The 56,511-nt window shown below is 71.1% G+C and carries 53 protein-coding genes and 1 riboswitch (2 of these 54 cut by a window edge); of the genes, 31 read left to right on the top strand and 22 right to left on the bottom strand.

Annotated features, from left to right (window positions below):
• From OG247_RS28680 to OG247_RS28660, 5 genes are all read left to right on the top strand, one after another.
• A protein-coding gene (locus OG247_RS28680; RefSeq protein ID WP_327254918.1) for an MFS transporter crosses the window boundary here: on the top strand, window positions 1–1,105 show its 3' portion. Its footprint begins 254 nt before the window's first position; the window shows 1,105 of its 1,359 coding nt (coding positions 255–1,359); its start codon lies off the left edge, out of view; it ends in the stop codon at window positions 1,103–1,105.
• Window positions 1,102–3,078: a glycoside hydrolase family 3 protein gene (locus OG247_RS28675; protein ID WP_327254917.1), complete on the top strand. Its 1,977-nt coding sequence runs from the start codon at window positions 1,102–1,104 to the stop codon at window positions 3,076–3,078. Before OG247_RS28680 ends, OG247_RS28675 begins: the two co-directional genes overlap by 4 nt.
• Window positions 3,079–3,355: 277 nt before the next feature.
• Window positions 3,356–4,099 (top strand): response regulator transcription factor, encoded by a 744-nt coding sequence (locus OG247_RS28670; RefSeq protein ID WP_327254916.1) that lies wholly within the window; start codon window positions 3,356–3,358, stop codon window positions 4,097–4,099.
• Window positions 4,096–5,190 (top strand): HAMP domain-containing sensor histidine kinase, encoded by a 1,095-nt coding sequence (locus OG247_RS28665; protein ID WP_442813437.1) that lies wholly within the window; start codon window positions 4,096–4,098, stop codon window positions 5,188–5,190. Before OG247_RS28670 ends, OG247_RS28665 begins: the two co-directional genes overlap by 4 nt.
• A gap of 257 nt (window positions 5,191–5,447) precedes the next feature.
• Window positions 5,448–9,425, top strand: a complete 3,978-nt coding sequence (locus tag OG247_RS28660) for a multifunctional oxoglutarate decarboxylase/oxoglutarate dehydrogenase thiamine pyrophosphate-binding subunit/dihydrolipoyllysine-residue succinyltransferase subunit (RefSeq protein WP_327254915.1) — start codon at window positions 5,448–5,450, stop codon at window positions 9,423–9,425.
• A 231-nt stretch (window positions 9,426–9,656) separates the two neighbouring features.
• Here the strand turns inward: OG247_RS28660 and OG247_RS28655 are convergent, their stop codons facing one another.
• The gene (locus OG247_RS28655) at window positions 9,657–10,883 is read right to left on the bottom strand and encodes an aKG-HExxH-type peptide beta-hydroxylase (protein WP_327254914.1); all 1,227 of its coding nucleotides are present in this window, start codon (window positions 10,881–10,883) and stop codon (window positions 9,657–9,659) included.
• Window positions 10,884–11,028: 145 nt separating this feature from the next.
• Between OG247_RS28655 and OG247_RS28650 the strand changes: the two genes are divergently transcribed.
• Window positions 11,029–11,214: a DUF6104 family protein gene (locus OG247_RS28650; RefSeq protein ID WP_007266501.1), complete on the top strand. Its 186-nt coding sequence runs from the start codon at window positions 11,029–11,031 to the stop codon at window positions 11,212–11,214.
• Between the two features lie 139 nt (window positions 11,215–11,353).
• Here the strand turns inward: OG247_RS28650 and sodN are convergent, their stop codons facing one another.
• Window positions 11,354–11,749: a superoxide dismutase, Ni gene (gene sodN / locus OG247_RS28645; RefSeq protein WP_030709803.1), complete on the bottom strand. Its 396-nt coding sequence runs from the start codon at window positions 11,747–11,749 to the stop codon at window positions 11,354–11,356.
• Between the two features lie 193 nt (window positions 11,750–11,942).
• On the opposite strand from sodN, the gene sodX reads away from it, so the two are divergent.
• Complete coding sequence (gene sodX, locus OG247_RS28640) at window positions 11,943–12,410, top strand: nickel-type superoxide dismutase maturation protease (protein ID WP_327254913.1); 468 nt, start codon at window positions 11,943–11,945, stop codon at window positions 12,408–12,410.
• On the opposite strand, the gene OG247_RS28635 is transcribed toward sodX, so the two are convergent.
• Window positions 12,314–12,943 carry a CGNR zinc finger domain-containing protein gene (locus OG247_RS28635; RefSeq protein ID WP_327254912.1) on the bottom strand — a complete coding sequence of 210 codons (630 nt, stop codon included), beginning with the start codon at window positions 12,941–12,943 and terminating at the stop codon, window positions 12,314–12,316. The genes sodX and OG247_RS28635 overlap by 97 nt on opposite strands.
• 79 nt (window positions 12,944–13,022) lie before the next feature.
• On the opposite strand from OG247_RS28635, the gene OG247_RS28630 reads away from it, so the two are divergent.
• Window positions 13,023–13,811: a class I SAM-dependent methyltransferase gene (locus OG247_RS28630; RefSeq protein ID WP_327254911.1), complete on the top strand. Its 789-nt coding sequence runs from the start codon at window positions 13,023–13,025 to the stop codon at window positions 13,809–13,811.
• 81 nt (window positions 13,812–13,892) lie between these two features.
• Here OG247_RS28630 and OG247_RS28625 read toward each other — a convergent pair whose 3' ends face one another.
• Genes OG247_RS28625 through OG247_RS28615 form a run of 3 tightly spaced genes read right to left on the bottom strand, consistent with a single transcriptional unit; the run spans window position 13,893 to window position 16,600 of the window.
• On the bottom strand, window positions 13,893–14,660 hold the full coding sequence (locus tag OG247_RS28625) for an amino acid ABC transporter ATP-binding protein (protein ID WP_327254910.1): 768 nt from the start codon (window positions 14,658–14,660) through the stop codon (window positions 13,893–13,895).
• Entirely contained in the window at window positions 14,660–15,601 is a 942-nt protein-coding gene (locus tag OG247_RS28620; protein ID WP_442813436.1) for an ABC transporter permease subunit, read from the bottom strand. The genes OG247_RS28625 and OG247_RS28620 overlap by 1 nt, the downstream gene beginning before the upstream one ends.
• A 39-nt stretch (window positions 15,602–15,640) precedes the next feature.
• On the bottom strand, window positions 15,641–16,600 hold the full coding sequence (locus OG247_RS28615) for an ABC transporter substrate-binding protein (protein WP_327254909.1): 960 nt from the start codon (window positions 16,598–16,600) through the stop codon (window positions 15,641–15,643).
• 524 nt (window positions 16,601–17,124) lie between these two features.
• On the opposite strand from OG247_RS28615, the gene OG247_RS28610 reads away from it, so the two are divergent.
• The 5 genes from OG247_RS28610 to OG247_RS28590 all read left to right on the top strand — a co-directional run bounded on the left by OG247_RS28610 (window position 17,125) and on the right by OG247_RS28590 (window position 20,711).
• Entirely contained in the window at window positions 17,125–18,327 is a 1,203-nt protein-coding gene (locus OG247_RS28610; RefSeq protein ID WP_327254908.1) for an NAD(P)-dependent malic enzyme, read from the top strand.
• Between the two features lie 338 nt (window positions 18,328–18,665).
• Window positions 18,666–19,628, top strand: a complete 963-nt coding sequence (locus tag OG247_RS28605; protein ID WP_327254907.1) for a zinc-binding dehydrogenase — start codon at window positions 18,666–18,668, stop codon at window positions 19,626–19,628.
• A 70-nt stretch (window positions 19,629–19,698) separates the two neighbouring features.
• Entirely contained in the window at window positions 19,699–19,908 is a 210-nt protein-coding gene (locus tag OG247_RS28600; RefSeq protein WP_243336126.1) for a helix-turn-helix domain-containing protein, read from the top strand.
• Entirely contained in the window at window positions 19,908–20,420 is a 513-nt protein-coding gene (locus tag OG247_RS28595; protein ID WP_327254906.1) for a Clp protease N-terminal domain-containing protein, read from the top strand. Before OG247_RS28600 ends, OG247_RS28595 begins: the two co-directional genes overlap by 1 nt.
• Before the next feature lie 102 nt (window positions 20,421–20,522).
• On the top strand, window positions 20,523–20,711 hold the full coding sequence (locus tag OG247_RS28590) for a hypothetical protein (protein WP_327254905.1): 189 nt from the start codon (window positions 20,523–20,525) through the stop codon (window positions 20,709–20,711).
• An 11-nt stretch (window positions 20,712–20,722) separates the two neighbouring features.
• On the opposite strand, the gene OG247_RS28585 is transcribed toward OG247_RS28590, so the two are convergent.
• Window positions 20,723–21,652, bottom strand: a complete 930-nt coding sequence (locus OG247_RS28585) for a PadR family transcriptional regulator (RefSeq protein WP_327254904.1) — start codon at window positions 21,650–21,652, stop codon at window positions 20,723–20,725.
• 1 nt (window position 21,653) lies between these two features.
• Window positions 21,654–22,616 (bottom strand): DUF4097 family beta strand repeat-containing protein, encoded by a 963-nt coding sequence (locus OG247_RS28580; RefSeq protein WP_327254903.1) that lies wholly within the window; start codon window positions 22,614–22,616, stop codon window positions 21,654–21,656.
• Window positions 22,617–22,756: 140 nt separating this feature from the next.
• Between OG247_RS28580 and OG247_RS28575 the strand changes: the two genes are divergently transcribed.
• Entirely contained in the window at window positions 22,757–23,590 is an 834-nt protein-coding gene (locus tag OG247_RS28575; RefSeq protein WP_442813435.1) for a hypothetical protein, read from the top strand.
• A 16-nt stretch (window positions 23,591–23,606) separates the two neighbouring features.
• Here OG247_RS28575 and OG247_RS28570 read toward each other — a convergent pair whose 3' ends face one another.
• Window positions 23,607–24,551 carry a LysR family transcriptional regulator gene (locus OG247_RS28570; protein WP_327254902.1) on the bottom strand — a complete coding sequence of 315 codons (945 nt, stop codon included), beginning with the start codon at window positions 24,549–24,551 and terminating at the stop codon, window positions 23,607–23,609.
• Between the two features lie 206 nt (window positions 24,552–24,757).
• On the opposite strand from OG247_RS28570, the gene snpA reads away from it, so the two are divergent.
• Window positions 24,758–25,417, top strand: coding sequence for a snapalysin (gene snpA / locus OG247_RS28565; protein ID WP_327254901.1), 660 nt, complete (start codon window positions 24,758–24,760; stop codon window positions 25,415–25,417).
• A 266-nt stretch (window positions 25,418–25,683) separates the two neighbouring features.
• Here the strand turns inward: snpA and OG247_RS28560 are convergent, their stop codons facing one another.
• The 4 genes from OG247_RS28560 to OG247_RS28545 all read right to left on the bottom strand — a co-directional run bounded on the left by OG247_RS28560 (window position 25,684) and on the right by OG247_RS28545 (window position 29,712).
• Window positions 25,684–26,268 (bottom strand): dihydrofolate reductase family protein, encoded by a 585-nt coding sequence (locus tag OG247_RS28560; protein ID WP_327254900.1) that lies wholly within the window; start codon window positions 26,266–26,268, stop codon window positions 25,684–25,686.
• A gap of 102 nt (window positions 26,269–26,370) precedes the next feature.
• Entirely contained in the window at window positions 26,371–26,970 is a 600-nt protein-coding gene (locus tag OG247_RS28555; protein WP_327254899.1) for a GNAT family N-acetyltransferase, read from the bottom strand.
• Window positions 26,971–27,163: 193 nt separating this feature from the next.
• Entirely contained in the window at window positions 27,164–28,219 is a 1,056-nt protein-coding gene (locus tag OG247_RS28550) for a family 2 encapsulin nanocompartment cargo protein polyprenyl transferase (RefSeq protein ID WP_327254898.1), read from the bottom strand.
• Window positions 28,220–28,305: 86 nt separating this feature from the next.
• The gene (locus OG247_RS28545) at window positions 28,306–29,712 is read right to left on the bottom strand and encodes a family 2B encapsulin nanocompartment shell protein (RefSeq protein WP_327254897.1); all 1,407 of its coding nucleotides are present in this window, start codon (window positions 29,710–29,712) and stop codon (window positions 28,306–28,308) included.
• Window positions 29,713–29,937: 225 nt separating this feature from the next.
• Here OG247_RS28545 and OG247_RS28540 point away from each other — a divergent pair, with 225 nt between their 5' ends.
• The 4 genes from OG247_RS28540 to OG247_RS28525 all read left to right on the top strand — a co-directional run bounded on the left by OG247_RS28540 (window position 29,938) and on the right by OG247_RS28525 (window position 33,440).
• On the top strand, window positions 29,938–30,390 hold the full coding sequence (locus OG247_RS28540; RefSeq protein ID WP_327254896.1) for an RrF2 family transcriptional regulator: 453 nt from the start codon (window positions 29,938–29,940) through the stop codon (window positions 30,388–30,390).
• A 168-nt stretch (window positions 30,391–30,558) separates the two neighbouring features.
• Entirely contained in the window at window positions 30,559–31,755 is a 1,197-nt protein-coding gene (locus tag OG247_RS28535; protein WP_327254895.1) for a globin domain-containing protein, read from the top strand.
• Window positions 31,756–31,847: 92 nt separating this feature from the next.
• Complete coding sequence (locus tag OG247_RS28530) at window positions 31,848–32,438, top strand: N-acetylmuramoyl-L-alanine amidase (protein ID WP_327254894.1); 591 nt, start codon at window positions 31,848–31,850, stop codon at window positions 32,436–32,438.
• A 135-nt stretch (window positions 32,439–32,573) separates the two neighbouring features.
• Window positions 32,574–33,440, top strand: coding sequence for a 1-aminocyclopropane-1-carboxylate deaminase/D-cysteine desulfhydrase (locus OG247_RS28525; protein ID WP_327257665.1), 867 nt, complete (start codon window positions 32,574–32,576; stop codon window positions 33,438–33,440).
• Window positions 33,441–33,488: 48 nt separating this feature from the next.
• Here the strand turns inward: OG247_RS28525 and OG247_RS28520 are convergent, their stop codons facing one another.
• A complete protein-coding gene (locus OG247_RS28520) occupies window positions 33,489–35,066 on the bottom strand; it encodes a Na+/H+ antiporter (RefSeq protein WP_327254893.1) in 1,578 nt (525 codons plus the stop codon).
• Window positions 35,067–35,129: 63 nt separating this feature from the next.
• Here OG247_RS28520 and OG247_RS28515 point away from each other — a divergent pair, with 63 nt between their 5' ends.
• The 3 genes from OG247_RS28515 (at window position 35,130) to OG247_RS28505 (ending at window position 37,100) form a co-directional block, all read left to right on the top strand.
• Window positions 35,130–35,390: a UBP-type zinc finger domain-containing protein gene (locus OG247_RS28515; RefSeq protein WP_250750367.1), complete on the top strand. Its 261-nt coding sequence runs from the start codon at window positions 35,130–35,132 to the stop codon at window positions 35,388–35,390.
• Window positions 35,391–35,616: 226 nt separating this feature from the next.
• Window positions 35,617–36,030, top strand: coding sequence for an anti-sigma regulatory factor (locus OG247_RS28510; protein ID WP_214949331.1), 414 nt, complete (start codon window positions 35,617–35,619; stop codon window positions 36,028–36,030).
• Complete coding sequence (locus tag OG247_RS28505) at window positions 36,027–37,100, top strand: RNA polymerase sigma factor SigF (protein WP_327254892.1); 1,074 nt, start codon at window positions 36,027–36,029, stop codon at window positions 37,098–37,100. The genes OG247_RS28510 and OG247_RS28505 overlap by 4 nt, the downstream gene beginning before the upstream one ends.
• 18 nt (window positions 37,101–37,118) lie before the next feature.
• Here the strand turns inward: OG247_RS28505 and OG247_RS28500 are convergent, their stop codons facing one another.
• Window positions 37,119–37,553 carry a hypothetical protein gene (locus OG247_RS28500; RefSeq protein ID WP_327254891.1) on the bottom strand — a complete coding sequence of 145 codons (435 nt, stop codon included), beginning with the start codon at window positions 37,551–37,553 and terminating at the stop codon, window positions 37,119–37,121.
• Window positions 37,554–37,638: 85 nt separating this feature from the next.
• Here OG247_RS28500 and OG247_RS28495 point away from each other — a divergent pair, with 85 nt between their 5' ends.
• On the top strand, window positions 37,639–38,604 hold the full coding sequence (locus OG247_RS28495; RefSeq protein ID WP_327254890.1) for a diacylglycerol/lipid kinase family protein: 966 nt from the start codon (window positions 37,639–37,641) through the stop codon (window positions 38,602–38,604).
• A 332-nt stretch (window positions 38,605–38,936) separates the two neighbouring features.
• On the top strand, window positions 38,937–39,194 hold the full coding sequence (locus OG247_RS28490) for a WhiB family transcriptional regulator (RefSeq protein ID WP_004937597.1): 258 nt from the start codon (window positions 38,937–38,939) through the stop codon (window positions 39,192–39,194).
• Between the two features lie 159 nt (window positions 39,195–39,353).
• Here OG247_RS28490 and OG247_RS28485 read toward each other — a convergent pair whose 3' ends face one another.
• Entirely contained in the window at window positions 39,354–40,823 is a 1,470-nt protein-coding gene (locus OG247_RS28485; RefSeq protein WP_327257664.1) for a sensor histidine kinase, read from the bottom strand.
• A 392-nt stretch (window positions 40,824–41,215) separates the two neighbouring features.
• Window positions 41,216–41,809 (bottom strand): TetR/AcrR family transcriptional regulator, encoded by a 594-nt coding sequence (locus tag OG247_RS28480; RefSeq protein ID WP_327254889.1) that lies wholly within the window; start codon window positions 41,807–41,809, stop codon window positions 41,216–41,218.
• 78 nt (window positions 41,810–41,887) lie between these two features.
• Between OG247_RS28480 and OG247_RS28475 the strand changes: the two genes are divergently transcribed.
• Complete coding sequence (locus OG247_RS28475) at window positions 41,888–42,649, top strand: SDR family oxidoreductase (protein WP_327254888.1); 762 nt, start codon at window positions 41,888–41,890, stop codon at window positions 42,647–42,649.
• 148 nt (window positions 42,650–42,797) lie between these two features.
• Window positions 42,798–43,583 (top strand): glucosamine-6-phosphate deaminase, encoded by a 786-nt coding sequence (gene nagB, locus OG247_RS28470; protein ID WP_327254887.1) that lies wholly within the window; start codon window positions 42,798–42,800, stop codon window positions 43,581–43,583.
• Window positions 43,584–43,879: 296 nt separating this feature from the next.
• Here the strand turns inward: nagB and OG247_RS28465 are convergent, their stop codons facing one another.
• The 5 genes from OG247_RS28465 to OG247_RS28445 form a co-directional block, all read right to left on the bottom strand.
• A complete protein-coding gene (locus OG247_RS28465) occupies window positions 43,880–45,145 on the bottom strand; it encodes an IS701 family transposase (RefSeq protein ID WP_442813232.1) in 1,266 nt (421 codons plus the stop codon).
• Window positions 45,146–45,210: 65 nt separating this feature from the next.
• Complete coding sequence (locus OG247_RS28460) at window positions 45,211–46,701, bottom strand: glycoside hydrolase family 3 protein (RefSeq protein ID WP_327254886.1); 1,491 nt, start codon at window positions 46,699–46,701, stop codon at window positions 45,211–45,213.
• Window positions 46,702–46,707: 6 nt separating this feature from the next.
• Entirely contained in the window at window positions 46,708–47,499 is a 792-nt protein-coding gene (locus tag OG247_RS28455; RefSeq protein ID WP_442813665.1) for a carbohydrate ABC transporter permease, read from the bottom strand.
• 110 nt (window positions 47,500–47,609) lie between these two features.
• The gene (locus OG247_RS28450; protein WP_327254885.1) at window positions 47,610–48,641 is read right to left on the bottom strand and encodes a carbohydrate ABC transporter permease; all 1,032 of its coding nucleotides are present in this window, start codon (window positions 48,639–48,641) and stop codon (window positions 47,610–47,612) included.
• Between the two features lie 190 nt (window positions 48,642–48,831).
• The gene (locus OG247_RS28445; protein ID WP_327254884.1) at window positions 48,832–50,109 is read right to left on the bottom strand and encodes an extracellular solute-binding protein; all 1,278 of its coding nucleotides are present in this window, start codon (window positions 50,107–50,109) and stop codon (window positions 48,832–48,834) included.
• Window positions 50,110–50,405: 296 nt separating this feature from the next.
• Here OG247_RS28445 and OG247_RS28440 point away from each other — a divergent pair, with 296 nt between their 5' ends.
• The 5 genes from OG247_RS28440 to OG247_RS28420 form a co-directional block, all read left to right on the top strand.
• Window positions 50,406–51,170, top strand: coding sequence for a GntR family transcriptional regulator (locus OG247_RS28440; protein WP_243336098.1), 765 nt, complete (start codon window positions 50,406–50,408; stop codon window positions 51,168–51,170).
• A gap of 111 nt (window positions 51,171–51,281) precedes the next feature.
• The gene (locus tag OG247_RS28435) at window positions 51,282–53,564 is read left to right on the top strand and encodes a carbon starvation CstA family protein (RefSeq protein ID WP_442813433.1); all 2,283 of its coding nucleotides are present in this window, start codon (window positions 51,282–51,284) and stop codon (window positions 53,562–53,564) included.
• Complete coding sequence (locus OG247_RS28430) at window positions 53,561–53,758, top strand: YbdD/YjiX family protein (protein WP_327254882.1); 198 nt, start codon at window positions 53,561–53,563, stop codon at window positions 53,756–53,758. The genes OG247_RS28435 and OG247_RS28430 overlap by 4 nt, the downstream gene beginning before the upstream one ends.
• 87 nt (window positions 53,759–53,845) lie before the next feature.
• Window positions 53,846–54,343 (top strand): GNAT family N-acetyltransferase, encoded by a 498-nt coding sequence (locus OG247_RS28425; protein ID WP_327254881.1) that lies wholly within the window; start codon window positions 53,846–53,848, stop codon window positions 54,341–54,343.
• Window positions 54,344–54,409: 66 nt separating this feature from the next.
• A riboswitch (cobalamin riboswitch) is annotated at window positions 54,410–54,538 on the top strand.
• 160 nt (window positions 54,539–54,698) lie between these two features.
• Window positions 54,699–56,511, top strand: the 5' portion of a protein-coding gene (locus OG247_RS28420; RefSeq protein WP_327254880.1) for a ribonucleoside-diphosphate reductase subunit alpha. It continues 590 nt past the right edge of the window; only the first 1,813 of its 2,403 coding nucleotides appear in the window; the start codon lies at window positions 54,699–54,701; the stop codon falls past the right edge of the window.

Genomic DNA, 56,511 nt, shown 5'->3' with positions numbered 1-56,511 from the left:
CGAGGCGGAGCGCGGCGCCGCCCTCGGCAAGGTGCTCTCCGTCGGAGCGCTTCTCGCCCTCGTCGGCAACCCCCTCTTCGGTGCCCTCTCCGACCGCACGACCAGCCGGTTCGGCCGCCGCCGCCCCTGGCTCGTGGGCGGCATGGCGGTCGCCGCCGTCGGGCTGACCGTCGTCGGGCTCGGTTCCAGCGTCACCACGCTGCTCATCGGCTGGGCCATCGCGCAGCTCGGCTGCAACGCCGCCCTGTGCATGGTCACCGCCTGCATCCCGGACCTGATCCCGGACCACCAGCGCGGCCGCGTCTCCGGCATGGTCGGCATGATGCTGTCCGTCTCGATGGTGGCGGGCAGCTTCCTCGCACAGCTCTTCACGGACAACATGGCGCTGGCCTTCATCGTCCCGGCCGTCGTCGGCGTCCTCGGGGTGTGCGTGCTGGCCGCCGTGATGCCCGACCGGCCGGCCCGTGCCGAGTCCGTGGCCCCGTACGGCTTCAGGGAGTTCCTGCGCAGCTTCTGGGTGAATCCGCGCAAGAACCCCGACTACTCGTGGAACTTCGCGAGCCGTTTCCTGGTCTTCATCGGCATCGCTTGCGTGACCAGCTACCAGGTGTACTTCCTGATGGACCGCCTCGGGGTCGCCGAGGGCGAGGTCGCCTCGAAGATGTTCACCACCACCCTGGTCACCGTCGGCGGTGTGGTGGCCGGCTCCCTCGCCGGTGGCTGGCTGTCCGACGCCACCGGCCGCCGCAAGCCCTTCGTGCTCGCCTCCGCCTTCGTCATCGGCGTCGGGCTGCTGCTGATCGCCACCGCGGGCACCTTCGGGATGTTCCTCTTCGCCGTGGCCGTCTTCGGCTTCGGCGAGGGCCTCTACCTCGCGGTCGACGTGGCGCTCGCCGCCGCCGTCCTGCCCGACCCGGAGACGGCCGCCAAGGACATGGGCGTCCTCAACATCGCCAACGCCCTCCCGCAGTCCCTCGTCCCGATGCTCGCGCCGTTCGTCCTCGCCATCGGCGGAGGGGGCAACTACGGCGCCCTCTTCCTCTTCGGCGGCATCGCGGCGGCCGTCGGCGCCGCCCTCGTCCAACTGATCCGCTCGGTCAGATGACCGCCCGCCCGGCCGGGCCCACCGTCGCCCGCGCACCCGGCCCCGATCAGCCGCCCACCCCCGCGACCGCCCCCGCCTTCACCGCCTCCCCCGCACACGCCCCCACCCCCGCTCCCACGCCCGCTCCCACTACCTCCCGCGCGACCGACCCCCTCAGGAGCCCCGCCATGAACGCCACTCCGAGCACCCCGGCCACCCCGGCCGCCCCCACCGACCCCGCCGCCCCCCTCCCCTACCGGGACGCCTCCCTCCCCGTGGACCGGCGCGTCGAGGACCTGCTGTCCCGCATGACCCTGGAGGAGAAGGCCGGCCAGCTCTTCCACTCCATGCTGATGATGAACGCGGACGGCACCCCGGTCACCGAGACCGACGGCTCGATCCTCCCGTTCGCCACCCCCGAGCTGATCGAGGGCCGCCACCTCACCCACTTCAACCTGCTCGGCAGCTACGGCGCCCGCGAGATGGCGCTGTGGCAGAACGCCGTCCAGGAGATGGCCGCCGGCACCCGCCTCGGCATCCCGGTGACCCTGTCCACCGACCCCCGGCACTCTTTCACCGACAACGTCGGCGCCTCCTTCAACGCCGGCGCCTTCTCCGCCTGGCCCGAGGCGATCGGCCTCGCCGCGATAGGCGACCCGGAGCTGGTCTTCGAGTTCGCCGACATCATGCGGCGCGAGTACCTCTCCGTCGGCTTCCGCGTCGCCCTGCACCCGCAGATCGACCTGGCCACGGAGCCGCGCTGGGCCCGCCAGTCGGGCACCTTCGGCTCGGACGCGAAGCTGACGGGCGAGCTCGTACAGGCCTACGTACGGGGCCTGCAGGGCGAGACGCTCGGCGCGGCCTCGGTCTCCGCGATGGTCAAGCACTTCCCCGGCGGCGGCCCGCAGAAGGACGGCGAGGACCCGCACTTCGCGCACGGCAAGGAGCAGATCTACCCGGGCGGGATGCGCGAGCACCACCTGGAGCCCTTCAAGGCGGCCATCGCGGCCGGCTGCTCGCAGATGATGCCGTACTACGGGCAGCCCATCGGCACCGACTGGGAAGAGGTCGGCTTCGGCTTCAACAAGGGCGTCGTGACGGGCCTGCTCCGCGAGGAGCTCGGCTTCCAGGGCATCGTGTGCACCGACTGGGGCCTGCTCACCGAATCGACGATCTTCGGCGAGCCGCACCCGGCCCGCGCCTGGGGCCTGGAGCACCTGAGCGTGTCCGAGCGGGCGGCCCGCGCGCTGGAGGCGGGCTCGGACCAGTTCGGCGGCGAGCAGTGCCCCGCCGTCATCGTGGAGCTGGTCCGCTCGGGCCGGGTCACCGAGGCTCGGATCGACGCGTCCGTACGCCGCCTGCTGCGCGAGAAGTTCGTCCTCGGCCTGTTCGAGAACCCGTACGTGGACCCGGACGCGGCGGCCGAGACGGTCGGCCGCGCCGACTTCGCGGCGGCCGGCGCCGCGGCCCAGCGGCGTTCCCTGACGGTGCTCACCAACACCGGGGAGACCCTGCCGGTCTCCGGCCGGCCGAAGCTGTACGTCAAGGACGTGGACGCGGACGTCGCGGCGGCGTACGGGGAACTCGTGTCCGACCCGGCCGAGGCGGACCTGGCGGTGCTGCGGCTGCGCACCCCGCACGAGCCCCGCAGCAACATCTTCGAGTCCTTCTTCCACTCGGGTTCGCTGGCCTTCCCCGAGGCGGAGCTCACCGAGATCCTGTCCCTCCTGGACGCCGTCCCGACCCTGGTCTGCATCAACCTGGAGCGGGCCGCGGTGATCCCCGAGATCGCGGAGCGGGCGGCCGCGCTGATCGCGGACTACGGGGCGTCCGACGCCGCCCTCCTGGACGTGGCCTTCGGCCGGGCCGCGGCCGGGGGGCGCCTGCCCTTCGAGCTCCCGCGTTCGATGGCGGCGGTGGCGGCCTCCCGCCCGGACGTCCCGAACGACACCGAGAACCCGGTGTTCCCGCACGGCCACGGCCTGACCCTGTAGCCCCGTAGCCCTGTAGCCCTGCGGGGCGGAGCCCCCTACCCGTCCTTCCTCCGTTCCCCGGGCTCCCGCCCGGACCCGTAAGACCCCGGGGCTCCGCCCCGGACCGCGCGCCTCCAACGCCGGCGGGGCTGGATTTTCCAGCCCCGCCTGGCGTTTGAACCGCAGGTCCGGGGGCAGAGGCCCCGGCAACGAACCCGCGCAGCGAACCCGTCATAGCCGGAGCCCGACCGCTCCTCTACGCTGCACCCCTACCACGCGGGATCTTCAGGGGCGGGACATGGAACAAACGCACACCACGACCCACAACGGCGCCGCGGCCACCCCCGGCGCGCAGCGCCGGGTACTCGTCGTCGAGGACGACCACACCATCGCGGAGGCCATCGCGGCCCGGCTCCGCGCCGAGGGCTTCCAGGTCCAGACGGCGGCGGACGGGCCGGCGGCCGTCGCCGCGGCCGAGAGCTGGCTGCCGGAGCTGCTGGTCCTGGACGTCATGCTGCCGGGCTTCGACGGCCTGGAGGTCTGCCGCCGGGTCCAGGCGCAGCGGCCCGTTCCGGTGCTCATGCTCACCGCCCGGGACGACGAGACCGACATGCTCGTCGGCCTCGGGGTCGGCGCCGACGACTACATGACGAAGCCCTTCTCGATGCGCGAGCTGGCCGCGCGGGTCCACGTACTGCTGCGGCGGGTGGAGCGGGCCACGCTGGCCGCGCACGCCCCGCGCGGGGCCACGCTGCGGCTGGGCGATCTGGAGATCGACCACGCGCAGCGCCGGGTGCGGGTGCACTCCGAGGACGTGCACCTGACGCCGACGGAGTTCGACCTGCTGGTGTGCCTGGCGGGGACCCCGCGGGCGGTGCTCTCGCGGGAGCAGTTGCTCGCCGAGGTGTGGGACTGGGCCGACGCGTCCGGGACCCGTACGGTCGACAGCCACATCAAGGCGTTGCGCCGGAAGATCGGCGCCGAGCGGATCCGTACGGTCCACGGCGTCGGGTACGCCCTGGAGACCCCGGCGCAGCCGTGAGCGGCTACCGGCCGACGGGGCAGCGGCCGCCCGGGGTGCTGCGGCCCTTCTCCCCGTTCTCGATCAAGACCAAGCTGGGCACGCTCGTGGTGGTGTCGGTCTTCATCACCACGGGTCTGCTGATGGTGGCCCTGCGCACGGCCACCGAGGTGCGGTTCATCACGGTGTTCTCGGTGATCGCCTCGATGCTGATCACCCAGTTCGTGGCGCACAGCCTGACGGCGCCGCTGGACGACATGACCACCGTGGCCCGTGCGATATCCCACGGGGACTACACGCGCCGGGTGCGCGGGGCGGGCCGCCGCGACGAGCTGGGCGACCTGGCCGCCACGATCAATCTGATGGCGGACGACCTGGAGGCGGTGGACCGGCACCGCAAGGAGCTCGTCGCCAACGTCTCGCACGAGCTGCGCACCCCGATCGCGGCCCTGCGGGCGGTACTGGAGAACGTGGTGGACGGGGTCTCCGCCGCCGATCCGGAGACCATGCGCACGGCCCTGAAGCAGACCGAGCGGCTCGGCCGGCTGGTGGAGACCCTGCTGGACCTCTCCCGCGTCGACAACGGGGTGGTGCCGCTACGGGCCCGCCGCTTCGAGGTGTGGCCGTACCTGTCGGGGGTGCTGAAGGAGTCGGGCCTGGCGGCGGCCGGCCGGCCGGGGCTGTCCTCCGGCTCGGGCGGGCACACCCGCAACGACGTCCACCTCCACCTGGACGTGTCCCCGCCGGACCTGACGGCGTACGCGGACGCCGAGCGGCTGCACCAGGTGGTGGCGAACCTGATCGACAACGCGGTCAAGCACAGCCCCCCGCACGGCCGGGTCACGGTCCACGCCCGGGCGGGCGACGCGCCCGGAAGCCTGGAGCTGGAGGTCCGGGACGAAGGTCCCGGAATTCCGGAGGCGGAGCGCCACCGGGTCTTCGAGCGGTTCAACCGGGGCAGCGCGAGGGGCGGCGACGGGGGCACGGGCCTGGGCCTGGCCATCGCCCGGTGGGCGGTCGGCCTGCACGGGGGGCACATCGGAGTGGCCGAATCATCGCGGGGCTGCCGGATCCTCGTCACGCTTCCGGGCAGCTCGCAGGCGCCGAGTTGACGTAGGGTTCTAGTGGGAAGGACATGATCTCGGCCACATGCGCCGGGGTCCGTCAGGGGTGCGAAGCCAGGGGGCCGCAACCGCGGTGCCTCCTGCCCGAACCACGCTTGTTTCCCGCCATTCCAGGTGGTGAAACCCGCCGTTCGATGTGACCTACATGACGTATGTCCCGCCCGGTCTGCATCTCACGGCCCAGGAGGCGTAGCCTTTATTCCCGCTGTCCATACCTTGTGAAGCGGAAGAGGGCGGTTGCCGCCGTGTCGCCACAGTCCCCCAGTAACTCGAGCACCACGACCGAAGCAGGAGCAGGCGGGAAGAACCCCGCCCCAGGCTTCGGCGCGAATGAGTGGCTCGTCGACGAGATCTATCAGCAGTACCTCCAGGACCCGAACTCGGTCGACCGGGCCTGGTGGGACTTCTTCGCCGACTACAAGCCGGGTGGCGCTGTCGCTCCGGTGAAGGCGGATAAGCCCACGGACCGGCCCGCACCCCCCGCCGCGACGACGACGGACGGCGCCTCCGCACAGGCCGCCACCCCCGTCACCGCCACGGCCCCGCAGGCTTCCGACGCCGCCGCCACGGGGGCGGTCACGCCGGCCACCCCCGGCGCCGCGCCCACGACGCCCGTGTCAGCACCTGCCCCTGTACCTGCCACCCCCTCTGGTGCCCCTGCTGTGACTGTCACCTCCCAGGCCCCGGCCGCCGCCGCACCGGCTGCCCCCGCCTCCCAGGCCCCGGCTCCCGCCGCCGTCCCCGCTTCCGTAGCCCCCCAAAAGGCCGCGCCCCCCGGTGCAAGCACCGGCTCCACTGGAGCGACTAACGCCGCGCCCACCTCCGAGGCCCCTGCCGGCCCCGAACTGGTGACGCTCCGCGGCCCGGCGGCTGCCGTGGTCAAGAACATGAACGCCTCCCTCGAGGTGCCGACGGCCACGTCCGTCCGCGCCGTCCCGGTGAAGCTGCTGTTCGACAACCGCATCGTCATCAACAACCACCTGAAGCGCGCCCGGGGCGGGAAGATCTCCTTCACCCACCTCATCGGCTACGCGATGGTGCAGGCCATCAAGGCCATGCCGTCGATGAACTACTCCTTCGCGGAGAAGGACGGCAAGCCGACCCTGGTCAAGCCGGAGCACATCAACTTCGGTCTCGCGATCGACCTGGTGAAGCCCAACGGCGACCGCCAGCTCGTCGTCGCCGGCATCAAGAAGGCCGAGACCCTCAACTTCTTCGAGTTCTGGCAGGCCTACGAGGACATCGTCCGCCGGGCCCGCATCGGCAAGCTGACGATGGACGACTTCACCGGGGTGACGGTCTCCCTCACCAACCCCGGCGGCCTGGGCACCGTCCACTCCGTGCCCCGCCTGATGCCCGGACAGTCGGTCATCATGGGCGTCGGCTCCATGGACTACCCCGCCGAGTTCCAGGGCACCTCGCAGGACACCCTGAACAAGCTGGGCATCTCCAAGGTCATGACCCTGACCTCGACCTACGACCACCGGGTCATCCAGGGCGCGGCCTCCGGCGAGTTCCTGCGCATCGTCGCGAACATGCTGCTCGGCGAGAGCGGCTTCTACGACGACGTCTTCGAGGCGCTGCGCATCCCGTACGAGCCGGTCCGCTGGCTCCGGGACATCGACGCCTCGCACGACGACGACGTCACGAAGGCCGCCCGCGTCTTCGAGCTGATCCACTCCTACCGGGTCCGCGGCCACGTCATGGCCGACACCGACCCGCTGGAGTACAAGCAGCGCAAGCACCCCGACCTCGACATCACCGAGCACGGCCTCACCCTGTGGGACCTGGAGCGCGAGTTCGCGGTCGGCGGCTTCTCCGGCAAGTCGATGATGAAGCTCCGCGACATCCTCGGCGTCCTGCGCGACTCGTACTGCCGCACCACCGGCGTCGAGTTCATGCACATCCAGGACCCGAAGCAGCGCCGCTGGATCCAGGACCGCATCGAGCGCCCGCACTCCAAGCCGGAGCGCGAGGAGCAGCTGCGCATCCTGCGCCGGCTGAACGCCGCGGAGGCCTTCGAGACCTTCCTGCAGACGAAGTACGTCGGCCAGAAGCGCTTCTCGCTGGAGGGCGGCGAGTCCGTCATCCCGCTGCTCGACGCCGTCATCGACTCGGCCGCCGAGGCCCGCCTCGAAGAGGTCGCGATCGGCATGGCCCACCGCGGCCGGCTGAACGTGCTCGCGAACATCGTCGGCAAGTCGTACGCGCAGATCTTCCGCGAGTTCGAGGGCAACCTCGACCCGAAGTCGATGCACGGCTCCGGCGACGTCAAGTACCACCTGGGTGCCAACGGCACCTTCACGGGCCTGGACGGGGAGCAGATCAAGGTCTCGCTCGTCGCCAACCCCTCGCACCTGGAGGCGGTGGACCCGGTCCTGGAGGGCGTGGTCCGCGCCAAGCAGGACATCATCAACAAGGGCGGCACGGACTTCACGGTCCTGCCCGTGGCCCTGCACGGCGACGCGGCCTTCGCGGGCCAGGGCGTCGTCGCCGAGACGCTGAACATGTCGCAGCTGCGCGGCTACCGCACCGGCGGCACCGTGCACGTGGTCATCAACAACCAGGTCGGCTTCACCGCCGCCCCGGAGTCCTCGCGTTCCTCGATGTACGCGACCGACGTGGCCCGCATGATCGAGGCGCCGATCTTCCACGTGAACGGCGACGACCCGGAGGCCGTGGTCCGCATCGCGCGGCTCGCCTTCGAGTTCCGTCAGGCGTTCAACAAGGACGTGGTCATCGACCTCATCTGCTACCGCCGCCGCGGTCACAACGAGTCGGACAACCCGGCGTTCACGCAGCCGCTGATGTACGACCTGATCGACAAGAAGCGCTCGGTGCGCAAGCTCTACACCGAGTCCCTCATCGGTCGCGGCGACATCACCCTGGAAGAGGCGGAGCAGGCGCTCCAGGACTTCCAGGGCCAGCTGGAGAAGGTCTTCGCGGAGGTCCGCGAGGCCGCCACGCAGCCCGCGCTCGCCCCGGTGGCGCCCGCCCAGGTCGCGCAGGAGTTCCCGGTCTTCGTGAACACCGCGATCTCCCAGGAGGTCGTCAAGCGGATCGCCGAGGCCCAGGTCAACATCCCGGACACGGTCACCGTCCACCCGCGTCTGCTGCCGCAGCTGCAGCGCCGCGCGGCGATGATCGACGACGGCACCATCGACTGGGGCATGGGCGAGACCCTGGCCTTCGGTTCGCTGCTGATGGAGGGCACCCCGGTCCGGCTGTCCGGCCAGGACTCGCGCCGCGGCACCTTCGGCCAGCGCCACGCGGTCCTCATCGACCGGGAGACCGGCGAGGACTACACCCCGCTGCTCTACCTCGCGGACGACCAGGCCCGCTACAACGTCTACGACTCGCTGCTCTCCGAGTACGCGGCCATGGGCTTCGAGTACGGCTACTCGCTGGCCCGCCCGGACGCGCTGGTCCTCTGGGAGGCCCAGTTCGGCGACTTCGTCAACGGCGCGCAGACCGTCGTCGACGAGTTCATCTCCTCGGCCGAGCAGAAGTGGGGCCAGACGTCCGGCGTCACGCTCCTCCTCCCGCACGGGTACGAGGGCCAGGGCCCGGACCACTCCTCCGCCCGCCCGGAGCGCTTCCTGCAGATGTGCGCGCAGGACAACATGACGGTCGCGATGCCGACCCTCCCGTCGAACTACTTCCACCTCCTGCGGTGGCAGGTCCACAACCCGCACCACAAGCCGCTCATCGTCTTCACCCCGAAGTCGATGCTGCGTCTGAAGGCGGCGGCGTCGAAGGCCGAGGAGTTCACGACCGGGGCGTTCCGTCCGGTGATCGGCGACACGCGGATCTCCTCCGGAGCCGGTGACCCGAACGAGATCCGCAAGGTCGTCTTCTGCGCGGGCAAGGTCTACTACGACCTGGAGGCCGAGCGCGAGAAGCGCGGCATCACCGACACGGCGATCATCCGCATCGAGCGCCTCTACCCCCTCCCGGGTGCCGAACTCCAGGCGGAGATCGCCAAGTTCCCGAACGCGGCGAAGTACATCTGGGCCCAGGAGGAGCCGGCGAACCAGGGCGCGTGGCCCTTCATCGCGCTCAACCTGATCGACCACCTCGACCTGGCGGTCGGCGCGGAGGTCCCGGCCGGCGAGCGCCTGCGCCGCATCTCCCGCCCGCACGGCTCGTCCCCGGCGGTCGGCTCGGCCAAGCGCCACCAGGCGGAGCAGCAGCTCCTCCTGAACGAGGTCTTCGAGGCCTGAGCACTGCGCTTGCTCGAACGGTGGAAGGCCCGGCCCCCTCGGACGTCCGAGGGGACCGGGCCTTCCGGCTGTCCGCGCCGCTGCTGGGGCTCCGCCCCAGACCCCGCGCCTCAAACGCCGGCGGGGCTGGATGAATCCAGCCCCGCCGGCGTTTGAGGCGCGGGTCCGGGCAGCGCCCGGGGAACGGTGGAAGGGCGGGTAGGGGACGGCCCCGCGCAGCGGCCCCCCTCGTCAGCCGGGCGCGTACGGGGCCAGGTTCGGGTGCGCCGCACACCAGTCCACCCGGTCCCGCTCCACCACCCCGCGGGCCACCGCGTACCGCGTACCCGGCGAGGACACGCCGTCCATCCCCCGCTCCGCCGCGACCATCGCGCCGACGAACACCCGCCCGCCGGCGGTGAGTTCCGGGCAGGCGTCCAGGACGGGCAGCACCGCCGCCACCTGGGCCCGGACCCGCGCGTGCTGCGCCCAGGCCCCCCTGGCCCCGTAGAGCGCCGCGCGCTGCCAGTAGCCCGCCAGCCCGAGATGCGCGTACGCGCCCCGCAGGAGCCCCTCCAGCGGCCGTGGATCGGCCCGCCAGGGTGCCCAGTACCGTGCGGAGCCGTCGGCGGTGTGCAGCGGGAGCGCCTCCGCGAGGGCCGCCAGCTTCCCGTGCTGCACCTCGAACACGAGGGTCGCGGCCAGCGCGGGCGGCGGCTGCGCCCGGGCCAGGACGGATCCCGCCGCCGCGGGCAGGGTCCCGCCGTAGGACCGGGAGCTGCCGGACAGCGGGACCACGCAGCGCAGCAGCTGCCCGGCCTCCTCCGCGCGGGCGGTGTCGTAGCGCCGCAGCAGCGTGAGGGCTCCGGACCACTGGGTGTCCCAGCGCTTGTGCCCCTTGGGGGTGAGCCGGCGGGCGGCGGGCACCGTCCCGGGGGCGCGGTACGGGTCGAGGTCGTCGAGGGCGGTCCGCCCGTCGGGCAGCGCGTGCAGGACCAGCGCCTCCGGGCTGCCGGGATCCCAGGAGCCCTCGCTCAGGGCGAGCGGCCCCGGCCGGTCCGGGCGCAGCAGCCCCAGGGTGGGCAGGACGAGGCGTCCGTGCGCGGGCCGCAGCGTGATCTTGAAGCCGATCCCGGCGCGCAGCGCCGCGGCGGTGGCGAGCGCCCCGAGGTGTCCGAGGTCGGCGGGCGGCCCGTGCCGCGTGCGCAGCCTGCGCAGCGTCTCCTCGGCCCACACCCCGGTGGCCGGATAGTGCACCACGTCGGCCACCGCGCCGGGGTCGCGGCGCCCGGCCTCCTCCAGCAGGGCCCAGCGCTCGGCCGCCTCTCCGGTACGGGCGCCGGGCAGTGCCGCGAGCTCCCGCAGCAGCCGCAGCCGCCGGGCCCGCCGTACGCCGCACACCAGCGCGGTCCCTTCGGCGGACGGCTCGGTGGAGCCGAGTGCCCGCAGCACGCCGTCGCTCGGCTCGGGGTGATCCATGCATACCTCCCGCCGCGGACCCTCCATCCCTGCCCTGAAGAGGGGCTCCGCGAACGGCGGAAAGCGGTCAGGTCCGGCCGCGGCGGGCGGGCGGATTATCCTGACGGGACACACCCGAACACCCGACCACCGCACGGAGCCCGACTTGTACTTCACCGATCGCGGCATCGAGGAGCTGGAGAAGCGGCGCGGCGAGGAGGAGGTCACCTTCGAGTGGCTCGCCGAGCAGCTGCGCACCTTCGTCGACCTGAACCCGGACTTCGAGGTCCCGGTGGAACGCCTCGCCACCTGGCTGGCCCGCCTGGACGACGAGGACGAGGACGACGAGTAGGTCGCTCACGTCTCCGCGCACGCTCCGCACGCGCGGGCCGCGCAGGCCGCACGGCATGACGAAGGGGCCCGACCGCACTGCGGTCGGGCCCCTTCGTCATCGTCCCGCGGGACAAGGCCGATCGGACCGGAGGGTCCGATCAGGCGGCCTTGGTCTCCCAGAAGATGCGGTCGATCTCGGCGATGAGCTCCAGCGCCTTGGCGCCGGTCGCCGGGTCGTTCGACGCCTTGGCGGCCGAGAGGGCCTTCAGGGTGTCGTTGACCAGGGTGTGCAGCTGCGGGTACTTCTCGAAGTGCGGCGGCTTGAAGTAGTCGCTCCACAGCACCGAAACGTGGTGCTTCGCGAGCTCGGCGCGCTGCTCCTTGATGGTGATGGCGCGCGCGCGGAAGTCGGCGTCGTCGTTGGCCTGGTACTTCTCCTGCACGGCCTTGACGGACTCGGCCTCGATGCGGGCCTGGGCAGGGTCGTACACGCCGCACGGAAGATCGCAGTGGGCGGAGACCTTCGCCTTGGGGGCGAAGAGGCGGGAAAGCATGGAGTTTGTCCTCCTCGTGATCGTCTTCTCAAGGGGGAGATTACTCCGTGAGAAAGACGATTTCGCGGCCGCCCCCTTGGGGTTGGGACAAAAGTCCAGGGGTGCGCCCGGGCCGGTGACCGAATGTACGGAAGAGTGCGGCAGCATGCGGGGTGGCACGAAGAGTGGACGAGCGCGGTCAAGGAGGTCTCGGATGGCGGGGAGCACGCGCTCGCGCGGCCGGACGCGGGAGTGGGAATCGCCGTTGAAGCGGATCGGCACCGTGGAGGTGACGGGCCCCTCGATGGCGCCGACCCTGGAGAACGGGGACCAGGTGCTGGTCCGCTACGGGGCACCCGTACGGCCGGGCCACGTGGTGGTGCTGCGCCATCCCTTCCAGCAGGACCTGCTGGTCGTCAAGCGGGCGGTGGAGCGGCGCCCGGGCGGCTGGTGGGTGCTGGGCGACAACCCGTACAACGAGACGGGCGACAGCACGGACTACGGGGCGGTCCCCGACGAGCTCGTGCTGGCGACCGCGGTGGTCCGCTTCCGGCCGCGCCCCCGGCCGGAGCACGCGGGGGAGGATCAGCGTTCGCTGAGGGCGTGGCTCTCCTGGGCTTCCTCGGCGCTGCGCCCGCTGTGGGCGGACTCCTCGGCCTCCAGGCGCTTGCGGGCGCGGTAGGCGGCGACGTTGGCGCGCGTGGCGCACCGGTCGGAGCAGTAGCGCCGGGAGCGGTTGGTGGAGGTGTCGAGGTAGGCGTTGCGGCAGGGCGCGGCCTGGCACAGGCCGAGCCGGTCCGGGCCGTGCTCGGTGAGGTGGAAGGCCAGCCCGAAGCACGCGATCGCGGCGTAGCCGGCGGAGGCGTTGGAGGGGTGGTCGGCCAGGTGGATGTGCCAGTTCGGGCCGCCGTGCTCCCCGAGAGTCTCGTGCCCGGAGACCTGCGGACTGACCGGGAACTCCATGAGCAGGGAGTTCAGCAGGTCGACGGCGAGGACGTGGTCCCCGCCGTCGGCGGCCTCGAAGACGGCGCGCAGCCGGCCGCGGACGTTGCGGAAGCGGGTGACGTCACCGTCCGTGACCCGGCGGGCCATCTGCACGCTGACGCCGAAGAGGGCGCGGACGGCGTCCACGGAGGTCAGCGAGTCCTTGTTGCGGGCCGGCTCCTCGGTGTTGACCAGGCGCACGGCGTAGTCCGAGTAATGGGCCATTTCCACTTGTAGTCCTTACGGCTGCGGATTAGGGTCTCTGGTAACGACTGAGACATGTTCGAGGGTATTACGCGTGGAGGATTTCGTGGCGGATACGGCAAGCTCTGATGCGGCACGCTCCGGTACGGCACCGTCCGACTGGCAGGCCTGGCAGGACAGCTGGGACCGGCAGCAGGAGTGGTACATGCCGGACCGCGAGGAGCGGTTCCGGGTGATGCTGGACATGGTGGAGGCGCTGGTCGGCACCGCCCCCCGGGTGCTCGATCTCGCGTGCGGTACGGGAAGTATCACGGACCGCGTCCTCAAGCGGTTCCCGCGATCCACCAGTACGGGAGTCGATCTCGACCCCGCGCTGTTGACGATCGCCCGGGGCCACTTCGCGGGCGACCCCCGGGTCACCTTCGTCACCGCCGACCTCAAGGACCCCGACTGGCACGCGGCCCTCCCCCACGCCTCCTACGACGCGGTCCTGACCGCCACCGCCCTGCACTGGCTGCCCGGCACGGACCTCGCCGTGCTCTACGGGCAGCTCCCGCCGCTGCTGCGCCCCGGCGGGGTGTTCATGAACGCCGACCACATGCCCGACCCCGCCACCCCGCGGATCAACGCCGCCGAGCGCGCCCACCGGCACGGCGGCATGGACCGGGCGAAGGCGGCCGGGGCGCTGGACTGGCGCGAGTGGTGGGAGCTCGCGGCCTGTGACCCGGCGCTCGCCGAGCCGACGAAGGCCCGCTTCGAGATCTACGGGGAGCACGCCGACGGCGACACCCCGCCGGAGTCCTGGCACGCGGCCACGCTGCGCGCCGCCGGCTTCGCGGAGGCCCGTACGGTCTGGCGCTCGCCCTCCGACGGGCTGGTGCTGGCCCTGAAGTAGGCCGGGGCCGGCGCGGGCCGGTCATGCGTGAGGGGCGGTACGGGAATCCGTACCGCCCCTCACGCGTGGAACGCCGCCGTCCTACAGGACCTTCGAGAGGAAGGCCTTGGTGCGGTCGTGCTGCGGGTTGCCCAGGACCTCGCGGGGGTGGCCGGATTCGACCACGACGCCGCCGTCCATGAAGACGAGGTTGTCGCCGACCTCGCGGGCGAAGCCCATCTCGTGGGTGACCACGATCATGGTCATGCCCGACTCGGCCAGATCCCGCATGACGTCGAGGACGTCACCGACGAGCTCCGGGTCGAGCGCCGAGGTGGGCTCGTCGAAGAGCATCAGCTTCGGCTCCATCGCCAGCGCGCGGGCGATCGCCACGCGCTGCTGCTGGCCGCCGGAGAGCTGGGTGGGGTAGTTCCCGCCCTTGTCGCCGAGACCGACCCGGTCCAGGAGCTTGACGGCGCGCGCCCGCGCGACCGACTTGCTCTCACCCTTGACCATGACCGGGGCTTCCATGACGTTCTCTATGGCCGTCATGTGCGGGAAGAGGTTGAAGCGCTGGAAGACCATGCCGATGTCCCGGCGCTGCGCCGCGACCTCGCTGTCCTTCAGCTCGTAGAGCTTGTCGCCCTTCTGCCGGTAGCCCACCAGCCGGCCGTCGACGTACAGCCGTCCGGCGTTGACCTGCTCCAGGTGGTTGATGCACCGCAGGAACGTCGACTTGCCGGAGCCGGACGGACCGACCAGGCAGAACACCTCACGCGGGGCGACCTCCAGGTCGATCCCCTTGAGGATGTGCGCGGCTCCGTAGGACTTGTGGACGCCTTCGGCCTTCACCATGGCAGTCGAAGTCATCAGGCCACCGCCTTGCGGTTCGAGAAGCGGGAGAGGTTCGCCTTGATCTTCTGCAGCGGGGTGGGCGGCAGGGACCGCAGCGAGCCGCGAGCGTAGCGGCGCTCCAGGTAGTACTGGCCGACACTGAACACACTGGTCAGGGCGAGGTACCAGATCGACGCGACGAAGAACATCTCCATCACCGCGAACGAGGTGGACGCGATGTCCTGGGCGGCGCGCAGCAGATCGAAGTACTGCACGGCGACCACCAGCGAGGAGGTCTTCAGCATGTTGATGAACTCGTTGCCCGACGGCGGGACGATCACCCGCATGGCCTGCGGGAGCACGATCCGGCGCATGGTCTGCGTCCGGGTCATGCCCAGCGCGTGCGAGGCCTCGGTCTGGCCCTCGTCGACCGACTGGATGCCGGCACGGACGATCTCCGCCATGTACGCGCCCTCGTTCAGACCCAGACCCAGCAGGGCGGCCAGGAACGGGGTCATGACCTGGGTCATCTCGTCCTTGTAGAACCCCAGGTTCAGCACCGGGAAGATCAGGGCGAGGTTGAACCAGATGAGGAGCTGTACGTACACCGGGGTGCCGCGGAAGAACCAGATGTAGAACCAGGCGATGGTGCTGGTCACCGGGTTCTTCGAGAGTCGCATCACGGCGAACAGGACACCGAGCACCAGGCCCAGGGCCATCGAGGCGACGCTGATCCAGATCGTGTTGAACAGACCCCGGATGATGGTCGGGTCGAACAGCTTCTCCGGCACGGTCGCCCAGCGGACGTTGCCCTGCGAGAAGGCGACGGCGAGCAACGCGACCAGACCGATGACCACCACGGCGCTGACCCAGCGACCGTAATGACGAACCGGAATGGCCTTGATCGCCTCGGGAGGGACGGAACCGGCCGGCGGGGTGTCCGCCGGGCCCGGGACCTTGTCGAGCTTGTCAGTCACAGTGACTGCCCTTCAGTGTGCTGCGGTGGTGCGCGGAGATCAGGAGCCTGCGTTGATCTTGGCCTCGGTCACGGCACCGGAGCCCGCGTTCCACTTGTCCAGGGCGGTCTTGTACGAGCCGTCCTTGATGATCGCGTCGAGGGCGGCCTTGAGCGCGTCGCGCAGCTCGGCGTTCTTCTTGTCCACGGCGATGCCGAAGAGACCGGCGTCGGTCGGGTTGGCGATGGCCTCGAAGTCGTTGCCGCCACCGGCGGTCTGCGCGATGTACGCGGCGACCGGGGAGTCGTTGAGGTCGGCCACGGCGCCGCCGGCCTTCACACGGGTCTGGGCCTCGGCGTCGGTCGGGAAGGACTCGATGGAGACCTCGCCCTTGCCGGCCGTCTTGCACTTCTCGGACTGGTCCTTGGCGGACTGCTCGTACGTGGTGCCGCGCTGGACGGCGACCTTCTTGCCGCAGAGGTCGTCGAGGGTCTTGATGCCCTGCGGGTTCCCCTTCTTGACCAGGATGCCGGTGGAGGCGGAGAAGTAGTCGACGAAGTCGACACCGGCACCGGTCTTGGCGCCCTTGTCGTCCAGGCCCTCCTGACGGGCCTTGGTGTCGGTGAGCGAGGACATGACCACGTCGCTGCGGCCCGTCTGCATGCTGCCGATCAGGGTGTCGAAGGTGCCCGACTCGAACTTGAAGGTGACGCCGAGCTGCTTGCCGAGGGCCTCCGCGATGCCCGGGTCGACGCCGACGATCTTGCCGCCCTCGGTGAACTCCATCGGCGCGTACGTGGCGTCCGTGCCGACCTTGATGACGCCCGCGTCCTGGATCTTCTTCGGAAGCTTGGAGAAGAGCGGGGCGGCGTTCGCCTTGCCCGACGGCGTCGCGGCGGAACCCTTCTCCGTCTGGTCTCCACAGCCGGTGAGGATCAGGGCGCCGGCGACCGCGATCGCGCCGACCGCGGCGATCCGGGACCGGGCGGCGGTCGTACGGCGGGTGGTGCTTGCGGTCATGAGCTGGTTCCTCCGGCAGGTGGAAAGCATCGAAATGCGGTCCGGCACGCCTCATCGAGTGTCGCGACCTTGTGTGATTAGGGGCATCTTGCCATTCGGACTGAGTCATTCAGGCAGCCCGTCAGGTCAAAATCGGATAACGGCAGCCCCTTCGTACCCAACAGGACTGCGGACAAGGACCCTCAGAGCCGCACGAACGGCCGTGACCTGGGCCTTTTGCCTCACTATTTACGGCGCGTCTCGCCCATCGGACAGAGAGGTTTGGACTTTTCGCCAAAACCAGGACAAGGGGCTTATGGTCGAGCGGGAATCGACTCGTCTGGGTGAGTGTTCTTCGGGTAGAACAGATCCTTACACCCCTCATCCGGGGCTCAGGGCGCGCGTGCGGCGCGCCCGCGCGTACGAACCTCCCCTTCGTGGAGACGGGCCTACAACCGTCGACGCGAAGACGGACGCGGTGCCCGCCCACCCCTTAACCAGGAGTGGCCACCCTCAACGATTCAAAGACTTAAGGGGTTAAGACAGTGGCAGCGGAGATCGTCAATCCTCGCAGCGACAGCGTGACGGACAACAACCCGGATGCGGTGTTCGCGCTGCACCGGGGCGGCAAGATGGCCATCGTGGCCACCGTGCCGGTCCACAACAAGGACGACCTGTCCCTGGCGTACACGCCCGGCGTTGCGAAGGTCTGCAGCGCCATTGCCGAGCAGCCCGAGCTCGTGAACGAGTACACCTGGAAGTCCAACGTGGTCGCCGTCGTCACCGACGGTACGGCCGTGCTCGGACTCGGTGACATCGGGCCCGAGGCCTCCCTCCCCGTGATGGAGGGCAAGGCCATTCTCTTCAAGCAGTTCGGTGGCGTCGACGCGGTTCCGATCGCGCTCGCCACCAAGGACACGGACGAGATCATCGAGACCGTGATCCGCCTCGCGCCGTCCTTCGGCGGGGTGAACCTGGAGGACATCTCGGCGCCCCGCTGCTTCGAGATCGAGCGCCGCCTCCAGGAGGCGCTGGACATCCCGATCTTCCACGACGACCAGCACGGCACGGCCATCGTGACGCTGGCCGCCATGCGCAACGCCGCGAAGCTCACCGGTCGGACCCTCGCCGACCTGCGCGCCGTGATCTCGGGCGCCGGTGCCGCGGGCATCGCGATCGCCAAGATCCTCGTGGACGCGGGCATCGGCGACGTCTGCGTCACCGACCGCAAGGGCGTCGTCTCCTCCGACCGCTCCGACCTGACGGACGTCAAGGCGGAGATCGCGGGCCTGACGAACAAGACCGGCCAGACCGGTTCCCTGGAGAGCGCCCTCGCGGGCGCGGACGTCTTCATCGGCGTCTCCGGCGGTACGGTCCCCGAGGCCGCGGTGGCGACGATGGCGAAGGACTGCTTCGTCTTCGCCATGGCCAACCCGAACCCGGAGGTCCACCCCGACGTCGCGCACAAGTACGCGGCGGTCGTGGCCACGGGCCGCTCGGACTTCCCGAACCAGATCAACAACGTGCTGGCGTTCCCCGGCATCTTCGCGGGCGCCCTGAAGGTCCGCGCGACCCGGATCACCGAGGGCATGAAGATCGCCGCCGCCGACGCCATCGCCGGCGTCGTGGGTGACGAGCTCGCCGCCGACTACGTGATCCCCTCGCCGTTCGACACCCGCGTCGCCGAGGCCGTCACGGCCGCGGTCGCCGCGGCGGCGAAGGCCGACGGCGTGGCCCGCCTGGCCTGACGGCTGCACTGAGCCATACGAAGTGGGGCCCGGCCGAACCATTCGGCCGGGCCCCACTTCCGTTCCCGGGCCGCCGGCGTTCGCATCCGGTCCGAGGCCGGCCACATCCAGCCCCGCCGGCGTTCGAGGCGCGGGTCTGGGCGGAGCCCAGCTGGGGGTCCCCCCGGACGGAGTCCGGGGGATGGCGGAAGGGCGGGTCGGGGACAGCCCCGCAGGGCCCGGCTCCGCCACGGGCCGGGGCGGGACATCCAGACGGCCGGCCGCCGGGCCCGCCGATCACCGGAAGCGGACGGGGCGGCCCCTGGATCCCCGGGCTACCGACCGGTAGCCTCGCGGCCATGTTCGCTGCCTACGCCGCCCGAATCGACCGTGACCAGCCCCTGAACGGCCTCATGCTGGGCGAACGCCCAGCCCCGCAGGCCCGCCCCGGCTGGGTGACCGTGAACGTCAAGGCCGCCTCCCTCAACCACCACGACCTGTGGTCGCTGCGCGGGGTCGGCCTCGGGGAGGAGAAGCTCCCCATGATCCTCGGCTGTGACGCCGCCGGGATCGACCAGGACGGCAACGAGGTCGTCCTGCACTCCGTCATCGGCCAGACCGGCCACGGGGTCGGCCCCGACGAGCCCCGCTCGATCCTGACCGAGCGCTACCAGGGCACCTTCGCCGAGCAGGTCACCGTCCCCGCGTGGAACGTCCTGCGCAAGCCCGCCGAGCTCTCCTTCGAGCAGGCCGCCTGCCTGCCCACCGCCTGGCTCACCGCGTACCGGATGCTCTTCACCAACGCCGGTGTCCGCCCCGGTGACTCCGTCCTGGTCCAGGGCGCGGGCGGCGGGGTCGCCACCGCCGCCATCGTCCTCGGCAAGGCCGCCGGCCTGCGGGTCTTCGCGACCAGCCGGGACGAGGCCAAGCGCAAGCGCGCCGTCGAACTGGGCGCCGTGGAGGCGTACGGGCCCGGGGCGCGGCTCCCCCAGCGGGTCGACGCCGTCATCGAGACGGTCGGCGCCGCCACCTGGTCGCACTCGGTCAAGTCCCTGCGCCCCGGCGGCACCCTGGTCATCTCGGGCGCCACCAGCGGGGACCGTCCGGCGCACGCCGAGCTGACCCGGATCTTCTTCCTGGAGCTCAAGGTGGTCGGCTCGACGATGGGATCGAAGGACGAGCTGGAGGACCTGCTGTCCTTCTGCGCGGCGACCGGGGTCCGTCCCGTGATCGACGAGACGCTGCCGCTGGACCGGGCCCGCGAGGGCTTCGCGAAGCTGGAGTCGGGCGACCTCTTCGGCAAGATCGTCCTCACCGTCTAGCCACCGGGGCCCACCACCTGATGTCAATGTGGGTTGACACCCTCCCGTGCGTCAACCTACATTGACATCCATGACGGAAGCTACCGATCTGGCCGAGCGCGCCGGCGACCGTGACCCGCGCGTGGGCCTGCGTGCCGTGGCCGCCCTCCGACGGCTGCTGGAGCAGCTGGAGGCCGTACAAGTACGCGGGGCCCGCGCGCAGGGCTGGTCCTGGCAGGAGATCGCGGCCGAGCTGGGCGTCAGCCGGCAGGCCGTACACAAGAAGCACGGGAGGCTCTGATGTTCGAACGATTCACCCGGGACGCCCGCTCCACCGTGACGGGCGCGGTCACCGAGGCCGAGCGGACCGGGGCGCAGCGGGTCGGCGAGGAGCACCTGCTCCTCTCGCTGCTTTCACTGGGCGCGCTCGACCCCCTGGGCATCGACCGGGCCGCGGTCTGCGCCGACCTGGCGGCGGCCCGCCGCAGGGGCGGGATGTCCAAGGCCGACGAGGAAGCCCTCGCGGGCCTCGGCATCGACCTCACGGAGATCGTCTCCCGCATCGAGGAGACCCACGGCGAGGGCGCCCTGTCGGACCCGGCCCCCAAGGGCCGCTCCGGCCGTACCCGCTTCAGCCCGGGCGCCAAGAAGGTCCTGGAGCAGTCCCTGCGCATCGCCCTGGGCCGCAAGGACCGCCACATCTCCACCCTCCACCTGCTCCTCTCCCTCCTGTCCCGCCCCGGCACACCCGCCGAGGTCCTTGCGGACCACGGGGTCACCTATGCGGGAGCCGAGGCGGCCCTGACGGATTGAGCACGGCACCCCCTCCCCCGCGTTCTTCGATGCGCCGTACAACCATCCGTGCGGCCCACACGTCTCGTGCTGCAAAAGAACGTTTCCCAGGGGGTTTTATCTGTGAAGTCGTCCCGGATCGCCGCATCGATCACCGTGGCCGCTCTGGCTCCGGCCGCCCTCCTCACGCCCCCGGCCTTCGCCGCGGCCCAGGAGTCCGGCGCCCCGGCCGCCCGCCAGGGCGGCCACGGCGCCCGCCTCGCCGCCACCGGTGCCGGTGACACCGGCTGGATCGTGGGCACTGCGGGCTGAGCCGAGCCGCCTCAGCCCTGCGGGCCGAGGGCCGAGGCGATGCGGGCGGCCGCCTCCGCCAGGTGCGTACGGGCCTGCGCCAGCTGGTCGTCGCTGATCCCCCGGTCGCGGGCCGCGTCGCGGATGTCGTCGCGGAAGCGGTCCAGCAGCCGGTCCAGGTCGCGGGCCGGGTCTCCCGTCGCCGGTACGTCCCGCGCCCAGTCCGTGTCGGGGGCGGACGCCGGAGCGCTGGGCGTCGAGGGGGCGCCGGCTGCGGTGGGGGCGCCGGCCGCGGTGGGGGCCGTCGTCGAGCCGGATCCTCCGAGCCAGGCTCCCGCCAGACTGCCCAGGACTCCGCCCGACTTCGCGAACTGCTCCTGCAGTTGACCGGCGATGCGCTGGACCTCCTCACGGGCCCGCTCCTGCGCCTCCTTGGCCTGCCGGCGCGCCTGCTGAGCCTCCTCGCGGGCCCGGCGGCTCTCATCCTTCGCCCGGCGCGCCTGTTCCTTCCACTCGGCCTTGGCCTTGCGGAGCTCCTCCTTGGCCGCCTTCCAGGACTCGTCCTCCACCTGCGTGGCCGACGCGCTGGCCGCGGCCCGCAGTTCGCGCCGCAGGTCGCCCGCCGCGCCGCTCACGTCGGCGCGGATCTCGGCGGCCAGTTCGGAGACCGAGTCGCGGATCTCCAGTTCCAGGTCGGCCAGTTCGCCGCCGCGGTCGGCCAGTTCGGCGCGGCCCGCGTCGGTGATCGAGTACACCTTGCGCCCGCCTTCGGTCGCGTGCGTGACCAGGCCCTCGGTCTCCAGCTTGGCCAGGCGCGGGTACACCGTGCCCGCGGAGGGTGCGTACAGCCCCTGGAAACGCTCCTCCAGCAGCCGGATCACCTCGTACCCGTGGCGCGGGGCCTCGTCGAGCAGCTTGAGGAGGTAGAGGCGGAGGCGGCCGTGGGCGAAGACGGGCGGCATGTCAGAGCACCTTCTTGTCGAGCTTGTCGAGCGCGAGCGGGGCGGCCGGAGTGGCCGGCCCGGTCGGTTCTTCCGGGGAGGTCTCGGCCGGGCGGCGCAGCAGCGCGATGGAGCCGGAAACGGTGGTGGCGCGCAGGGTGCCGGTGCCGGCGCCCAGAGTGCCGGTGATCCGCTTGGCGCCCATCTGGCCGGAGACCCGCAGGTCTTCGAAGGCGTTGGAGACGCCGCCGGTGGCGGTGTTGGCCTCGACCCGGGCGTCGGCCGGGTGCGGGAGGCGGATGGCGACCTGCCCGGAAACGGAGTTGAGGGAGATGTCGACCGGCCGGGGCGCGGGCCGGTCGTCGAGGGCGAGGTCGATCAGCATGTCGCCGCTGACCGAGTCGGCCCGTACGTTGCCCGCGGCGCCGTCGACGACCGTCAGGCCGCCGGACACGGAGTGGAATCCGAGCTCGCCGGTCACGGACTGGGCCTCGACCCCGCCGGAGACGGTGTGCGCCTTGACCCGGCCGGACAGGCCGACGAGCGTGGTGTCGCCGGAGACCCCGTGGATGTCGGTGCCGCCGTCGATGCCGGAGACGAAGACGGTGGCGCTGACGGTGGCCAGCTGCACCCGGGTGGCGGCCGGGACCGTGAGGGTCACGGTCGCGCTGCGCTCCCAGGCCTTGCGGCCGGAGTCGGAAGCGGACCAGGCCTTCCAGGGCTTGCTCTCGAACCACTGCTTGAGTCCCTGGGAGCCGTTCCAGGGGAGGTCTTCGTAGGAGACCGTGAGGGTCCCGCCCTCCTGCACGACGTGCAGGGGCGGCCCGTCCACCTCGGAGACCTCCAGGCGGGCCGGACCCTCCTCGGCGGCGACCACGTTGACCGTGCCGCCGGCCATCCGGACGCGGACCTCGGTCACCGGCTCCTCGAAGGCGAGCTTCTGCGGTTCGGCGACCGACCACATCTTCTGCGCTGCCTCTGCCATGGTGCTGATCCTCCTCGGCGTACGTGCACGCAACATATCGCGTCTTCTGGCTAACACGATATATCGCGGTTGCGGGAAGTCAAGCGCGTCAGGATGATCCAAAATCATCACTTTGTGCCGGTTTGGCTTAGCGTGTGGGCATGTCGATCTCCCAGACCACGGCGGGCGGACTCCTGCTCTGCCGCGCCGATCCCCTCGCCGCCCGACCCGCCGCGCACATCCTGCGCGAGCGCCTGCTGCTGGCCCCCGCCGGCGAGTGGAGCGTGCTGGTGCCCGAGGCCAAGCCCTGGCTCGGCGGCGCGGAATCCGTGGCCGAGGTCCTGGCGGGCTGGGGTGCGGCGGTCGCGCTGAGCTCCAACTGGCCGGTGCTGAGCCTGTGGTGGGAAGAGGGCCGGACCGGCTTCGTCCTGTCCAGCGGATTCCGCCGGTCCGCGGCCTACGAGTGGGACGCGGCGGGCCGCCCGCACGGCGATCCGGACGCCCCATACGCCGCGGACGCGGACGCCATGCGGAGGCTGGCGGCGCGGCTCGGGCTGGACCCGGTCCTGGACCTGGAGGAACTGGAGCGCCTCACCCGCCCCGACGAGGCGGCGGACGGCGAGTCCCGGCTGCTCGGCGTCATCGCGCTGCTCGCCCGCGCGGGGCTGGCGCTCCCGGCGGGGCTGAACCCGGGCGAACCGGCCGACCGGCTGCGGGAGGCGGCCCGGGTCGCGCCGGCGGCGGAGCGGGTGGAGTGGGCGGGCTGGCGCGACACCGTGCGGGCGGAGCTCGCGGTGGTCGAGGACAGCCCCCTGGGCCCGTGGCTCCGGGGCCCCAAGGCCCGCCTGGCGGGTGCGGCCCAACTGGCCGCCGGAGCCCCCCTGATGGTGTGGGCGGCCCGCCGCCGCAGCCCGGGCTGGCTGGCCGCGGGCACCGTCCTGGTGACCCACGGCGCGGCCGCCCTGGCCTACGACCGGGCCCGCCGCCGCGCCTAGGGCCCGCCCTTCCCCCCTACGCCGCCAGCAGCGGGCTCGCGTTGCGGCGCAGCCAGGCGCGGTAGGGCGGAGTCCCCAGCGCCGCTTCGCGGTAGGCCGCGCGGAGGTCCTCGTACACCCCCTCGGAAACCTGCGCGTGCACCCCGGGTCGGGTCGCGAGGAGGAGGCGTACGGCGAGCGGGTCGCCCGAGAGCGGCCGGATCGCCATGTCCTCGCGCATGCCGGAGGTGGGCTGGCAGGGGGCGACGGCCTCGCCGGAGGCGATCAGCGAGGCGGCCGTGTGGTAGTCGGCGTGCAGCAGGGGCGGGTCGAGGCCTGCGCCGGCGAGGACCCGGCGCAGGCCGTCCCACTCCCCGTCCACCGACGGGTCCACGGTCCACCGGTCGGCGGCGAGGTCGCGCAGCTCCACGACGGACCGGGCCGCCGCCGGATGGTCCCGGGACATGGACACGAACTGCGGCTCGCGCTCCATCAGGACCCGTAACTCCAGCCCGGGAGGCACCCGCAGCGGGCTGCCCTCCACCTCGTGCACGAAGGCCACGTCGAGCCGGCCCGCGGCCGTCATCCGCAGCAGCGCGTTGGCGGACACGTCGACCATCAGGTCGGTCTCGGTGTCGGGCAGCCGCCGGTGCAGCCGCCGCAGCCAGCCGGGCAGGGCGCGGCTGGCCGTCGAACCGATCCGCAGCCGGGGCCCCCGGGACAGCGCCCGCGCCTCCGCGACGAGGGCCGCCATCTCGGCCAGGAGCGGCCGCGCCCGCCCGAGTATGGTGCGCCCGAAGGGAGTCGGCCGGCATCCGGTGCGCTCGCGCAGGAACAGCTCCCCGTCCAGGGCGCGTTCGATGCGCCGCAGCTGGGTCGTCAGGGAGGGCTGGCTCACGCCGAGCTGCCGGGCGGCCTTGTGCAGGCTGCCGGCGTCGGCGATGGCGCACAGGGCGCGCAGGTGCCTGACCTCAAGCTCCATGCCCCGAGAGTAGGCCGGGGCGAGCCGACCGCACCAGTAACCGGTATCCCCTCGAATCCCGCCATTCTCTTGGGAGTCGGGCTTCCGAAATCCCCCCGATAGGCCGGCGTTATCGGGGGCTGACATCATCCGCCGGCCACTCCCGCTCCCCCAGACTCCGGTACCGAACGACCCCCCACCGCACCGGATGAGCAGGAGTCCCCCACATGCGTCACTCCCGCAATACCACTCTGTCCGCCGTCGGGCTCGCCGTCGCCGCCGTCCTCGGCGCCGTCGTCCCGGGCACGACCGCCACGGCCTCGGCCGGCGTCGGCAGCCCGAGCACGTACGCCGCGTACGAGCAGTCGAAGGAGAACCAGGCCGCCAACCGCGCCTTCTTCGAGGCCGTGCAGCGCTCGGTGGCCCAGCAGCGCGCCGCGACCCCGGGCCTGGCGGCCGTGACCGTCACCTACAACACCCGCAACGCGCCGAGCTTCCGCACCCAGATAGCCCGCTCGACGCAGATCTGGAACAGCTCGGTGGTCAACGTCAAACTGCAGGAGGTGTCCTCGGGCGGGAACTTCGCGTACTACGAGGGCAACGACTCGCGCGGTTCGTACGCGAGCACGAACGGCCACGGCCAGGGCTACATCTTCCTGGACTACCGGCAGAACCAGCAGTACAACTCCACCCGCGTGACCTCGCACGAGACGGGTCACGTGCTCGGCCTGCCGGACCACTACTCGGGTCCGTGCAGCGAGCTGATGTCCGGCGGCGGCCCCGGCACCTCCTGCCAGAACGCCACCCCGAACTCCGCCGAGCGCTCGCGCGTCAACCAGCTGTGGGCGAACGGCCTCGTCGCGTCCGGCCTGGACGCGAAGGGCTAAGCCCCCTCGGGACGGCCTCCCTCGGGCCGGCCTCCCTCGGGCTCGTACGCCGTGCACTCCGGGTTCCTGCAGGGACCCGGAGTCCATGCCGGGACGAAGATCCCCAGGGATTTGCGCCGTCCGACCATCGTGTCGACGGGGCTCCCGCAGACCGGGCACGACTGCTGGTCGTGCCCGGCCCGCGGGGCGACCGTCCCGTGTGCCTGCTGTTCCCGCTGTTCACCGGCCATACCTCCACGGTAGGCCGGTTTCGCCGCTTCGGCGGGTCAGCGCTTGACCGCGTACGAGGTGACGACCTGGCCGCCGCCGAACGTCTCGACCCCGGTCAGCTCCAGGGGGCGCGCCCCGAACCCGGCGCGCGACATCGGCATGCCGGTGCCGACGAGGACCGGGTAGGTCTTGACGACGAACTCGTCGATCTCGTCGATCAGCTGCCCCGCGAGGTCCGCCCCGCCGCACAGCCAGATGCCGAGCCCGTCCCCGGCCTTCAGTTCCCGGACCTCCGCCACCAGATCGCCGCCGATCAGCCGCACCGCCGGGTCGGGCGGGACGGTGAGCGAGCGCGAGACCACGTACTGCTCGCGCATGTGCCCGTACGGGCTGGTCAGGCCCAGCTTGAGGCCGGGCTCGTAGGTCCCGCGCCCCATGAGCACCGTGTCGAAGTGCTTCGGTCCGGCGTCCTCGATCCCGAGCTGGACGCGCCCCGGGGCGGAGATGGTCTCCGGGTACTCGGCCTTGAGGAAGTCGATGAACTCGGCGTCGAGGTGGCTGTAGATGAAATCGGCGTCGCCGTCCGGGGCTCCGATGAAGCCGTCGACCGAGGTGGCGATGAAGTACGTGAGCTTGCGCAAGCGATTCTCTTCCGTTCGACAGTGCACCCCCATCGAGGCACGTCGATCAAAGTACTTCAGGTGAAGTGGTATCGCAAGGGGTCAGGTACCGGCGATCGGGAATCACTGCGGCTTGCGCCACATCGGCCACATCAGCGGCCCGTCCGGCAGCCGCACCGCCTCGCCCGTGAACTGCCAGCCCAGCCGCTCGTACAGCCCCTTGCTGCGCTCGCTGCTCGCCTCCAGGTACGCCGGAACGCCCTCCCGGTCGCAGCGCTCCAGCACCGGCCGGATCAACTCCGTACCCCGCCCCTCGCCCTGCCGCCCCGGGGCGACCGCGATCATCAGCAGGTACTCGTGCTCCTCCGCCATCGGGTGCACCGCACCCGTGAGCCGGCCCACCAGCTCGCACCGCTCGTTGTCCGGGTCGGCCACGGCCCGCATCTTCGCCGGGACCTCGTCCTCGACGTGCTCGGCGTCCGGATCGCCCGCCGGGATCCGCAGCCACAGCGCCGCCGCCGAACCGTCCACCGCGTAGTCGATCCGGCCCTCGGCCAGGGCCACGTCGACGAACACGCCCAGGAACTTCCCGTGCACCGCCGCCCGGTGATCCGGGTCCGGGAACACCCAGCTGCTCACCGGATCATCGCGGAAGGCCTCGTCGAGCAGCCGCGCCACGGCATCCCGGTCCGATTGACCGGCCTGACGTATCTCCAGCCCCATGGGTCACACCCTTCACTTCATTCACTTCATTCACTTCATTCACGTCATTCACGCGTCAACAACCGTGAGTGATCCTAGGGTTGACCCACCCACGCAGAAAGGCCCGTTCCGGCACCGTGCGGTGCCGGAACAGGCCTCCAGAGGTCCCCCCTCGCCCCTACGTGGTCGCGGTCACGCCGTGGTCACGTCGTCGTCACTTCGTACGCCGCGTCACGAACTCCGCCAGCGCCAGCAGTCCGCCCGCCGCCCCGAGGTCCGGCACGGCCCGCGACAGCTGCTGCACCGCCCGCCCCATCCGGTCGGCCGCGTGGGCCTGCGCCCAGTCCCGCCCCCCGGCCCGCTCCACCGCCGCGGCCGCCCTGCCCACGTCGTCCCCGGTCATGGGGCCCGCGTACAGCGCGGCCAGCTCCTCCCCCGCCGTGGTGCCCGAGGTGAGGGCGGCCACGACCGGGAGGGACTTCTTGCGGGCCAGCAGATCGGCTCCGGCGGGCTTTCCGGTGTGGCCGGGGTCCCCCCAGATGCCGATCAGGTCGTCGATGAGCTGGAACGCCAGCCCGGCCTCCCGGCCGAAGGCGTCCATGGCGTCGACCTCGTCCGGGCCGGCCCCCGCGTACAGCGCGCCGAGCGCGCACGAGCAGCCCAGCAGGGCGCCGGTCTTGGCCGTGGCCATGGTCAGGCACTCGTCGAGGGAGACGCTGCGGCGCTGCTCGAAGGCGCAGTCCGCCTGCTGGCCCGCGCACAGCTCGACGATGCAGGCGGCGAGCCTCGCCGAGGCGGCCGCCGAGGCCGGATGCGGGTCCTCGGCGAGCAGCCGCAGCGCGAGCGCCATCATGGCATCGCCCGTGATGATCGCGTCCGAGGTGCCGAAGACCGTCCAGGCCGTCGGCCTGCCGCGCCTGCGCACGTCCTTGTCGATGACGTCGTCGTGCAGCAGCGTGAAATTGTGCGCCAGCTCCACGGCCACGGCCGGCCGTACGGCCTCCCCGGCCTCCCCGGCCCCCGCGTCGCCGCGCACGGCCTGCGCGGCGGCCAGCACCAGGGCGGGCCGGATGGCCTTGCCGGCGCTGCCCGCCGCCGGGGTGCCGTCCTCGTGCTCCCAGCCGAAGTGGTACATCGCGACCCGCCGCATCGAACCGGGCAGGCTCTCCACGGTCCGGCGCAGTTCCGGGTTGACCGTTTCTCTCGTCCGCTCCAGCAGGACGGCGGCTTCCTGCCCCTCGCTGGTGGTGATCGCCTCAGTGGTCGACATGGCGTGTGCGCTCCGTCCCGTCCCGTCCCGTCCTGTCCCGTCCTGTCCCGTCCTGCTCCGTGGCCCTCGCTCCCGCGTCGGCCGGGTCAGCTCCAGCGGGCGATCTCGACGTTCTCCAGGACACCGAGCGCGTCCGGTACCAGTACCGCCGCGGAGAAGTAGGTGGTGACCAGGTACGAGATGATCGCCTGCTCGCTGATCCCCATGAACCGCACCGAGGTGCTCGGCTCGATCTCGTCCGGGATCCCGGGTTGGTGCAGGCCGATCACGCCCGACTCGTCCTCGCCGGTGCGCATGCAGAGGATGGAGGTCGTACGGGCGTCGCTGATCGGGATCTTGTTGGACGGGAACATCGGGACCCCGCGCCAGGCCGGCACCCGGTGCCCGCCGATCTCCACCGACTCCGGGTACAGCCCGCGCTTGTTGCACTCGCGCCCGAAGGCGGCGATGGCCTTGGGGTGGGCCAGGAAGAACTTGGAGCCGCGCCGCATGCTGAGCAGCTGGTCCATGTCGTCGGGGCTGGGCGCGCCGTCGTGGGACTGGATGCGCTGGTCGTAGTCGGCATTGTGCAGGAGGCCGAAGTCGCGGTTGTTGAGCATCTCGTGCTCCTGGCGCTCGCGCAGCGCCTCGACCGTGAGCCGCAGCTGCTGCTCGGTCTGGTTCATCGGCTGGTTGTAGAGGTCGGCGACGCGGGTGTGCACGCGCAGAACCGTTTGGGCAATGGAGAGTTCGTACTCGCGCGGCCGGGCCTCGTAGTCCACGAAGGTGCCCGGCAGCACGGCCTCGCCCTGGTGGCCGGCGGAAAGGTCGATCGCGGCCTCGCCGTACTTGTTGGTGCGCTGCTCCGGCAGGGACCGTACGGAGTCCACGTGCGCCCGCAGCGAGTCGACCCGGTCGGCGAGGATCTGGAAGTCCTGGCGGGAGAGGACGAGCGCGGTGCCGGCGGTGGCGGCGCGGGCGGTGTACTCCCAGATGGCCTCCTCGTCGACGAGGGAGTCCTCACCGAAGAAGGCCCCGTCGGCGACGGTCTGCAGGACGGCGTCGTCACCGTAGGGGCCGGGGCCGATCTGGTCGATGCGCCCGTGGGCGAGCAGGAACACCTTGTCGGCGGGGCTGCCGAAGGAGGTGAGCTCCTGGCCCGGTTCGAAGTCGATCTGGTGGCAGCGCGCGGCGAGTTCGGCAAGCGCGTCAGGGTCGTCGTAGTCGCGCAGCACGGGGAGCTCCCCCAGCTCCGCCGGAATCACCTGCACCTGCGTGCCGGTCTTGATGAACTCCACGATGCCGTTGCCGACCGAGTAGCTCAGCCGCCGGTTGACCCGGTACGTGCCGCCCTGGACGGACACCCAGGGGAGCATCTTCAGGAGCCACCGCGAGGTGATCTCCTGCATCTGGGGCGCGGACTTGGTCGTGGTTGCCAAGTTCCGCGCGGCCGATGTTCCCAGACTGCGCTGCGGTGCCTGGGCCTCGGATTCGGAACCTGCCTGGACCGACATGAATTTCCCCTTCGATCACTCCATGAATCTGCGATCGGAGCCTTTCAGTACGGACCGTGGTGGGACCATTACACAAAAGGGTGGGACTACTCCGTTCGTGGCTGGGCACTCTCTTGAGCTCAACTCCCGCCCCACGAGACACTCGGATCCCACCCGTTTCAGCCATCCCGCGCGATGACCGTCGTTTAATTTGCACGCAGGATGCAAGTTTTCTACGCTGGACCCATGCGGCTGACCCGATTCACCGACCTCGCCCTGCGCGTCCTGATGCGCCTGGCCGTCGCGGAGGCGGACCTCCCGACCACGCGCGACGTGGCGGCGACCATGGAGGTCCCGTACACCCACACCGCGAAAGTGGTCGCCAAGCTGCAGCATCTCGGCCTGGTCGAAGCCCGCCGCGGACGCGGCGGCGGCCTCACCCTGACCGCCGCCGGGCGCGCCGCCTCGGTGGGCGGGGTGGTCCGCGAGCTGGAGGGCGCCGGCGACGTCGTCGACTGCGACGGCACCGTCCCGTGCCCGCTGCGCGGTGCCTGCGTACTGCGCGGGGCGTTGCGCCGGGCCCAGGAGGCCTTCTTCGCCTCCCTGGACCCGCTGACGGTGAACGACCTGGTCGCGGCCCCGACCGGTCCCCTCCTGCTGGGCATTTCGGGCGGATCGCCAGGGGCCGGAAGACCCTGACGACGAAGGCCGGATGGCCGGTTCGCGCCGCCACCGGGCCCACATAGCCTGACCTTCACCATCCCTTCGAACACAAGTCCACCCCGCAGTGGACACCCGCAACCCCTCTCCTTGAATACGCATCTCATATTCCACTTACACGATCCGCCCCGACCCGAGGAGTCACCGATGCTTTCCGAGAAGTCGACCGCGACCGTACGAGCCACCCTGCCCGCCGTCGGCGCGGCCATCGGCGACATCACGGAGCTCTTCTACGGGAAGCTCTTCGCGGCCCACCCCGAACTGATCCGCGACCTCTTCAACCGCGGCAACCAGAACGCCGGTCTCCAGAAGCAGGCCCTCGCCGGCTCCATAGCCGCCTTCGCGACCCACCTCGTCGCCCACCCCGACACCCGGCCCGACGTGATGCTGGGCCGCATCGCCCACAAGCACGCCTCCCTCGGCGTCACCCGCGAGCAGTACCCCGTCGTCCACAAGCACCTCTTCGAAGCGATCGTGGAGATCCTCGGCGAGGCCGTCACCCCCGAGGTGGCCGAGGCCTGGGACGAGGTCTACTGGCTCATGGCCAACGCCCTCATCACCATCGAGGAACGCCTCTACGCCGAGCAGCAGGTCCTCGCCGGAGACGTCTGGCGCACCTGGACGGTCGCCGCCCGCGTCGAGGAGACCGCGGACTGCACCACCTTCCACCTGACCCCGGCCGACGGTTCCCCCGCACCCGGCTTCAAGCCCGGACAGTACGTCTCCGTCCAGGTCGAACTCCCCGACGGCGCCCGCCAGATCCGCCAGTACAGCCTCTCCAGCGCCCCCGGCTCCCCCGTCCGCTCGATCACCGTCAAGCGCGTCCACGGCCCGGCCGCCACCGGCCCCGACGGCGAGGTCTCCCACCACCTGCACACCGAGGTCGCCGCCGGCGACACCCTGCGCGTCTCGGCCCCCTACGGCGACCTCGCCCTCCAGGACTCCGACGCGCCCGTGATCCTGGCCTCGGCCGGCATCGGCTGCACCCCGATGCTCTCCATGCTGGAACACCTCGCCGACACCGCCCACACGGCCCCGGTCACCGTCCTGCACGCCGACCGCTCCCCCGCCGACCACGCCCTGCGCGCCGACCACCGCGCCCTGGCCCACAAGCTCCCCGACGCCTCCGCGCACTTCTGGTACGAAGCCGACGCCGAGCCCGGCGACCACGAGGGCCTGCTCGACCTCACCGCCGTCCCGGTCGCCCCGGGCACGAAGGCCTACCTCTGCGGCCCCCTCCCCTTCATGCGGGCGGCCCGCGAGCAGCTCATCGCCAAGGGCGTGGCCCCCGCGCACATCCACTACGAGGTCTTCGGCCCCGACCTGTGGCTCGCCTCCGCGTGAGCCGTGCGCCGGGTGCGCGCCCTTGCGACGGAACGACCGCCTCCACTAAACGTTGAGTAATCATTCGACTACTCACAGCCAAGGAGGCGGTCATGTCCGCACCCCTGTCCGCGGACCGGTTCCTGAGCGCCCTGCGGGCCGAGGGTCTGACGGTCGTCGAAGTCGGCGACTGGCGCACCCACAACCGCAACCACAAGGGCCCCTGGGGCCCGGTGCACGGAGTGATGCTCCACCACACCGTCACGCACGGGACCGCGTACACCGTCCGGCTCTGCCACGACGGCCACCCGGACCTCCCCGGCCCGCTCTGCCACGGCGTGATCACCAAGGACGGCCGGGTGCACCTGGTCGGCCACGGCCGCGCCAACCACGCGGGCGCGGGCGACTCCGACGTCCTGGCGGCGGTGATCGCCGAGAAGCGCCTCCCGCCCGACCAGCACGCGAACACCGACGGCAACCGCCACTTCTACGGCTTCGAGTGCGAGAACCTCGGCGACGGCGAGGACCCCTGGCCGGCCCCGCAACTCGACGCCATGGCCCGCGCGTCGGCCGCCCTGTGCCGTGCCCACGGCTGGTCCGCCCGCTCGGTCGTCGGCCACCTCGAATGGCGCCCGGGCAAGATCGACCCGAAGGGCTTCACGATGGCCTCGATGCGCGACCGCATCACGGAACGCCTCAAGTAGCCGCCGGTACGGCCGCCCGGGGCAGACCCGCTCTGACGTGCGACGGAACGGGCGGGTGCGGCACACAATGGGCGGGTGGAACGTTCATTCGCCCCCGACCCCGACCCCGACCCCGGCCCCGCCCCCGACCCCGAACTGGTCCTGCGGCCCCGGCCGGCCTCGCCGTTGCGGGAGGTCCGCGACGAGCGGTTCGCCGCCCACGGGGTGCGGCTGCTGCTCAAGCGGGACGATCTGGTGCATCCGGAGCTGCCCGGCAACAAGTGGCGCAAGCTCGCGCCGAACCTGCGGGCCGCCGTCGCGGGCGGTTACCCGGAGCTCGTGACCTTCGGCGGGGCCTACTCCAACCACCTCCGGGCCACCGCCGCGGCCGGCCGGCTGCTGGGGCTGGCGACCGTGGGGATCGTACGGGGGGACGAGCTCGCGGGGCGGCCGCTGAACGACTCGCTGGCCCGGTGCGCGGCGGACGGCATGCGGCTGCACTTCGTCACCCGGGCGGCCTACCGGGACAAGGCCGGGCTGCCCGCGCCGGCGGGCGCGCAGGGGGCCTACGTGATCCCCGAGGGCGGCAGCAACGCACTCGCGCTGCACGGCTGCGCCGAGCTGGGCCGCGAGCTGAGCGGTGCCTGTGACGTGGCCGCCGTGGCCTGCGGGACCGGGGGCACCCTGGCCGGACTGGCGGCGGGGCTCGGCGCGGGGCAGCGGGCGCTGGGGGTCCCGGTGGTCGGGGGCGGCTTCCTGGAGGCGGAGATACGTTCCCTCCAGACGGCCGCGTTCGGCGGTCCCGCGGGCGACTGGTCGCTGGCCGAGGGCTACGCCCACGGCGGGTACGCCCGCGTCCCCGCCGAGCTGGAGCGGTTCGCGGCGGACTTCGAGTCCCGCCACGGCCTGCCGGTGGAGCGGATCTACGTGGCGAAGCTCCTCTGGGCCCTGCTCGCCCTGACCCGCGAGGGCGCCTTCCCCCGGGGCACCACCCTGGCGGCGGTCGTCACGGGCCGCCCGTAGACCCGGGAGCCGGGCGGCGCGGGCTCCCGGAGCCCGCGCCGCCCGCCCTCAGCCCGCTTCCTCCCGGTACGCCGCCGCCTCCTCCAGGTCCAGGCGGCGCAGCAGGGCCCGGAGCATTTCGTCGTCGATGCGGCGGGCGTCGCGCAGGGAGACGAAGACCTCGCGTTCCGCCGCGATCATCTCCCCCGCCAGGCGGCGGTAGACGTCGTCGGCGGACTCCCCCGTCACCGCGTTGACCTCCCCCAGCCGCTCCCACACGGCGTTGCGCCGCCGCTCCAGCACCGTGCGCAGCCGGTCCGCCAGCGGGGGCGGGAGGGCGTTCGAGGGGGAGGCGAGGAGTTCCGTCAGGCGGTCCTCCGCCGCCCGCGAGGCCTCGCTCTGGGCCTGGGCCTCCGCCAGGGTCTCGGCGTGGGTGTCCTTGGGCGGCAGCTTCAGCAGCCGGATCAGCGGCGGCAGGGTCAGGCCCTGGACCACCAGCGTGCCGATCACGGTGGTGAAGGTCAGGAAGAGGATCAGGTTCCGGTGCGGGACGCCGACCGGCACGGAGAAGGCGATCGCCAGCGAGACCACGCCCCGCATGCCGGCCCACCCCACGACGACCGGGGCCTTCCACGTCGTCTCCGGCTCGCGCGCCCGGACCCGCTGCGAGAGCCTCGGCAGGAACGTCGCCGGGAAGACCCACGCGAAGCGGGCCGCCACCACGACGAGGAACACGACCACCGCGTAGCTGGCCGCGGCCGCGCCCTCGTACTCTCCCAGCCCCTTCAGCACCACCGGCAGCTGGAGCCCGATCAGCGCGAAGACCACCGATTCGAGGATGAAGGCGACCATCTTCCAGACCGCCTCCTCCTGGAGCCGGGTCGCGAAGTCGACCTGCCAGTTGCGGTGCCCGAGGTACAGCGCGACCACCACGACCGCCAGCACCCCCGACGCGTGCACCCGCTCGGCTGCCGCGTAGGCCACGAAGGGGATCAGCAGCGACAGGGTGTTCTGCAGGAGCGGTTCGCGCATCTTCTTGCGCAGGACGTGGATCGGGACCATCAGCAGCAGGCCGACCGCGACCCCGCCCACCGAGGCCAGCAGGAACTCCTGGATCCCGTCCATCCAGCCGGCGCTCGCCCCGACCGCCGCCGCCAGCGCGACCTTGAACGCGGTGATCGCGGTGGCGTCGTTGACCAGGGACTCACCCTGGAGGATGGTCGTGATCCGGTTCGGCAGCCCGAGCTTGCGGGCGATGGCCGTCGCCGCGACCGCGTCGGGCGGGGCGATGACCGCCCCCAGCACCAGCGCCACCGGCAGCGAGAGCCCCGGCACCAGCAGGTACGCCGCGTACCCGACGGCGACGGTCGCGAAGAGCACGTACCCCACCGAGAGCAGCGCCACGGGCCGCAGGTTCGCCCGCAGGTCCAGGTACGAGCTGTCCACCGCGGCCGTGTAGAGCAGCGGCGGGAGCAGCAGGGGCAGCACGATGTGCGGGTCCAGGCCGTACTCGGGCACCCCCGGAACGTAGGCCGCGGCCAGTCCGGCGGCGACCAGCAGCAGGGGTGCGGGCACCGGGGTGCGACGGGCCAGGCCCGCGACGACCGCACAGCCGGCGACCAGCGCCACCAGCGGCAATACCTCCATCGAAGATCACCCTCGCTTGAGTCATGTCATCCCGGGCGCCCGCACCTCAGTACGCTGGCCATCATGAGCGAGTGCACCCACGTTCCCGAACTGCCGCGCCCCGAGCCGGTCCCGCTTGCCCAGACCTGCCCCGAATGTCTTGCGCTCGGCAGCCATCCCGTGCAGCTCCGCTTGTGCCTGGGGTGCGGGCACGTCGGCTGCTGCGATTCCTCGCCCCACCGGCACGCCACGGCGCACCACCGGGAGACCGGACATCCGGTGATGCGCAGCTTCGAACCGGGTGAGACCTGGCGATGGTGCTTTGTCGACGGTTCGATCGTCTGAAGCGGGGTAGGTCAACCCTCCGCCGGTTCCCCTGATTTGGACCCGCAGACCCCTAGCCACTGTGCGTCCCCATGGGCTTACCATCAGTCACTGGTCGCAGGCACGGCCCTCGGGCCAGCTATGTTCGACGGGGCTCTGCACCCTCCGACAGGGGTGCCGCGACACGATCGCCCGGATCGCGATAGCGTCACCGGCGAACAGAGCTCGTACCACCTTGGAGGTGAGGGTGTCCCAGATCGCAGGCGAGCCCGGGACCCAGGACTTCGTGGAAGTCCGGCTGCCCGCTGCGGGTGCCTACCTGTCTGTGCTGCGGACGGCCACGGCCGGCCTCGCGGCACGTTTGGACTTCACCCTCGACGAGATCGAGGACCTCCGCATCGCGGTGGACGAGGCCTGCGCGATCCTGCTCCAGCAGGCCGTGCCCGGCTCCGTCCTCAGCTGCGTCTTCCGGTTGGTCGACGATTCGCTGGAGGTGACCGTCTCCGCCCCGACCACCGACGGCCGGGCGCCGGAGCGCGACACGTTCGCGTGGACGGTCCTCTCGGCGCTCGCCGGGAAGGTCGAGGCCACGGTCGAGGAGAACAAGACGGTGAGCATCAGCCTCTACAAACAGCGCGGCGCGGGACCAGGCCCGGCGTGAGCGGCGGGGAGGTCCCGGTGCGGGGCGGGGATCGGCCCCGGGTAGGACACGAGGTCGACGGCGGCATTCCGGAGCAGCAGCACGCCCGGCCGCACCCGGCTGACACGGATGCGGAAAACGGCTTTTTGGACTCGGCGGAGCGACGGGCGGGCCCTGTGAGCGAGAACCAGCACGACCAAACACTGCCGGTCCAGCCACCGGGGGCCGCTGCCACGGCCCCGCCGGCGGCCCCGGCCGCGGACGCACCACCGGAGGCGGACACCACCGAGGCCCTTCGGGCCCCGGTGTTCACGGCCCCGGCACCCCTGCCGGATCCGCGTGACCGCAGCGGCGCGCGGGCCCTGTTCATCGAGCTCCGGGAGCTGCCCGACGGCTCGCCGGAGAAGGCCGAGCTGCGCAACCGGCTCGTACGGATGCACCTGCCGCTGGTCGAGCACCTGGCCCGGCGCTTCCGCAACCGCGGCGAGCCGCTGGACGACCTGACCCAGGTCGCCACCATCGGTCTGATCAAGTCGGTGGACCGCTTCGACCCGGACCGCGGGGTCGAGTTCTCCACGTACGCCACGCCCACGGTGGTCGGCGAGATCAAGCGCCACTTCCGCGACAAGGGCTGGGCGGTACGGGTCCCCAGGCGCCTGCAGGAGCTGCGGCTCTCGCTGACCACGGCGACCGCGGAACTGTCCCAGCAGCACGGCCGCTCCCCCACGGTGCACGAACTGGCCGAACGGCTGGGGATCTCCGAGGAGGAGGTGCTGGAGGGGCTGGAATCGGCCAACGCCTACAGCACGCTCTCGCTGGACGTCCCGGACACCGACGACGAGTCGCCGGCGGTCGCGGACACCCTGGGCTCGGAGGACGAGGCCCTGGAGGGCGTCGAGTACCGCGAGTCGCTCAAGCCGCTGCTCGAAGGACTGCCGCCGAGGGAGAAGCGGATCCTGCTGCTGCGGTTCTTCGGCAACATGACCCAGTCGCAGATCGCCCAGGAGGTCGGCATCTCCCAGATGCACGTCTCCCGGCTGCTGGCCCGCACCCTGGCCCAGCTCCGCGAGAAGCTCCTGGTCGAGGAGTAGAAGCGCCGGTCGTACGGGTTATCGGGCCTGCTCCGCGGGCCCGATGCCCAGCGCTTCGGTCGCCTTCGGGTTGACCAGGAGACCCGTGACGGCCACCGCGGCCAGGGCCAGCGCCACGGCGGCGACCCTCATCGCCCCTTCCGCGGTCCACAGCATCCAGGCGACCGGCAGCGACATCAGCTGGGTGATCAGCGCCGGGCCGCGGCTCCAGCGGCGGCCCAGGAGCAGCCCGCGCGCCGCGACCAGCGGCAGCGCGGCCAGGACGAGCAGGGTGATCCCACCGGTCAGGGCCTGCACGGGGTCGGCGCCCCCGGCGATGCCCATGTACAGGTCGGCGACGCCGGGCCCGGCCAGGGCCAGCCCCTCCAGCGCGGTGAGCGCGGCGGCCGCGGTCAGCCTGCGGGGTCGCGGGGCGGGGACGGCGGACTCGGTGGGGGTGGGCTTCGTACTCACCCCAGCAGGGTAGCCGCGCCCCTCCCGCACCCGGAGGGGACGGCCAGTATGGGCGGCGCCGGAAGGGGTCGGTAGGCTGACGCCCATGCGTGCACTCCTCGTGGCCAACCCAGCAGCGACGACGACCAGTGCGCGCACGCGCGACGTCCTGACCCACGCGCTCGCCAGCGAGATGAAGCTGGAGGCGGTCACCACCGAGTACCGCGGCCACGCCCGGGACCTGGGCCGCAGGGCGGCCGAGACCGGCGTGGACCTGGTGGTGGCCCTGGGCGGCGACGGCACCGTCAACGAAGTGGTCAACGGACTGCTGCACGAGGGACCCGATCCGGACCGGCTGCCCGGGCTCGCGGTGGTCCCCGGCGGCTCCACCAATGTCTTCGCCCGCGCGCTCGGCCTGCCCAACGACGCGGTCGAGGCGACCGGCGCCCTGCTGGACGCCCTGCGGGAGCGGCGCGAGCGGACGGTCGGCCTGGGGCTCGCGGCCGGCACCCCGGGCACGGAGGACGAGTCCGTTCCGGCGCGCTGGTTCACCTTCTGCGCGGGCTTCGGCTTCGACGCGGGCGTGGTGGGCCGCGTCGAACAGCAGCGGGAACGGGGCAAGCGTTCGACCCATGCCCTGTACGTGCGACAGCTGATGCGCCAGTTCTGGGAAGAGCCCAACCGCCGGCACGGCACGGTGACGCTGGAGCGGCCCGGCGCGGATCCGGTGACGGATCTGGTGCTGTCGATAGTGTGCAACACGTCACCCTGGACATACCTGGGCAACCGGCCGCTTTACGCCTCACCGGAGGCGTCCTTCGACACCGCGCTTGACGTCCTGGCACTGGACCGTTTGTCAACTCCGGCGGTCGCCCGCTACGCGACACAGCTCCTGACCTCGACTCCTGAGCGCGGTCCGCACGGCAAGCATGCGGTGTCTCTGCATGATCTGACCGACTTCACCTTGCATTCGAAGGCGCCGCTTCCGTTCCAGATGGACGGAGACCACCTCGGTCTGCGCACCAGCGTTCGGTTCACAGGCGTACGCCGTGCACTGCGTGTGATTGTGTGAGCGGAAGGGCCGAAAGGCCTTTCACTCGAACGTTTACACGCCGGTCCACCCCTAGGAAGTAGGGCTGTGACCTAGTAGACACCGACGAATCAAAAAAAACTTTCCGGAAGGGGTTGTATCCCCGTCCGAGGTTTGCGAATCTCTACATGGCGATCGGGACAGCCCGCAGAACCCGGCACCCACACAGACCGCCAGAACCCCTCCACGAATCTCCGGCAGCCCAGGGCGAGTTTTTCCCCAAACTGGGCGGTCTCCCTTCCCTCACGAAGGGATTCGTGAAAGCGTTCACATTCACAAGCAACCTGCCCGCAATACAAGGAGATGGAGCAGCCATGGACTGGCGTCACAACGCCGTTTGCCGCGAGGAAGACCCGGAACTCTTCTTCCCCATCGGCAACACCGGTCCTGCGCTGCTGCAGATCGAGGAAGCCAAGGCCGTCTGCCGCCGTTGCCCCGTCATGGAGCAGTGCCTGCAGTGGGCGCTCGAGTCCGGTCAGGACTCCGGTGTCTGGGGCGGTCTCAGCGAGGACGAGCGCCGCGCGATGAAGCGCCGCGCCGCTCGCAATCGGGCGCGCAACGCAACCGCCTGACATCGACTTTCGAGCCTCGAGCCGCAGCGCGTAGTACCCATATAAGCGCTCAGCAACGTGCTCTCGAACCCCGTACCGAAAACCATTCGGTACGGGGTTCAGTGCTGTCCGGCCCCGGCGTATAGCCCACACCGTCACCCTGAGTGACCGGCGGGTGCGCTACTTCTGCGGGCTGGCCGGTATGTCGAGGACGACCTTGGTGCCGCGCGGCTCGGACGCCACCATGTCGAAGGTGCCGCCGAGTTCGCCCTCCACCAGGGTCCGTACGATCTGCAGCCCGAGGTTGCCGGCCCGCTGCGGGTCGAACCCCTCGGGCAGGCCGCAGCCGTCGTCGACCACCGAGATCAGCAGCCGGGCATCGGCGCGGCCGGTGCCGGAGCGGGCCGCGGACACCTCCACGGTGCCGCCCTCGCCCTGGGTGAAGGCGTGCTCCAGGGCGTTCTGGAGGATCTCCGTCAGCACCATCGACAGCGGGGTGGCGACCTCCGCGTCCAGGATCCCGAAGCGGCCGGTGCGCCGGCAGTCGACCTTGCCCGGGGAGATCTCGGAGACCATCGCGATCACGCGGTCGGCGATCTCGTCGAACTCGACCCGCTCGTCCAGGTTCTGAGACAGCGTCTCGTGCACGATCGCGATCGAACCGACGCGGCGGACGGCTTCGTTCAGCGCCTCGCGCCCCTGCGGCGAATCCATGCGGCGGGCCTGCAGGCGCAAGAGCGCGGCCACGGTCTGGAGGTTGTTCTTGACCCGGTGGTGGATCTCCCGGATGGTCGCGTCCTTGGTGATCAATTCACGTTCGCGACGGCGCAGTTCCGTGACGTCGCGGCACAGGACGAGCGAGCCGATCCGGGTGCCCTTGGGCTTGAGCGGGATGGCCCGCAGCTGGATGACCCCGCCGCTGCCCTCGGCCTCGGTCTCGCGCGGGGCCCAGCCGCTGGCGAGTTTGACCAGCGCCTCGTCCACCGGGCCGCGGGAGGGCGCCAGTTCGGAGGTGATGGTGCCCAGGTGCTGGCCGACCAGGTCGGAGGCGAGGCCGAGCCGGTGGTAGGCGGAGAGCGCGTTCGGGGACGCGTACGTCACCACGCCCTCGGCGTCGAGCCGGATCAGGCCGTCGCCGACGCGCGGGGAGGCGTCCATGTCGACCTGCTGGCCGGGGAACGGGAAGGAGCCCGCCGCGATCATCTGGGCCAGGTCGGAGGCGGACTGGAGGTAGGTGAGCTCCAGCCGGCTCGGTGTACGCACAGTGAGCAGGTTGGTATTGCGTGCGATCACTCCGAGGACCCGGCCCTCGCGGCGCACGGGGATCGACTCGACGCGGACCGGCACCTCCTCGCGCCACTCCGGGTCGCCCTCGCGCACGATGCGGCCCTCGTCGAGCGCGGCGTCGAGCAGCGGGCGGCGGCCGCGCGGGACCAGGTGGCCGACCATGTCGTCCTGGTACGAGGTGGGGCCGGTGTTCGGGCGCATCTGCGCGACCGAGACGTACCGGCTGCCGTCGAGGGTGGGAACCCACAGCACGAGGTCGGCGAAGGAGAGGTCGGAGAGCAGCTGCCACTCCGAGACCAGCAGGTGGAGCCACTCCAGGTCGGTTTCACTGAGAGCGGTGTGCTGGCGTACGAGGTCGTTCATGGAGGGCACGTGGCGAGCGTACCCCGGGTACGGGCCATGACTTTCCTCAGCGCGATTCTCCGGAGTATCCAGGAGACCCCGGTTCCGCGTAGGGTTGGAGGAAGGGAACCAGGGTCGCGTCATTGGATGGACAGAACAGATTGGTCTAGTCCACAATTGCATCAAAGCTTCCGCCCTCCCCGCACAGGAGGACGGATCGAGGTAAGCCGCGCGCTCTGCCCTGACCGCGCGTCACCTCCCACCGGCCGTCGGGCACCGCACACCCGTCGGCCGTAAGTACTCCGGGCTACGGTGCCGGGCGGGCTGAGGGTCCCGTTCGGCACCGTGGCCCAGAGGAACGTGACCCCAGAGGAACGTGCGCGTCCGGCGGACATGTGCCCCGGAGGGCGGCCCTACTGCGGCCAGGCCCGCATGGCGAGCTCCGCCACCGCCTCGAGCTCCTCCCGCCCCGCGCCGTCGCGCGACTGCTGGGACATCCCCTGAAGCACCGCTCCGGCGTAGCGCGCCAGCGCCCACGTGTCCGTACCGGCCGGCATCTCTCCGGCGGCGACACCGGCCCGGATGCGGCTCTCGAACGCCACCAGGTTGGCCTCGCGCCGTTCCCGCAGCGCCTGCGCCACCTCGTCCGAGGTGGTGTTGACCGCCGCGCTGATCACCATGCAGCCCGGCGGGTGGGCGGGGTCCGTGTAGACCTCCGCCGCCTCGTGCAGGATCCGCCCCAGCGCTTCGCGGGCGGTGGGCTCCTCGGCGAGGGCCACGGCCGCAAAGTCCCCGTAGCGGCCTCCGTAGACCACCACGACCTCGTCGAAGAGCTTGCGCTTGTCACCGAAGGCCGCGTAGAGGCTCGGGGCGCTGATCCCGAGCGAGGCGGTCAGGTCGGAGATCGACGTCGCCTCGTAGCCGCGCTCCCAGAAGGCGAGCATCGCCTTGTCGAGCGCCGCGTCGCGGTCGAAGGAGCGGGGCCTGCCGCGCTGTCCGGTCACCATGAACTCATTCTATAGCGGTCGCTATGAAATCTGATACGGTCATTTCTGTAGCGACCACTAGTGAAAGGGGGGCGTGCCATGGGCGTGCTCAAGGGGAAGACGGCACTGGTCACGGGCGGCAGCCGGGGCATCGGGCGGGCCATCGCGGAGCGCCTCGGCCGCGACGGGGCGCTGGTCGCGGTGGCCTACGGACACAACGCGGCGGCGGCCAAGGAGACCGTGGACGCCATCGAGGCGGCCGGGGGCCGCGCCTTCGCGGTCGGGGCGGAGCTCGGCGTCCCGGGCGGCGCCGAGGCCCTCTGGGCGGCGTACGCGGCCCACCCGCTGGCCACCGAGGAGGTCGACATCCTGGTGAACAACGCGGGCGCGGCCACCTTCGCCGGCATCGGGTCCACCGACGAGGAGACGTACGACCGGGTGCACGCGCTCAACGCGAAGGCGCCGTTCTTCGTGATCCGGCACGGCCTGGAGCGGCTGCGGGACGGCGGCCGGATCGTGAACGTGACCGGCACCCCGGACATCGCCCTGCCCGCGATCCTCGCCACGATCATGGCCAAGGGCGCGGTGAACGCGCTGACGGTCTCCCTGGCCGCCGAGCTCGCGCCCCGGAACATCACGGTGAACTCGGTGGGTCCCGGGATCGTGGAGACCGACCTCAACGCCGCCTGGCTCGCGGACCCGGCGGCCCGCGCGCACGCCGCCTCCCGCTCCGTCTTCGACCGGATCGGCACCCCGCAGGAGGTCGCGGACGTGGTCGCCTTCCTGGCCTCCCCGGACTCCCGCTGGGTCACGGGGCAGCACCTCGCCGTCACGGGCGGACTCCAGCTCTCGCTGCTGTAGGGATGCCTTGCCGATCAGGCCGGGCCCGGGAGGCCGCAGCCGCGGATCCGGCCCACCATGGAGTGTGCGAAGACCCGGCAACGGGGCCTCGCCTCTGCTAGATTGGTCTATACCACAACGTCGCACACTCCAGATCGGCAGGCCCCGCGTGGAAGTTGTCATCGTCCCGGACGCCAAGGCAGGCGGCGAGCTCATCGCGGAGGCCATGGCCGCCCTGGTCCGCCGCAAGCCCGACGCCCTGCTCGGCGTGGCGACCGGCTCTACCCCGCTGCCCATCTACGAGGCGCTCGCCGCCAAGGTCAAGGCCGGACTGGTCGATGCCTCCAAGGCCCGCGTCTGCCAGCTCGACGAGTACGTCGGCCTGCCGGCCGGGCACCCGGAGTCCTACCGCGCCGTCGTCCTGCGCGAGGTCGTGGAGCCGCTGGGCCTGTCCGAGGCCTCCTTCATGGGCCCCGACGGCTCGGCCGCGGACATCGTCGGCGCCTGCGACGCGTACGACCGCGCCCTCGCGGAGGCCGGCGGCGTCGACCTCCAGCTGCTCGGCATCGGCACGGACGGGCACATCGGCTTCAACGAGCCCTGCTCCTCCCTCGCCTCCCGCACCCGCATCAAGACGCTGACGGAGCAGACCCGCGTGGACAACGCGCGCTTCTTCGACAACGACATAGAGCAGGTGCCCCACCACGTCATCACCCAGGGCATCGGCACCATCCTCGACGCCCGCCACCTGGTCCTGCTGGCCACCGGCGAGGGCAAGGCCGAGGCGGTCGCGCAGACCGTCGAGGGCCCGCTGTCCGCCCTCGTACCGGCCTCCGCGCTCCAGCTGCACCGCCACGCCACGGTGATCGTGGACGAGGCCGCCGCGTCCAAGCTGAAGCTGGCGGACTACTTCCGCCACACCTACGCCAACAAGCCCGCCTGGCAGGGTCTGTAAGCGTCGTCGAGAACGCGGGCACGGCGAAGGCCGGGTCTTCCCCCAGGGGAGGACCCGGCCTTCGCCGTACGCGCGCACCGGCGGCCGGACACGGCGGAGCCGGGCACCCCCGTGACGGGTGCCCGGCTCCGGTCCGTGCCGCGGCCCGTGCGCGACCCGGTGAACCTTTCCGGTCGCAGCACTAGTAGTGCTTGGTCAGGTTGGTGTGAGGGTGGGTATGTCGCGGTGACAGGTGGGGCAGGCGCCGGCCCAGGTGGCGAGGAGGGTCTGCAGTTCGCGGACGATTCGGTAGAGGCTCAGGCCGGCGCCGTTTCTTTTGGGGCTCTGGCCAGTCGCTGGAGGGTGCAGAAGGCGTGGGCTGCGGAGACGAGGGTGACGTGGTGGTGCCAGCCGTTCCAGGTGCGGCCCTCGAAGTGGGCAAGTCCCAGGGCCTGTTTCATCTCGCGGTAGTCGTGCTCGATGCGCCAGCGGAGCTTCGCCAGCCGCACGAGTGTGGTTAGCGGTGTCTCCGCGGGCAGGTTCGAGAACCAGAACTGGACCGGCTCTGCCTGATCGGCAGGCCATTCGGCCAGCAGCCAGCACGCGGGCAGTTCCGGCCCGTCGATGGCTTTGCGGACCTCGCGGCCGGCGGGCCGGACCCGAAGGGCAACGAATCGCGAGTACATCCGCTTGAAGCCGCTGCGGCCCGTGCCGGGACGAGATCCCTCGCGCCATTGCACTGGTCTGGCCGCCTGTTTCCCGGCCTCGATGACGAGGTTCTTCACGCTCCGGGCCGGTTCGGGATACCTTGCCACCGGCTTGCGTCCGGTGCCGCGGTAGGGCGGAGTGCAGGGCAGCGCGTCGCCGGGCTGGGCGGTCACGGTGGTGGAGATGCCCACCACGTAGTGCAGCCCGCGTTCCTCCAGGCCGAGACGGAAAGCGGCGGTGTCCCCGTATCCGCCGTCGGCGATCGCGAGGGGGACGTCCAGGCCCCACGACCGTGTCTCGTCGACCATGTCCAGGGCCAGCTGCCACTTCTCGACGTGGCCCAGGCCTTCGGGGATGCCGCACTTCGCCCGGCGGGCCGCCTTGACGGGATCGGCCTTCGGCGAGGCGGGGTCCCAGGTCTCCGGGAGGAACAGCCGCCAGTCGACCGCCGCCGAGGCATGGTCGCCGGCCAGGTGGAGCGAGACCCCTGCCTGGCAGTTGGTGACCTTGCCCGCGGTGCCGGTGTATTGCCGCGTCACACAAGCCGAGGCATCGCCGTCTTTGAGGAACCCGGTGTCGTCGATGATCAGTGCGGTCGGTTTGATCGCCGTCTGCATCATCCACGCGAGTCGGGCCCGCACGTGGGCCGGGTTCCATGGGCTGGAGGTGATGAAGTGTGCCAGGGCCTGCCGGTTCCCGTCCTCCCCGAGCCGGGCGGCCATGGGCTCGACGGACTTGCGTCCGCCATCTGTCAGCAGCCCGCGCAGGTAGACCGACCCCCACCGACGCTGATCCGCCCTCGCGAACGGTTCGAACACCTCCGCCGCGAAATCCTCCAGATCACACCGGACCGCAGCCAACTCCTCGGGCATCACACCCGATCAACGGAACAACCGATCATCCGGACACGCCACCAACGACTGAACCTGACCAAGCCCTACTAGACGCCCGCGATGATCTCCGCGGCAGCGCGCCCACACACCCGGGCGGCGCCGTGCGTCGCGATGTGCAGCGCGCCGCGCGGCTCGGCCCGCGGCACGCCCATCTCGACCACGATCGTCTCCGGCCGCGCCGCGACGAGCGCGTCCAGGGCCTCGGTCATCCAGGGGTGCCGGTGCGCGTCGCGGACCACCGCGACGACGGTGCGGTTCCCCGCGGCGGCCAGGATGCCGTCGGCCGTCGACCCCTCCGGGTACACGCCCGACTCGGTGCCCGGGATCAGCGCGGACACTTCCCCGGCCACCCCCCACGGGGTCTCGTCGCCGACCGCGAAGTTCGCCACCGGGGTGAGCGTGGCGATGTACGGGGCGTTCACCGGGGAGGCCGCCTTGGGCGAGCCCGTCACGGCCACCGCGCGGCGGGCCGCCGCCAGTCCGATGCCGGGCGCGCTGCTCCCCTCCGGCCGCGCGCCCCGGCGGACCTGGCGGGTCCATTCGGCCAGCGACCGGACCCGGGCGGCGGCCTCGGCGAGGCGCTCCTCCGGGAGCGATCCCTCGCGGACGGCCGCGACCAGCGCGTCGCGCAGGCGCAGCACGGTGCCCTCGTCGGCGAGCCCGCCGCCGACGCAGATGGCGTCGGCGCCGGCCGCGATGGCCAGCACCGAGCCGCGCTCGATGCCGTACGTCCCGGCGATGGCCTTCATCTCCATGCCGTCGGTGACGATGAGGCCCTCGTAGCCGAGCTCCTTGCGCAGCAGACCGGTCAGGATCTGCGGGCTGAGGGTGGCCGGGCGGGTCGGGTCCAGGGCGGGCACCAGGATGTGGGCGCTCATGACGGCCTTGGTGCCGGCCTCGATGGCGGCCCGGAACGGTACGAGTTCCCGCACGGCCAGGGTCTCGAGGTCCACGTCGATGCGCGGCAGCGCGTGGTGCGAGTCGACGTTGGTGTCGCCGTGGCCCGGGAAGTGCTTGGTGCAGGCGGCGACGCCGGCGGCCTGGAGGCCCTCGACGTACGCGGCGGTGTGCCGGGCGGCGAGGTGGGTGTCGGCGCCGAAGGACCGTACGCCGATGACCGGGTTGTCCGGGTTGGAGTTCACGTCGGCGGACGGGGCCCAGTTGAGGTTGACCCCGCACTCGGCGAGCCGGCGGCCCAGCTCGCGGGCGACGTCGCGGGTCAGGTCCACGTCGTCCACGGCGCCGAGGGCCAGGTTGCCGGGGAAGGAGGAGCCGCCCCGGACCTCCAGACGGGTGACGTCGCCGCCCTCCTCGTCGATGGCGACGAGCACGTCGTCCCGCTCGGTACGCAGCTGCGCGGTCAGCGCGGCGAGCTGCTCGGGCGAGGTGATGTTGCGGCCGAAGAGACCGACGGCGGTGAGGCCTTCGGCGACCTGGCGGAGCAGCCAGGCGGGGGCGGTGGTGCCCTCGAAGCCGGGCTGGAGGACCGCGAGGGCGTCCCGGGTCACAGTATCCGTGCGGTGCGCAAGGACAGTCATGGGCCGTTATCCCTTCACGGCGCCGGCGGTCATGCCGCCGACGGCCTTGCGCTGGAGGAAGACGAAGATGAGCAGCACCGGGACCGCGAAGAGCGAGGAAGCGGCCATGGTGGCGCCCCAGTCGTTGCCGAAGGCCGTCTGGAACTGGGTCAGCCACAGCGGCAGGGTCTGCGCGGTCTTGTCCTTGTGCAGGATCAGGACCATCGCGAACTCGTTCCAGGCCGTGATGAAGCCGAAGAGCGAGGTGGACATCAGGCCGGGGGCCAGCAGCGGGAAGATCACCTTGCGGAAGGCCTGGCCGCGGGTGCAGCCGTCGATCTGGGCGGCTTCCTCCAGGGTCACCGGGACCGCGGCGATGAAGCCGCGCAGGGTCCAGATGGTGAAGGGCAGGACCATCACGAAGTAGATCGCGGTCAGCACGCCGAGGTTGTTCAGCATCTCGGCGTCGCGGACGATCATGTACATCGCGATGACCATGACCTCCCAGGGCGCCATCTGGGCCAGCATCACGGCGAGCACGAGGCCCTTGCGGCCCTTGAACTTCATCCGGGCGATGGCGAAGCTCGCGGCGAGGGCGACGAGCAGGGCCAGCGCGACGGCGCCGACGGTGACGATCAGGCTGTTCGTGACGTAGGTCCAGAACAGGTCGACGCCGGTGGCCTTGGTGAAGTTGTCCAGCGTCGGGGTGAAGACGAAGACGGGGTCCTTGGAGAGGATCTCGCTGGACGGCTTGAGCGCCGAGGAGAACATCCAGTAGACGGGGAAGACGAAGAGGAGGGCCAGGAGCAGGGCGCCGATGTTCTTGGCGACGGCACCGGGACGGACCGGCCGGCGGTTGCGCAGCTGTGCCGTCTTCACGGACGGCGCGGGCTTCGCGGACGGCGCGGGCTTCGGGGCGGTGGTGGTGGTCACTGCTCCTCCTCCTGCTTCAGGATCAGACGGAAGTAGAAGGACATGACGATCACGAGCATCAGGATCGTCAGGACGGAGATCGCCGCGGCCAGGCCGTAGTGGAACTGGCTCTGACCCTCGACGTAGGCGAAGACGGGCAGGATCTCGGAGCCGCGGTCGGGACCGCCGGCCTTCATCGCGTACACCTGGGTGAAGGCCTTGAAGACCCAGATCACCTCGAGGAACGTGGTGACGAGGAAGAACGACTTGAGGTTCGGGAAGACGACCTTCCAGAAGGTCTGCCAGCCGTTGGCGCCGTCCATCCGGGCCGCCTCGTACAGCTCGCCGCTGACGGTGGTCAGACCGGCGTACATGTTGAGGGCGACGAAGGGGATCGAGCCCCAGACCACCAGGACCGTCACGATCACGAGGGTGGAGAAGCCGGTGCCGAACCAGTTGTGCTGGTCGTAGCCGGAGAAGCCGAGCGTGCGCATCAGCCAGTTCATGACGCCGAACTGCTCGTCGAACAGCCACTGGAAGACGGTCACGGAGGCGACGATCGGCATGGCCCAGGCCATCACCAGCGCCATCGACAGGACCAGGCGCATCCACTTGCCGAGCTTGTTCAGCAGGATGCCGATGAGGCTGCCGATGATCATGATCAGCGCGACGTTGGCCGCGGTGAAGGCGAAGCTTCGGGCCACGACGGTCCAGAACTGCGAGTCGCCCAGCAGCTGGGTGTAGTTGTCCAGGCCGGTGAACGGCGACTTCCGCTGGATGAACTCGATCTTGTCGACCTTCTGGAACGACAGGATGATGTTCTTGATCAGCGGATACAGCAGCAGGGCGGCCATGCTGAGCACGGCCGGCCCGACCAGGAGGTAGGGCCACCACCCCGCGGGGAGCGACTTTCTGCTCTTTCTGCTCCCGCGAGGAGACGTGGGCGTTTCCTTGGCACCGGCGGGCGGCGGCGTCTCGGCCACCCCTGCGGACTTCTGTGGTGCGTCCTGTGGAGCGGAGGTCGCCGCTCCCTGGGAGTGCACGGTCATGTCTGGCTTCCTCGCGGTTGACTGTGGCGACCCGCACCCGCTTCCCCGCTCGGAGCAGGCGGCTCTTGCTTCCGTCAATGCGCGACCGGGGGCGCGGCGGGCGCTCGGGGCGCCCGCCGCACCCCCCGGTGCGATCACTGCTGGTACTGCTGGTGCTGCTGGTACTGCGTACTTCAGGTGATGCCGGGTGTTACTTGTTGATGCGGTTCGCGATCTCGGCGTCGGCGTCCGCGCCGGCCTTGGCCGGGTCGGTGCCGTTCAGGACCTTGGTCATGAAGTCCTTGATCGGGTTCGGCTCGGTCTCGACGTTCGCCCAGCCCGCGGTCACCGGGGTGATCTTGCCGTTGGCGCCGGCCTTGGCCATGGCCTCGGCGAAGGAGCCCGCCGGCGGGGTGAAGTTCGCGCCCACCTGGTTCGGGAGCAGCGCGCCCTTGGTCTCGGCGGCGTACTTGGTCATCTGGTCCTTGCCTGCGGCGAGGGCCAGCCACTCCTTGGCGAGCTCCTTGTTCTTGGAGCGCTCGGCGATCGCCAGGTTCGAGCCGCCGAGGAACACGGTGCCCGTCTTGTCGGCGGTCTTGCCCGGGATCGGGAAGTAACCGAAGTCGGCTTCCTTGCCCGCGTCCTTCAGCGCCTTCTCCGCGCCGCCGGCCTCCCAGCCGAGACCGATCCAGGACGAGACGCCGCCCTTGGGAACGATGTCGGTGGACTGCTGCGGGGTCGCCTCGTCCTTGTCCTTCGGGGCGGTGGAGAAGGACTGGAGCTTCTTGTAGAAGTCCATCGCGGAGGCGGCCTGCGGGGTGGCGAGGCCACCCTTCCACTTGGCGCCGTCCTTGGTGGCGAGGTCGCCGCCCTCGTCCCAGATGAAGCCCGCGAGGACGTACCAGCTCTGGCCGGGCAGGTAGATCGGCTGCGACTTCGGGTCGGCCGCCTTCAGCTTCTCCAGACCGGCGACCCACTCGTCGCGGGTGGTCGGCGGGGTGACGCCGGCCTTCGCGTAGGCCTTCTTGTCGTAGATGACGACGCGGTTGGCCGCGTACCACGGAGCGGAGTAGAGCTTGCCGTCCATCTCGGCCGAAGCCAGCATGCCCTTCGCCCAGGCGTCCGCGCCGAGCTTCGCCTTGTCCTTCGTCAGCTCGGCGAGGCCACCGGTGACCGCGTAACCCGCGGTCTGGGTGTTGCCGAGCTCCAGGACGTCCGGCGGGGTGTCCTCGGAGAGGGCCGTCGTGACCTTCTCCTGGATGCCCTTCCACTGCTGCGTCTCGACCTTGACCGTGACGCCGGGGTGCTTGGCCGAGAACTCGGCGTTGACCGCGTCGATCCAGGCCTTCGGCGCGGAGCCGTCCATCACCCAGACGGTGATCTCCTTGGGACCCGCGTCGGCCTTGGCCTTGCCGTCGTCGTTGCCGCATGCCGCGACTCCGGCCATCATGCCCACGACACTGACCGCCACGATGAGCTTGCGCTTCACGCCACCCTCCTCAGGGATGCTGCCTGCAACTTCCCTTGCCCGCCGCGGTGACTCAAAAAGCACCAAGTACTGCCCGTGGGGCCGGGATCCGATCCATATTGGTGTAGACCAGTAGCTGGAGCTTGGCCTAGACCTTTAGGGGTGTCAAGGGTCTAATGAGCGGGTGATCGGTCCGTTATCGGACCGACACCTGGGGGAGGGAGGAGGCCTGCCCTCCCTCCCGTGTCACGATGTGACCGCACATATCGGAGGAGCCGGTGACGGCAACGAAACTGGAGTCGGGAAGGCGGGCGGCGATGGCCACCGAAGGGGCGATCACGGAGCCGGACAGCGGGGCGGCCACCCGCACGGCACGCGTGCCCAAGTACTACCGACTCAAGCGCCACTTGCTCGATATGACCGAAACCCTTCCACCCGGTACACCGGTGCCGCCCGAGCGCACGCTCGCGGCCGAGTTCGACACCTCCCGCACCACGGTGCGACAGGCTCTCCAGGAGCTCGTCGTCGAGGGACGGCTGGAACGGATCCAGGGCAAGGGAACCTTCGTCGCCAAGCCGAAGGTCTCCCAGCCGCTCCAACTCTCCTCGTACACCGAGGACATGAGGGCCCAGGGCCTGGAACCCACCTCCCAGCTCCTGGACATCGGCTACGTGACGGCCGACGACACCCTCGCCGGCCTCCTCAAGATCGCCACCGGCGGCCGGGTCCTGCGCATCGAACGCCTCCGCCTGGCCAGCGGGGAGCCGATGGCCATCGAGACCACGCACCTGTCGGCCAAGCGCTTTCCCGCGCTGCGCCGTTCGCTGGTCAAGTACACCTCCCTCTACACCGCCCTCGCCGAGGTGTACGACGTGCGCCTCGCCGAGGCGGAGGAGACCATCGAGACCTCGCTGGCCACCCCGCGGGAGGCCGGACTGCTCGGCACCGACGTCGGACTGCCGATGCTGCTGCTTTCCCGCCATTCGCTGGACACCGACGGGGAGCCCGTCGAGTGGGTGCGTTCCGTATACCGCGGCGATCGTTACAAGTTCGTCGCCCGACTCCAGCGCCCCGCCGTCTGATTCGTAGTTGACTCTCGTTCCGCTATACGGACGGGGGGTTACGTCCAGCGGTCGGCCCCCCGTAGATTCCCTGCGCCATTACGCAGATGATCAACGAGGGGACGACGGATCATGACGGAACCACGACCGGAAGCAACACCGCCGGAAACAACACGGCCGGAAGCCGCACAGGCCGTACGGGACGCGGCGAGTCCGGGAACCACGCCGGGCTCGCCCACCTCATCGGGGGGCGCGTCCCCCAAGGCCGTGGCCGCGTGGGTGCTGGTCGGGCTCGTGGGGGCCATCGGCTGGGGCGTGCTGGCGCTCTCCCGCGGCGAGGAGATCTCGGCCGCCTGGCTGCTCGCCGCCGCACTGGGTTCTTACGCGATCGGCTACCGCTTCTACGCGCGCTTCATCGCGCACCGCGTCCTGAAGGTGGACAAGACCCGCGCCACCCCCGCCGAACGACTTGACAACGGTGTCGACTTCCACCCGACCGACCGGCGGGTGCTTTTCGGTCACCACTTCGCCGCCATCGCCGGCGCCGGACCCCTCGTGGGTCCCGTACTCGCCTCGCAGATGGGCTACCTGCCCGGCACCATCTGGATCGTCGTCGGCGTGATCTTCGCGGGCGCCGTCCAGGACATGGTGACGCTCTTCTTCTCCACCCGGCGCAACGGCCGTTCGCTCGGCCAGATGGCCCGGGACGAGATCGGCCCGGTCGGCGGCGCCGCCGCGCTGATCGGCGTCTTCGCCATCATGATCATCCTGCTGGCCGTGCTGGCGCTGGTCATCGTCAACGCGCTGGCGCACTCCCCGTGGGGCGTCTTCTCCATCGGCATGACCATCCCGATCGCCCTCTTCATGGGCTTCTACCTGCGCGTCCTGCGCCCGGGCAAGGTCACCGAGGTCTCCGTCGTCGGCGTGGCGCTGCTGCTGCTCGCCATCGTCGCGGGCGGCTGGGTCGCCGAGTCCTCGCTGGCGGACACCTTCACCCTGGAGAAGGAGACGCTGGTCATCTGGATGATCGCCTACGGCTTCGTGGCGTCCGTCCTGCCGGTGTGGATGCTGCTCGCCCCGCGCGACTACCTCTCCACCTTCATGAAGGTGGGCACCATCGGGCTGCTGGCCGTGGGCGTGGTCATCGCCATGCCCACGCTGAAGATGCCGGCGGTCACCGAGTTCGCCTCGCGCGGCGACGGCCCGGTCTTCGCCGGCTCGATGTTCCCGTTCGTCTTCATCACCATCGCCTGCGGAGCCCTGTCCGGCTTCCACTCCCTGGTCTCCTCGGGCACCACCCCGAAGATGATCCAGAAGGAGACCCAGGTCAGGGTCATCGGCTACGGCGCGATGCTGACCGAGTCCTTCGTCGCCATCATGGCGATCATCGCGGCCTGCATCATCGATCCCGGCCTGTACTTCGCCATCAACTCCCCCGGCGGGGTCGTCGGGGCCACCGTCGAGACGGCCTCGCAGGCCGTGACGAACTTCGGCTTCGCCATCTCCCCCGAGGCCCTCGCGCAGGCCGCGAAGGACGTCGAGGAGACCAGCCTGCTGTCCCGTACGGGCGGCGCGCCGACCTTCGCACTCGGAATGTCGGAGATCTTCTCGGCCGTGATCGGCGGCACCTCGATGAAGGCCTTCTGGTACCACTTCGCGATCATGTTCGAGGCCCTGTTCATCCTGACCACGGTCGACGCGGGAACCCGCGTGGGCCGGTTCATGCTCCAGGACACCCTCGGCAACGTGCACAAGTCCTTCAAGGACGTCAGCTGGAAGCCGGGCGTCTGGTTCGCCAGCGCGATCGTCGTCGGCGGCTGGGGCTACTTCCTGTGGGTCGGCGTCAAGGACCCGCTGGGCGGCATCAACCAGCTCTTCCCGCTGTTCGGCATCGCGAACCAGCTCCTCGCCGCGGTCGCCCTGGCCGTCTGCACCACCCTGCTGATCAAGTCCGGCCGGCTCAAGTGGGCCTGGGTGACGGGCGTTCCGCTCGCCTGGGACCTGGCCGTCACGCTCACCGCCAGCTACCAGAAGATCTTCTCCGACAACCCGAAGATCGGCTTCTTCGCGCAGCGGGACGTCTACCAGGACGGCATCGACGCGGGCAAGGTCCTCAAGCCCGCCAAGAACATGGACGAGATGCACACCGTCGTCACCAACGCCACGGTGGACGGCGTCCTGTCGGTGTTCTTCGCCCTGCTGATCATCATCGTGCTCGTGGACGCGGCCCGGACCTGCCTCCGGGCCATCCGCAAGCCCGAGTCGGTCACCCTGACCGAGGTCCCGTGGACCGAGTCCAGGCTCGTCGCCCCGGCCGGGCTCATCCCGACCGCCGAGGAGCGCGCGGAGCTCGCCGCGGCCGGCCTCGACTCGGGCGGGGGCCGGGTGGAGGACCCCGTGCGGGAACCGGCGTGACGCGCCTGCACCACGTGCTGAGCCGGGCCCGGTACTTCGTACGGGAGTTCTCGGGCGAGGCGGCCTACGACCACTACGTCGCCCACGCCCGTACGCACGACCCCGACGCCGAGGTCCAGTCGCGCCGGGCCTTCGAGCGGGCCCGTACGGACGCCCGCGAGGGCGATCCGCGCGAAGGGTTCCGCTGCTGCTGAGCCGGAGCGCCCCCGGGGCCGCCGCATCACCGTCCACCCGACGGAATGCGGCGGCCTCTTTCCTTGCCCTGTCGCACACTCGGAGCCATGGACATCATCATCAGGACGGCGGCGACCGCCGAATACGAAGAGCTCGCCGAGATCACCGCACGGGCCTACCTCGACGACGGACTGCTGACCTTCGGTGAGAAGGACCCCTACCTGGGCCGGCTGCGCGACGTCGCCGGCCGGGCCCCCGCCGGCGAGGTGCTCGTCGCGGAGTACGAGGGCACGCTGCTCGGCGGTGTGACCTTCGCCCCTCCCGGCAGCCCGCTGTGCGATATCGCGGGTCCCGGCGAGGCGGAGTTCCGGATGCTGGCCGTCTCCCCGGCGGCGCGCGGACGCGGCGCGGGCGAGGCCCTCGTACGGGCCTGCGTGAGCCGCGCCCGGGACCTGGAGGGCGTGGGCCACCTGGTGCTGTCGACCACCGAGAAGATGCTCGGGGCGCACCGGATCTACGACCGGCTGGGCTTCGTACGGACGCCGGAGCGGGACTGGTCCCCGGTTCCGGGCCTGCCGCTGCTGACCTACCGCCTGGAGCTCTAGGGCCGTACCGCCCACGGGGAGCGACACAACATGTGGGGGCTACCGCAAGCAGCGGCCCCCACATGTATGCTCATGCTCGCTGTCGTCGCAGGGGAATCCGGTGAGAATCCGGAACTGTCCCGCAACGGTATGAAATGCACCGACTCGCTCGGCGCATCCGCAAGTCCGAGGACCTGTCGACAGTGCGCCCGGCTCGACCGAACCGGGTGCAGACACGTCCGGGCCTCGCGGTTGGGCCGGTGGACGCCACGTGGCGCACGCGCACTGCCCTGCCAGGCACGCGCTCCCCCACGTGCGCCCCCTCGCGCCCCGCACCAAAGGTGTTCCCGGAGCCGAGCGAGGGAGAGCTCCCCCCGTGACCATCGCGCCTTCCGCACCGCGCGCCGAGTCCGACCCGTCCGCCTATGAGGGTCCGGGGGCCGCGCTCCTGCGCACGCTCACCGAGCTGACCGCCGATCTGCCCGACACCGACCCCGGCCGGGTCGCCGCCGCCGCGCTGCGCGGCCGCAGCGCCGCCGCCGACGAGGCGGAGCTCCGTACGCTCGCCACCGAGGCGGCCGCCGGGCTGATCTCCGAGGACCCGGCCTACTCCCGCCTCGCCGCCCGCCTGCTGACGCTGGCCGTGCGCGTCGAGGCCGCCGGCCAGGGCGCCACCTCCTTCTCCGGCTCCGTCGAGGTCGGCCACCGCGAGGGGCTGATCGCCGACCGCACCGCGGACTTCGTGCGCCTGCACGCGAACCGGCTCGACGCACTGGTCGGGCACGCGCTCGCCGAGGGCGCGGACGACCGCTTCGGCTTCTTCGGCCTGCGCACCCTGCACAGCCGCTACCTGCTGCGCCACCCGATCACCCGCCAGGTCATCGAGACCCCGCAGTTCTTCATGCTGCGCGTGGCCTGCGGCCTCGCCGAGAACGAGTCGGTCCAGGCCGTCGAGGAAGTGGCCTCGCTCTACCGGCTGATGAGCCGCCTCGACTACCTGCCCTCCTCCCCCACCCTCTTCAACTCCGGCACCCGGCACCCGCAGATGTCCTCCTGCTACCTGCTGGACTCCCCGCTGGACGAGCTCGACTCGATCTACGACCGCTACCACCAGATCGCGCGCCTCTCCAAGCACGCCGGCGGCATCGGCCTCTCGTACTCCCGCGTCCGCGCCCGCGGTTCGCTGATCCGCGGTACGAACGGCCACTCCAACGGCATCGTGCCGTTCCTGAAGACCCTCGACGCCTCCGTCGCCGCCGTGAACCAGGGCGGCCGCCGCAAGGGCGCCGCCGCCGTCTACCTGGAGACCTGGCACGCGGACATCGAGGAGTTCCTGGAGCTCCGCGACAACACCGGCGAGGACCAGCGCCGTACGCACAACCTGAACCTGGCCCACTGGGTGCCGGACGAGTTCATGCGCCGCGTGAACGCCGACGCCGCCTGGTCGCTGTTCTCCCCGGCCGACGTCCCCGAGCTGGTCGACCTGTGGGGCGACGCGTTCGACGCGGCCTACCGCAAGGCCGAGGAGTCGGGCCTGGCCCGCAAGACCATGCCCGCCCGCGACCTGTACGGCCGGATGATGCGCACCCTCGCGCAGACCGGCCAGGGCTGGATGACCTTCAAGGACGCCTCCAACCGCACGGCGAACCAGACCGCCGAGCCGGGCACCGTCGTCCACTCCTCGAACCTCTGCACCGAGATCATCGAGGTCACCAACGACGGCGAGACGGCCGTCTGCAACCTCGGTTCGGTCAACCTCGGCGCCTTCGTCCTGCCCGGGACGGGCGACGTGGACGGCGGCATCGACTGGGAGCGCCTGGACGAGACCGTCCGCACCGCGGTCACCTTCCTCGACCGCGTCGTGGACATCAACTTCTACCCGACCGAGCAGGCCGGCCGCTCCAACGCCCGCTGGCGCCCGGTGGGCCTGGGCGCGATGGGCCTCCAGGACGTCTTCTTCCAGCTGAAGCTGCCCTTCGACTCCCCCGAGGCGAAGGCCCTGTCCACGAAGCTCTCCGAGCGCATCATGCTCGCCGCGTACGAGGCCTCCTGCGACCTGGCCGAGCGCAGCGGCCCGCTCCCCGCGTGGGAGCGGACCCGCACCGCCCGCGGCGTCCTGCACCCGGATCACTACGACGTCGAGCTGAACTGGCCGGAGCGCTGGGACGCGCTGCGCGCCCGCGTCGCCA

This window comes from Streptomyces sp. NBC_01244 (assembly GCF_035987325.1).
In the GTDB taxonomy this organism is placed as follows: Bacteria; Actinomycetota; Actinomycetes; order Streptomycetales; family Streptomycetaceae; genus Streptomyces.
Note: the sequence above shows the minus strand (reverse complement) of the source record. Positions and strands in the feature narration are given on the sequence as shown.

Excerpts from the sequence above, each read along its gene's own strand:
- OG247_RS28435 (WP_442813433.1), top strand. The coding sequence starts at position 51,282 with ATGACGGAACCACGACCGGAAGCAACACCGCCGGAAACAACACGGCCG.
- OG247_RS28495 (WP_327254890.1), top strand. The coding sequence starts at position 37,639 with ATGCGTGCACTCCTCGTGGCCAACCCAGCAGCGACGACGACCAGTGCG.
- OG247_RS28580 (WP_327254903.1), bottom strand. The coding sequence starts at position 22,616 with ATGGCAGAGGCAGCGCAGAAGATGTGGTCGGTCGCCGAACCGCAGAAG.
- OG247_RS28450 (WP_327254885.1), bottom strand. The coding sequence starts at position 48,641 with ATGACCGTGCACTCCCAGGGAGCGGCGACCTCCGCTCCACAGGACGCA.
- OG247_RS28675 (WP_327254917.1), top strand. The coding sequence starts at position 1,102 with ATGACCGCCCGCCCGGCCGGGCCCACCGTCGCCCGCGCACCCGGCCCC.
- OG247_RS28555 (WP_327254899.1), bottom strand. The coding sequence starts at position 26,970 with ATGGGGCTGGAGATACGTCAGGCCGGTCAATCGGACCGGGATGCCGTG.
- OG247_RS28540 (WP_327254896.1), top strand. The coding sequence starts at position 29,938 with ATGCGGCTGACCCGATTCACCGACCTCGCCCTGCGCGTCCTGATGCGC.
- OG247_RS28570 (WP_327254902.1), bottom strand. The coding sequence starts at position 24,551 with ATGGAGCTTGAGGTCAGGCACCTGCGCGCCCTGTGCGCCATCGCCGAC.
- OG247_RS28425 (WP_327254881.1), top strand. The coding sequence starts at position 53,846 with ATGGACATCATCATCAGGACGGCGGCGACCGCCGAATACGAAGAGCTC.
- sodN (WP_030709803.1), bottom strand. The coding sequence starts at position 11,749 with ATGCTTTCCCGCCTCTTCGCCCCCAAGGCGAAGGTCTCCGCCCACTGC.
- OG247_RS28520 (WP_327254893.1), bottom strand. The coding sequence starts at position 35,066 with ATGGAGGTATTGCCGCTGGTGGCGCTGGTCGCCGGCTGTGCGGTCGTC.
- OG247_RS28490 (WP_004937597.1), top strand. The coding sequence starts at position 38,937 with ATGGACTGGCGTCACAACGCCGTTTGCCGCGAGGAAGACCCGGAACTC.
- OG247_RS28485 (WP_327257664.1), bottom strand. The coding sequence starts at position 40,823 with ATGAACGACCTCGTACGCCAGCACACCGCTCTCAGTGAAACCGACCTG.
- OG247_RS28535 (WP_327254895.1), top strand. The coding sequence starts at position 30,559 with ATGCTTTCCGAGAAGTCGACCGCGACCGTACGAGCCACCCTGCCCGCC.
- OG247_RS28440 (WP_243336098.1), top strand. The coding sequence starts at position 50,406 with ATGGCCACCGAAGGGGCGATCACGGAGCCGGACAGCGGGGCGGCCACC.
- OG247_RS28605 (WP_327254907.1), top strand. The coding sequence starts at position 18,666 with ATGTTCGCTGCCTACGCCGCCCGAATCGACCGTGACCAGCCCCTGAAC.
- OG247_RS28625 (WP_327254910.1), bottom strand. The coding sequence starts at position 14,660 with ATGACTTCGACTGCCATGGTGAAGGCCGAAGGCGTCCACAAGTCCTAC.
- OG247_RS28545 (WP_327254897.1), bottom strand. The coding sequence starts at position 29,712 with ATGTCGGTCCAGGCAGGTTCCGAATCCGAGGCCCAGGCACCGCAGCGC.
- OG247_RS28460 (WP_327254886.1), bottom strand. The coding sequence starts at position 46,701 with ATGACTGTCCTTGCGCACCGCACGGATACTGTGACCCGGGACGCCCTC.
- OG247_RS28585 (WP_327254904.1), bottom strand. The coding sequence starts at position 21,652 with ATGCCGCCCGTCTTCGCCCACGGCCGCCTCCGCCTCTACCTCCTCAAG.
- OG247_RS28530 (WP_327254894.1), top strand. The coding sequence starts at position 31,848 with ATGTCCGCACCCCTGTCCGCGGACCGGTTCCTGAGCGCCCTGCGGGCC.
- OG247_RS28595 (WP_327254906.1), top strand. The coding sequence starts at position 19,908 with ATGTTCGAACGATTCACCCGGGACGCCCGCTCCACCGTGACGGGCGCG.
- OG247_RS28480 (WP_327254889.1), bottom strand. The coding sequence starts at position 41,809 with ATGGTGACCGGACAGCGCGGCAGGCCCCGCTCCTTCGACCGCGACGCG.
- snpA (WP_327254901.1), top strand. The coding sequence starts at position 24,758 with ATGCGTCACTCCCGCAATACCACTCTGTCCGCCGTCGGGCTCGCCGTC.
- sodX (WP_327254913.1), top strand. The coding sequence starts at position 11,943 with ATGGCGGGGAGCACGCGCTCGCGCGGCCGGACGCGGGAGTGGGAATCG.
- OG247_RS28670 (WP_327254916.1), top strand. The coding sequence starts at position 3,356 with ATGGAACAAACGCACACCACGACCCACAACGGCGCCGCGGCCACCCCC.
- OG247_RS28550 (WP_327254898.1), bottom strand. The coding sequence starts at position 28,219 with ATGTCGACCACTGAGGCGATCACCACCAGCGAGGGGCAGGAAGCCGCC.
- OG247_RS28600 (WP_243336126.1), top strand. The coding sequence starts at position 19,699 with ATGACGGAAGCTACCGATCTGGCCGAGCGCGCCGGCGACCGTGACCCG.
- OG247_RS28575 (WP_442813435.1), top strand. The coding sequence starts at position 22,757 with ATGTCGATCTCCCAGACCACGGCGGGCGGACTCCTGCTCTGCCGCGCC.
- OG247_RS28515 (WP_250750367.1), top strand. The coding sequence starts at position 35,130 with ATGAGCGAGTGCACCCACGTTCCCGAACTGCCGCGCCCCGAGCCGGTC.
- OG247_RS28475 (WP_327254888.1), top strand. The coding sequence starts at position 41,888 with ATGGGCGTGCTCAAGGGGAAGACGGCACTGGTCACGGGCGGCAGCCGG.
- OG247_RS28615 (WP_327254909.1), bottom strand. The coding sequence starts at position 16,600 with ATGACCGCAAGCACCACCCGCCGTACGACCGCCGCCCGGTCCCGGATC.
- OG247_RS28655 (WP_327254914.1), bottom strand. The coding sequence starts at position 10,883 with ATGGATCACCCCGAGCCGAGCGACGGCGTGCTGCGGGCACTCGGCTCC.